Here is a 53,428-nt window from a genome sequence, read left to right as displayed (position 1 = left end):
CCTGCTGGAACAGACGCAGGTCACGCCGCTGGACGATGGCGACAGCCGTTTTCGCGTGGTGCTCAAGGCGCCGGATGGGATTGGCCTGACCTGGTATTTGCGCACTGAGCTGGGGGCGGGGCCGTTGGCGTTGCTCAAGTTGCGCGGCTTTAAGTTGCCGACGCAGATCTTCCTGGCTGAAGGGGCGGCGGCAGCACAAAACGGGAGGTTTAAAAAATGACAATGCACAAATTGTTTGCCCGATGCCTTGGCGAGCGCGACTCAGGAACCTTTTTATGAGCAAGGACAATCTGACACTGCATTACTTCGACGCCGAGATGCGCTATCTGCGTGAGGCTGGCCAGGAGTTTGCCCAAGCCTTTCCAGACCGGGCGGCGAAACTGAATCTGGACAAGCAGGGCGCTCGTGACCCCAATGTGGAACGCCTGTTCGAGGGCTTTGCCTTCCTGATGGGGCGCTTGCGCGAAAAACTCGACGATGACCTGCCGGAGCTGACCGAAGGCCTGGTCAGCCTGCTCTGGCCGCATTACCTGCGCACCATTCCCTCGCTCTGCATCGTCGAGCTGGCACCGCAGCTGGAGCAGATGAAGCGCAGTGAGTTGATCGCCACTGGCTTCGAAGTGCTGTCGCAGCCCATCGGTGCGCAGAGCACCCGTTGTCGATATACCACCACCCAAGACCTGACACTGCAGCCGCTCGCCCTGGATTCTGTGCATATGGGCCATGAGCCGGACGGGCGCTCAGTGCTACGAATGCGTTTCGCCCGCGGGACGTTGAGCCCCTGGAGCGAGATCGACCTGAGTCGCTTGCCGCTGTACCTGAATGCCGACGCACCGCTGGCCAGTGCGCTGCACCAGGCACTGACCCTCAATGCTCAAGCCTTGTATGTACGCCTGCCTGACCAAGCGGGTCGTACTTTGCTGGACGGTTATTTTTCGCCCAAGGGGTTTGCCGATGACGATCGATTGTGGCCCAAGGGCGACAGCGCCTTCAGCGGCTATCAACTGTTGCTGGAGTATTTCACCTTCCGCGAGAAGTTCATGTTCGTCACCCTGTGTGGACTGGAGCTTGTGCTCATCAAGCCAGGCGATCTCTGGTTCGAACTGGAGGTGGTGTTACGCGAACCGTGGCCGCAAGCGTTCAACCTGAGCACCGGGCACATCCGCTTGCATGCGGTGCCGGTGATCAATGCGTTCACACTGGAGTCCGACCCGCTGGCGCTGCAGCCGCTACAAACCGACTACTTGCTTCGCCCCATGCGATTGCAGGACGGTCATACCGAAATCTATTCGGTGGATCAGGTCACTACGTCGAGTAATGGCGACCGCCAGGACTACATACCGTTCAGCAGTTTCCGCCACAAGGGCGGCATGTTGCGGGATGAGATGCCCGAGCGTTATTTCCATACCCGTTTGAAACGAGGCGCCAATGGCCTGCATAACACCTGGCTGATCCTCGGCGGCGACGGTTTTGACAAGGACCGGCTAGACGTGAACCAAAGCCTTTCGCTGCGCCTGACCGGCACCCATGGCCAGCTTCCGCGCAAAGCGTTGCAAGGCACACTGCTCGATACGCTGGCACAAACTTCAAAGATCGGTTTGCAGGTGCGCAATCTGTGCGCACCCACATTGCCGTGTTACCCGCCGAACCGCGACCGCTTCCACTGGCGAGTGCTCAGCCACCTGGGCTCGAACTTCCTGCCGATGCTCGACAATGCTGACGTATTGCGTGGCACACTGGGGTTGTATGACTGGACGGACGACGAACTGAACCGGCGGCGCCTGGCGGCCATCGTCGAGGTCAGGCACCACCTCCTGCAGCGTTTTGAAAACGGCTTTCTGCTGCGCGGTGTCGACATCGAAGTCACACTGGATGCCAACGGTTTTTCCGGCGAAGGTGACATCAGCCTGTTCGGTGAGATGCTCCATCGCTTCTTCGGTTTGTACGCCGACATCCACCTGTTCAACCAGCTCACGCTGGTCCTTCAACCTTCTGGAAAGTGTCTGCGATGGCCCGAGAATCACAGTCAGCGTATTCCCGGCTGAACACCCAGGCGCTCTTCCACAGAGGGGTTTGCCACCCACAGATTTCGGTCGTTCCCGATAGACCGCGAGAATCAGCTACCCTCTATGAAACCATTGTCATCCGCGAAGCTCGAAACAAACGGGTGCAGTTACCGGGGCGCAGAGCGAGTCGATGCAGTTTCTAGAAGATAACCACGGGTGTGCCGGCTGGAACGGCGAGATGGCCGGGCGCATCCGTGCATTCGACTGGAGCCGGACCGAACTTGGCAGCCTCGAAAACTGGTCCAGGAGCCTGCGCAGTGCGGTACAGCTGATGCTCGCGTCACCGCTGCCGATGGTGATGCTCTGGGGCCGGGCCGGCTACATGATCTACAACGACGCCTATTCGATATTTGCCGGCGGGCGCCATCCCTACCTGTTGGGTTGCGCGGTGGAGTTGGGCTGGCCGGAAGTCGCCGACTTCAACCGGCATGTGGTCGACACCTGCCTGGCGGGGGGGACCTTGTCCTACCGTAACAAACAGCTGGTATTGCTGCGCGACGGCGTGCCCGAAGACGTGTGGCTGGACCTTTACTACAGCCCGGTTGCCGATGATGACGGGTACCCTGCCGGCGTTATGGCGATGGTGGTCGACACCACCGAATTCGTGATTTCCGAACGTCTGCGCCAGGCAGCGGAAAATGCCTATCGCGCCGACAACGAGCGGGTACGCCTGGCACTCAATGCCGGAGCCTTGCTCGGTTCATTCGTATGGGATCTCAAGGCCAATACGCTTAGCGGCGATGAACGCTTTGCCCGCACGTTTTCCTTCCCCCCGGGGCAAAGCCTGAACAATTTGCCCCAGGATCTGGCACAAGCGCGTATCCATCCCGATGATCGCAGCTGGGTTGAGGAGCAGGTCAGGCAATCGATTCGGACCGGTGCGCCGTATAACGCCGAGTACCGGGTGATGCGTTCCGATGGCAGTTACCTGTGGGTGCTCGCCAGCGGCTGCTGCGAGTTCGATGAGCAGGGCCAGGCCTTCCGTTTTCCTGGCGTGTTGATCGACATCCACGAACGCAAGTCCGCCGAAGAGTCCTTGCTCAGGTTCACCCGCAACCTGGAGCAGCGCGTGGCCGACGAAGTCGAAGCGCGACTGGCGGCAGAAGAGCAACTGCGCCAGTCACAGAAGCTTGAGGCCATTGGTGGCCTGACCGGCGGCGTGGCCCACGACTTCAATAATCTGCTGCAGGTGATTGCCGGAAACCTGCACTTGCTCGCCCGTCATGAACCGGACAATGCCAACGTGCAGCGCCGGGTCAATGCGTCCATTGCCGCGGTTGAGCGCGGCGCAAAACTGTCCTCGCAGTTGCTCGCGTTTGCCCGGCGCCAGCCCTTGTCTCCGGCGGTTTGCACGGCGCAGCAGATTTTCGACGGCCTGGGTGAACTGTTGCAGCGTGCGCTGGGGGAAACCATCCATGTTCACATGAGCACCCCGGTTGACCCCTGGTCGGTCTTCGTCGATCGCAACCAGCTGGAAAACGCCATCCTCAACCTGATGATCAATGCCCGTGATGCCATGGAGGGCGAGGGCACGATTGAACTCAGTGCCGAGAATATCACTCTGGACCGCGGGTTCTGCCTGGGCAAGGGCATCGTTGCCGGTGACTACGTGCGGGTCACGGTTTCGGACAGTGGCCTGGGCATGTCGCCGCAAGTGCTTGGGCAGGCGTTCGAGCCGTTTTTCACCACCAAGCCCGATGGCCATGGCACAGGACTGGGCTTGAGCATGGTGTTCGGTTTCGTCAAGCAGAGTGGCGGACATATCGAGATGTCCAGCGTCGTTGGGCAGGGCACCCGGGTGCAGATGTATTTTGCGCGCAACCTGCGCTCGATGGACAGAGAACTACCCAGTGCCGATGTGCTGCAACGGGGCGCGAACGAGCGGATCCTGGTGGTCGAGGACAATGAGGCAGTGCGCGTTTCTACCGTGGAGCTGCTGCGCGAAGAGGGCTATCGGGTGCTCACCGCCGCCAATGCCGACGCGGCCATGCAGATGTTGCTGGAGGGAGCGGCGGTGGACCTGATCTTCACCGACGTGGTCATGCCCGGGCTGATAAAAAGCTTGGACCTGGCGGCATGGGCCAAGGTACAGAATCCCCCGGTGGCGGTGTTGTTCACCTCGGGCCACACCCGTGACATTATCTCGCGCAACCATCAGCTGAGCCCGGATACCCATTTGCTGAGCAAGCCCTATGGGCCGCATGCGCTGACCAGGATGATTCGTACCGTGCTCAACGGCTAAACATTTCCACACTGTACTACGGCTGAACACGTCCGGACTGTAGGCGCTGGCTTGCCAGCGAAGAGGCCCTCAAGTCTTGCAGGGATTTTGAGGCCGCCTTCGCTAGCAAGCCAGCTCCTACAGGTTGTTTTTTGAACCTTCCGATCAAGGCTACCCATGACCGACAAGCGCACCTCCAACCCTCCCTCCGGCATGGTCAGGGTGCGCGGCGCCCGGGAGCATAACCTCAAGAACGTCGATGTCGACATTCCCCGCGATGCCCTGGTGGTGTTCACCGGGGTGTCCGGTTCAGGAAAGTCGTCCCTAGCGTTTTCGACGTTGTACGCCGAAGCACAGCGCCGCTATTTCGAGTCCGTGGCGCCTTATGCGCGACGCTTGATCGATCAAGTGGGCGTGCCGGATGTCGATTCCATCGAAGGCTTGCCGCCCGCGGTGGCCTTGCAGCAACAACGGGGCACGCCGAGCACGCGTTCCTCGGTGGGCAGCGTGACGACTTTGTCGAGCCTGATCCGCATGCTGTATTCGCGCGCCGGCAGTTACCCGGCGGGCCAGCCGATGCTCTACGCCGAAGACTTTTCCCCGAACACGCCACAGGGCGCGTGCCCGCAATGCCATGGCCTGGGCCGGGTGTACGAGGTCACCGAGGCGTTGATGGTCCCGGACCCGAGCCTGACCATACGCCAGCGTGCCGTCGCCTCTTGGCCGATGGCCTGGCAAGGCCAGAATCTGCGCGACATCCTGGTGACCCTGGGCTACGACGTCGATGTGCCCTGGCGCGACCTGCCGAAAAAGCAGCGTGACTGGATTCTGTTCACCGAAGAAACCCCGACGGTGCCGGTCTACGCCGGGCTCACCCCGCAGGAAACCCGGGTCGCCCTCAAGCGCAAGATGGAGCCGAGTTACCAGGGCACCTTCACCGGCGCACGGCGCTATATCCTGCACACCTTCACCCATTCGCAAAGTGCGCTGATGAAGAAGCGCGTCTCGCGCTTCATGCTCGGCAGTCCTTGCCCGCTGTGCGAGGGCAAGCGGCTCAAGCACGAAGCCTTGTCGGTGACCTTCGCCGGCTACGACATCGGCGAACTGTCGCAGATGCCCTTGTTGCAAGTCGCTGAAGTCCTCAAGCCGGTGGCGGCCCGACAGTATCTTGACGAAGGGGAAGAGGGCGGTGAGGCGGGTGAGGTTTTGACCCACCTGCAGACCCGCCAGGCCCGTGAGCAACGCGTGGCCCACGGCGCCAGTGGTCACGCCAACGCCCCCGATGTGCGCCACACGCCGAATCTCTCGGTGGAAAAACGCCTCGCCGCGCAACGCATCGCCCAGGACTTGCTGGAACGGGTCAGCACCTTGATCGACCTGGGACTCGGTTACCTGGCCTTGGAGCGCAGTACGCCGACGCTGTCGTCCGGCGAGTTGCAACGCCTGCGCCTGGCGACGCAACTGGGCTCGCAGTTGTTCGGCGTGATCTACGTACTGGACGAACCCTCGGCCGGTTTGCACCCGGCCGATGGTGAGGCGCTGTTCGAAGCCTTGCAACGCCTGAAGGCGGCGGGCAATACCTTGTTCGTGGTCGAGCATGACCTGGAAACCATGCGCCGCGCCGACTGGTTGATCGATGTTGGCCCGGCGGCGGGCGAGCATGGCGGTCGGGTGCTGTACAGCGGTGCACCGGCGGGGTTGGCAGACGTGAGGGATTCGCAGACTCGCGCCTACCTGTTCGCCGAACATGTCAGCCAAGCCCGTCGCGCGCGCAAGGCCAGCGACTGGCTGCGCCTGGAAGGTGTCACGCGCAACAACCTGGACAACCTCAGTGTCGAGTTTCCGTTGGGCTGTTTTACAGCGGTGACCGGTGTGTCGGGTTCGGGTAAATCCAGCCTGGTCAGCCAGGCTTTGCTGGAACTGGTCGGCGCGCAACTCGGGCGACCGGGCGTCGACAGTGAACCGCTGGAGGAACTGAGCCTGGAAGATGATGCTCCGACCGTCGTTGGCGGGCAGGTCACGGCGGGGCTGGCGTCGATCAAGCGGCTGGTGCAGGTCGATCAGAAGCCCATTGGCCGCACACCGCGCTCCAACCTCGCGACCTATACCGGGCTGTTCGACAATGTGCGCAAGCTTTATGCGGCAACGCCCCAAGCGCAGGCGGCAGGCTACGACGCGGGGCAGTTTTCCTTCAACGTTGCCAAGGGCCGCTGCCCGACCTGTGAGGGGGAAGGTTTTGTCAGCGTCGAATTATTGTTCATGCCCAGCGTCTACGCACCCTGCCCGACCTGCCACGGGGCGCGCTACAACCCCGAGACGCTGGCGATCACCTGGCAGGGTCGGACCATCGCCCAAGTGCTGCAACTGACCGTGGACCAGGCCGTCGAGGTGTTCGCCGAACAAGCGGCGGTGCGCCGTTCCCTGGAGGTGCTGCGCGATATCGGCCTGGGTTACCTGCGCCTTGGTCAACCGGCAACCGAGCTGTCCGGAGGCGAAGCCCAGCGCATCAAGCTGGCCACCGAGCTGCAACGCAACCCGCGGGGGGCGACGCTCTACGTGCTCGACGAACCGACCACGGGCCTGCACCCACGGGACGTCGATCGCTTGTTGGAGCAATTGAACAACCTGGTGACGGCGGGGCACACGGTGATCGTCGTCGAACATGAAATGCGCGTGGTGGCGCAGAGTGACTGGGTGATCGATATCGGACCGGGGGCCGGGGATCAGGGTGGCAAGGTTGTGGTGGCGGGCGAGCCGCAGAAAGTGGCCAAGAGCAGAAAGAGCCGGACGGCGCCGTTTCTTGCCAGGGTCCTTGGTAAGGCTTGAGCCAATGTCGTTCTTGCGGGCCTCTTCGCGAGCAGGCTCGCTCCCACAATGGATCCGTGGCGTTCGCAATCCAATGTGGGAGCGAGCGGGCTCCGGGCGGCGTTCCGACGAATCTATCAGGCGCCGTCGAGGGTGCGTCGTACCTTGTCCAGCAGTTCATTGATCTGGAATGGCTTGATCAGCATTTCCATGCCGTCGCCGAGAAACACCTGGCGGTTGATCGCGGTTTCGGCATAGCCGGTCATGAAGAGGATCGGCAGATGTTCGCGCCACCCCCGCGCAATATCGGCAAGCTCGCGGCCGCTCATGCGCGGCAGGCCGACATCGGTCAGCAACAGGTCGATGGATTCGTCGTTCTGCAGACGTTCGAGGGCGCCTTCGATGTCGCCCACCTGGGTGCAACGGTAGCCGGCATCCACCAGCACTTCGGCAACGAACATGCGCACTGACGGCATGTCTTCGACGATCAGCACGTGCTCTCCGCCGCCCTGGGCGGGCGTCGTCGTGGGTTCGAGGGTGACGGCGCTGGGGTCGGCGCTGGCCGGCAACATGATGGTGACTTCGGTACCGCGCCGCGCCACGCTGCGGATGTGCGCATCGCCGCCCGACTGGCGGGCGAAACCGTAGATGGTCGATAACCCGAGCCCGGTGCCCTGGCCCAGGGGCTTGGTGGTGAAGAACGGGTCGAACACTTTATCGATGACGTTGTGTTCGATGCCGGTGCCGTCGTCGCGCACCGACAGGGCGACATAGGCGCCATCGGCCAGGTTGGGGTCGCCGTGGGAATAGGCGGCATAGGTGTTGACCCAGACATTGCCACCCTGGGGCAGGGCATCGCGGGCATTGATCACCAGATTGAGCACCGCGCTTTCCAGTTGAATCGGATCGACCAGCGCAATGGCCGGCTTGCTCGTCAGTTCAAGCTTGAGGGCAATGCGTTCGCCAATAGTGCGCACCAGCAATTCCTCGAGGGAGCGGATGTGCTGGTTGATGTCCACGGGCCGGGTATCGAGGGGTTGCTGACGGGCGAAGGCGAGCAGGCGGTGGGTCAGGGAGGCGGCACTCATGGCCGAGTTCAACGCCGCTTCGGCATAGAAAGACACCTTGTCGGTGCGGGACTCGGCGACACGCTTCTGGATCAGTTCCAGGCTGGTGATGATGCCGGTGAGCAGGTTGTTGAAATCGTGGGCAATACCACCGGTCAGCTTGCCCAGCGCGTCCATTTTCTGCACCTGCAACAGTTGGGCTTCGGTGCGCGCGCGCTCGGCGACTTCGTTGGCCAGTTGCGTCGTGGCGTCGTCCAGGCGCGCCAGGTGCGAGCGTTCACGGTGACGGTGCTCGGTGACATCTTCGACGAACACCAGGCTCAGTGCCGGCGTGCGATAGGGTGAAATCTGCCACTCGGTTTCGCGAATTTCGCCCTGCACCCGCATGCTCAAGGTGCCTTTCCAGCGCTCGCCGTACGCCAGGCGCAAGCGCAGTTCCTCGATGACCGCGCACTGGTCGTCGGCGAAACACTGGCGCAGGGTATCCGGGTCGAGGTTGTCCTGGACCAGTTGGGCAAACGCATGGTTGCATTCGTGGACCTTGAGTTGCGCATCCAGCACGGCGATGGGGGCCGACACGTTGACGAAAATCTCGCGAAAGCGTGCCTCGCTTTCACGCAGGGCATTCTCGGTTTCGCGCACCCGCAGCAAGGTGCGCAGGGTCGCCAGCAATACATCCGGGTCCACCGGGTGGATCAGGTAAGCGTCGGCTCCGGCGTCGAGGCCGGTGATGATATCGCCGGTCTGGATCGACGCCGCGGACACATGAATCACCGGGAGCAGGGCGGTGGCAGGCTCCGATCGCAGTTTGCGCACGATGTCGAAGCCACTCATGTCCGGCAGGTTGACGTCGAGGATCAGGGCATCGATCGTCACGCTGGCGATCAACTCCAGGCCTTCACTGCCGGTGCCGGACTCCAGCACTTCATAGCCGTGACGCTCCAGGCGCCGACGCAAGGCGTAGCGCGTGGCAACGTTGTCATCGACGATCAGCAAGCGCAGGTCACGTTTCATCGGCAGGCTCCATGGCGATGGCCAGCGGGATGATCACGAAAAAGGTCGAACCCACACCGGGTGTGCTCTGTACCCCGACTTCGCCGCCCAGCAACATCGCGAAGCGTTTGCACAGCGCCAACCCGAGCCCGGTGCCACGCAGGCGTTTTTGCAGTGGGGAGTCAACTTGCGAGAAGTCTTCGAATAATGCGCCATGCAACTCCTGAGCGATACCGATTCCGCTGTCGCTGACGGCGAAACGTACGTAGTCGCGGTTTTCCAGCTGCGCCGAGACCCTGATCTCTCCACGGGTGGTGAACTTCAACGAATTGGCAATGAAATTGCGCAGGATCTGCGCGAGCTTCTTGTCGTCGGTGTACAGGCGGGGCAGGCCTACAGGCTCCTCGAAGATCAGGTCCACGGCGGTGGTATCGACAATCGGGCGAAACATGCCACGCAGGGCGGCGAACAGGTCCAACATATCGAACCAAGCCGGTGAAATGGTGATGCGCCCGGCTTCGATCTTCGCCAGGTCGAGCAGGTCATCGACCATGTCGCTCAGTTCCCGCGCGGCGTTACTGACGAAGGCCACCTGCTTGTGCTGCTCGCTGCTCAAGGGCCCGTCGAGCTCATCGGTCAGCAGGCTGGCGATGCTCAGGATCGAGCCCAGCGGCGTGCGGAACTCATGGCTCATGTAGGACAGGAAGCGGCTTTTGAGGTCCGAGGCCTGGCGCAGCTGTTCGGCCTGGGTATCGAGTTCTGCGTACAGCGCCAGGACGCCCTGGTTGGTTTCATCCAGCTCGGCGCGCAGGGCAACGGCTTCACCTTGCAAGCGCGCGATCAGTGCAGCTTGTTCGTCGATTTGACTCATGGGCGTTTCAGCCATGGGCGGCCTCCAGGGCTATGACCAGTACGGTGACATCGTCTCGTCCACGACAGAAATCGCGGTGCAGGATGGCGGCAATCACGGCAGGATGGCGGTGCACCAGGCCGGGGTAATCCGCAAGGTTCCAGCGCGACTGCAGGCCATCGCTGTACATGATCAGCAGTTGTCCGCTCACCTGAGCATAGTCAAAGGGTTGCGCCTTTCGAAACTGCCCGCCGACGATGCCGGGATGGGAGGCCAGGCCGCGGGATTGACCCGGTGCGACCAGGCAGGCACCGATATTGCCGATGCCGACGAATTTCAACGCATCGCTGTCGGCGTTGAACTGGGCAATGGCCACCGCACCGCCACGGGTGCCGGTCATGGCTAGATGAATGTCTTGGAGCACCAGCAACGGTGAGTCGAAGGGTGCCAGTGCGTAGGCTTTCTCGCCAGCACGGGCGGCGCGTTCGGCTTCTTCACCATGACCCAGGCCATCGATCACCAGGGCGCTGATGCGCGGTCCGTCAAATGCCAGGTGCCAGGTATCACCGCAAGCCGGATCCTGGTGCAACGAATGCTGGCTGATGCCGATGCGTTGGTCCGCGGCCTTGTCCGTCCGGGGATACAACCGTGTGAGGAGCACGGCACCCCGTGAGTCGGCATAGACATCGAACACTTCAGTCTGCCGTGACACGGTGCCCAGGCCGATGCCCTGGGTGCCGCCGGTGGAAAAACCGTCGGCCAGGCAGGCGTGCAAATCGAAGCCCTGTGCGCGGTCGATGGCGAGCATCTCGATACCGGCGCCGCTGGCACGAGGTATGACCCTGAGGTGCAATTCGCCACGGCTGGCGTGCTTGAGAATGTTGCTGGCAAGCTCGGTAGCGACGAGCGCTACCCGCCCCGCATCCGTGGCGTCGAAGCCGTGTTGTTGCGCTAGATTCTGTGCGGTGCGTCGTGCGTAGCCGATCTGGCTATTGTCCTCGATGAGCAGCACTTGGGTCATCGAGCCGCCGATGTTCATGTCCATCGGGTAATCGTTACGCGAGTACCCTTTCCCGGCGCAGTATCGAGTTCGAATTCATTGACCAGCCGCTTGGCACCGGTCAGGCCCAGACCCAGGCCGGAACCTGAGGTCCAGCCATCGGTCATTGCCAGTTTGACGTCGGGGATTCCCGGCCCCTCGTCACGGAAAACCAGGCGCAGGCCGGTACGCGGGCTTTCATCGAGGATTTGCCAGTCCATGTCGCCTCCACCGCCGTACACCATGGTGTTGCGCGCCAGCTCGCTGACCGCGGTCACCAGCTTGGTCAGGTCGATCAGGCGCATGCCGCAGTCCTGGGCGAGTTTGCGCGCGAGCTGCCGGGCCAGGACGACGTCCTGTTCGATGTGAATCGGATGAGTGCCGCTGCTGCGCACAGTCATTGGTTGCGTACTCGTTCCTGAAGCAGTTTCATCCCGCGCTCGACATTCAGCGCGGTACTGACACCAGGCAGGGTCAGTCCAAGCTCCACCAGGGTAATGGCCACGGCTGGCTGCATGCCGACCAGTACGGTCTCGGCATCCATGATTTTCGACAGCCCGGAGATGGTCCCGATCATCCGGCCAATGAATGAGTCCACCATGTCCAGGGCGGAGATATCGATCAGCACGCCGCGCGCGGACGTCTTGCTGATGCGTTCGGACAGGTCGTCTTGCAGCGTCAGCGCCAGTTGGTCATGCATGTCCACCTGGATGGTCACCAGCAGGAAGCCACCCATTTGCAGAATCGGAATGCGCTCCATGGGCTCAGTCCGCCTTGTTGACGGAGAGTCCCAGCCGGGTCAGGGCCAGTTTCAGGGCATCGGCCAGGTTCGCCTTGGTCACCACGCCTTGCAGGTCCAGCCCCAGGTGCACGATGGTCTGGGCAATCTGTGGACGAACGCCGCTGATGATGCAGTCGGCTCCCATCAGGCGAATCGCGGTGACGGTCTTGAGCAGGTGCTGGGCGACCAGGGTGTCGACCGTCGGCACGCCGGTGATATCGATGATGGCAATTTCCGAACCGGTGTCGACGATCCGCTGTAGCAGCGATTCCATCACCACTTGGGTACGTTGCGAGTCCAGCGTGCCGATCATCGGCAGGGCCAGGACGCCGTCCCAGAGTTTGACCACCGGGGTCGACAACTCCAGCAACTCTTCCTGTTGGCGCTTGATCACGGCTTCGCGGGACTTCTGGAACGTGCGAATGGTGTGCATGCCCAGGGCGTCAAGCAATTCGGAAATTTCCCAGAGTTGCTCGGCCAACAACGCCGGGCTGTCCTGGTAATGATTCTGCAGCAGGGCAAAAAGCGGACCCTTGAGCGAAAAGATAAAGCTGGCGGTCTGATGCGAATCCTGGCCGAGCAGCGCACGGCTATGGGAGAGCTTGTCGAGGAACTGGCGAATTTCATCCCAGCCGACTGTAGCGATGTTCTGGTCATTGCCGTTTTGCAGACCCGAAATCACCAGTTGCAGGAATTCCGCTGTCTGCTGTTGCAGGTCTTTCTCTTTGAGGTTGCGCGTGGCGCCACTGGCCTCCAGGCTATTTTTCCATTCGGCGAGCAGTTGTGCCTGATTGTTCTTCATCGCATCGAGAGTGCTGGTTTGCAGTGCCGCCATGGAACTTGTCTCCTTGAGTGTATGCGCCCGATTCCCGGGAAAACTGAACGGCGCAGAAGCAATGACATTTAGCCGATGAAATAGTTGTGCGCGTTCGACAGCAATTTTCATTCGCTTGTACATGCACTGTAGGAGCTGGCGAAGCCTGCGATCTTTTTTTTTGCATCGCACCGCTGGCGGAGAAACCTGGCGAAAATGAAAAGACCGCATCCATCGATGCGGTCTTTTCATTTGATCAGGTCTATTTGTCTGGATGGGCCGCCTGAAGTTTTTTCGCCATACCCAGGTGTTTTTCCAGCCCCGGTAACATTTTTTGCGCAAAACCCTTGAGTTCCGTTGCGCCTTTGGTCCTGTCGTCGGTCACGGTGTTGGCTTGTTTCTTGAACAACTCGATGGTGTCTTCATGCGCCTTGACCTGGTTGTTGGCATAGGCCGAATCAAAAGACTCGTCACGCATATCGAGGATTTTTTCCTTGGCCTGCTTCACCAGCGTCGTGTTGTCCGGCACTTCAATGTCATTCTTTTTCGCGATGGCCGCTAGCTCATCGTTGGCCTTGGAATGGTCGGTGATCATCATATTGGCGAAGGCTTTGACATCGGCAGACTGGCTTTTTTCCAGGGCCAATCGACTGGTTTCGATTTCGGCAATACCGCCGGCGGCGGCCTTGTCGACAAAGTCATTATCGGTTGCCGCGAAGGCCGCGCCCATGCTGGTGCTCAAGGCGATGGCCAGGGTGAGATGGCGCAGGTTAAATCCTTCCATTGGTTCTTCTCCACACAGTTTTCATGGGCGATCGAATTGATCGTTATAGTGTGGAGGTCGCGTAGGGGTCGAAGGTTTTATCGCATTTGCGACAGGACGACGAACGGGCACCGCTGGTCTGACAGATGGTCGACAGAACCGGCCAACCAAGGCCATTCTGATAGTTGGCGAACGCAATCAATCGCGTTTGCTACCGATTAACAAACGGAGGTGTTCCATGCCGGTGCCCCACGACCTTTTTCAGGATTTGCATTGCACAAAGGAAGAAATCCAGCAGAAACGCACCAAGGACCCGTTACTGGATTCACTGATCAACAAATACTCGCTGGCGGATGCCGAAGTGGTAAAGGCAGAGGAAGCCAAATCCAGTGATGATGCAGTGACGAAGCTCAAGGCGAAGCGCCTGGAGGTCAAGGACAAGATCGTCAAACAGCTCCAGTCGTCCTCCTGATGCAAGTGGTGAGCCACCGACAGTCGGTGGCTGAATAATTGGAACGGCGATATTAACCGGCACCTCGAATGTTCAAAGCCCGATGACGTGGCTGCAGGCGAGGTGCCCCATGGCTGATCCAAAATTTCCCAGCGAAGAACAAGGGGGCTACGACCCCATTCCGACCCATCCCGAACCCCTGAGTCCCGGTCGCACTGCCGTCAACCCGGAGGATGAACCGGGCATTGATGAATTGCCGAACAACGAAGGTGCCATCCCCATGGATCAGGATGACGGCACTGACATCGATCGCGAACGGGTGCGTGAAGAAACCGATAATGCGGTGCGCGATGGCGAATCCGATCCGCGGTAGTCAAATTCACGACAAACCTTGTGGGAGCGAGCCTGCTCGCGAAGAGGGCCTGACAGTCGACATCGATGTTGTATGCGCTGCAGTCTTCGCGAGCAGGCTCGCTCCCACAGGTTTATGGCATTGCCTTGCTGAGCGGCAACCGCACCATGTTTTTCGCTCTCAACGAGCCAAAATACAACCAGTCCCCGTACTCGCGCGCGGTGGTTATCGGCGAATAGTTGCCGCTACTGCCATCCTGCAGGTTGGCGATCACCTTGCCGTCAAGGTCAAGGCCCAATACAAAGGCGCGTTTTTCCACCGGCTGGGGCAGGACGGTCATGGCCCGGGCGATCATCTTGCGCACAAATGGGTGTGGCGCAGTGTTGTCGAGCAAGGCGTTGCGCGGCGTATACAGCGCCACCCAGAAACGGTCGCTTCCGTTGAAGGCCAGGTTGTCGGGCAATCCCGGCAGGTTGTCGATGAACAGGTCATGGGTGCCGGCTTTCGACCCGCTCAACCAGTAGCGGGTAATGCGATACGCGCCGGTTTCGTTGACCAGAACGAAGGCATCGTCCGGACCCAGGGTGACGCCATTGGCGAACTCAAGCTTGTCCAGCAGCATTGTGGTCTTGCCGGTCTGGAAGTCATATCGCAGCAAGCGTCCGTCGCCGCCATGTTCGATGATTGCATTAAGGTCCTCGCCGTAGCCGAAACGGCGGGAGGCGTCACTGAAGTAGGCATAGTGCCCGGGTTTATCGATGACCACGTCGTCGGTGAACCCCAACGGCACACCGTCGGCGCTGGTGGTCAAGGCCACCAGGCGACCCTGGGCGTCCAGTGACAGCAAGCCCTTGACGGCGTCGGCGATTACCAGCAACCCATTGGGGTGGCGGGCCAACCCCAGGGGCCGGCCGCCGGTATCGGTCAGCATCCTGGTGTCCTGACCGTCCAGGCTGGTGCGAATGACCCGGCCATCATGCAACCCGGTGATCAGTGCATTATTTTCCAGGAGCAGCGCTTCGGGGCCATCGATGTCCGCGGCGCCGACGCGTACCACGCCCTTGAGGCGCTGGTTGTCCGCGTACGGGCCGCTGCTGAGGGACGGCGCGGGTTCTGGGTTCCAGGCTACGGGCTGCACTTTGGTCGGCATCAATAGCAGGAAAGCGCCGAGGGCGATGATCAGCAGCAGTATCCCATGGTGAAACCTGATCGGTCGGCTCACGCACGGACTCCTGACAGCGCCAGGTATTTTTGCGCGGTGTCGCGAAGCGCTTGCATGGACGCGGCCGATTCGCGATCGATCCGCCGCTTGAGCAGCAATTGGTTGGCCAATCGCATCGCCAGGCCACTGAACCGGTATTCCAGCGTGCGCACGAACCGCGTGCCACTACCTTCGGCCGCGCATTCGTAAGTCAACAGCAACGACAGGCCATTATCGCCATGGGCCCGGGCAATCCAGCGGCGGCCAGGCAGATACTCATCGACTACCCAACTCAAGTGGCCGTCTCGCCCACCGGCGCGGATGTCCTCCTCGAACCGCGCGCCAGCATGCAAAGGCCCCTTCGGGCCGTTGATCCGCAAGGACGATGGATGCCACTGCGGCCAACGGGTCACCGTGCTGGCATAGGCGAGCACGGCAACGGGACTACCGGCGATGTCGATCTGATGCTGCATGCGGGTCATGGGCGTTCTCTTGAGGTCTTCGATGGCCGGTTCCGGTTCCGGCTCCCAGTAGAGGGTGCCGAACAGGTAATCCATCAACGGAAAAACGATGTTGAAATTACGTTGCTGCATCATTTCGCGGCGGTGGTGCAATTCATGCAGGCGACGCATCTGGCGGATCCACGGCAGCCGCGTAATCCGGTTGTGCGGCGGCAGATGTTCACACGCATGGAACACTTCATAGGTCAGGTACCCCAGGACCAGGCAGCCGCCCACCAGCCCGGCGACGTTGACGTCCAAGGGCTTGAGCAGCCACCACAGGGGCAGGGCGATCAGCAGCGTGTGCAACACGATCAGCCAGGCGGGGAACAGGATGACGCGCCAGTCGCGGGCGCTGTCATACGTCATTTTGCCGGGGGCGAAAAAGCTGTGATGGTCGCCGGCATGGCGGGCATAGAACATCCGCGCGAAGTTTTTTTTGTGATGGCCAAGGTGGCGATGCACCATGTACACAATGAAACTGAACAACCACAGGGACACCGGGACGGCCAGCCATTCAAGGGGCTGTACCTGGTGCACGGTGCTCCAGAAAACACCGATCGCCACCAGGCCGAACATCAGCACGAAGGCGCCATGCAGCCAAGGGTTATAGCGGGGATGGATGTCACAACGGTAGCGGGCGCGAAATGCTTCGGTGGTCTGCCTCACTGCAATCACCTGTCGTTATTGTTATCTCCAGCAGATTAGTCGATCCCGGCGTTTTGGTTGGCAGCTGGGCTGGATTTTTGCGGGAGCTGCGGTCATGGCAACGGACGATGACTCTTAGGGCGCCGATGGAGGTCTTTCAGGTTGACGCAAGCAAGCAAATCAAAAGCGGCCTTGAAGCCCACCTCATCGCAGGACTGTGAGCGATGTGATGTGATCGTTCCCGCGCAGAGCGTGGGAATGATCACGTCTCCAGCAGATTAGTAGCTGCCCCTGTATTTTTGCTGGTGCGTATACGCGAATTACCGTAAGAGCCGGCTTGCTGGCGAAGAACGATAACGCGGTTCGACAAACACGACGCGTTGTCTGGCTCGCGGTAGCACGCAAATGCATGCTCGCCCGCAAAGCCGATTCAGCTCAGCGGGTTCCAGCGTTGTGACCAGTCGTCATCGCTGCTGATCACCTCGCGCAGCAGATCGAAAGCTCGCTGTAGAGCTGCAGAATCGCGGTCGCGTGAGTACACCAGGTAGGTCGGGTAGCTGAACTCCGGGGCCTTGGGCACGGGCTCGAGCATGCCGTTTTCCAGGTAGCTCTGGACCACCCGGGTGCGGAAGTAGCCGCTACCGCCGTGTTCGAGGATGTACTGCAAACCCAGGGGGCCAAGATTGAAACTGAGCGCCGCCTTGGCTCTTTCCGGCAGGGCGGCGTCGTGCTGGCGCCTGAAGTCCTGGCCCCAGTCGATGTACACGTAGGGTTCGGGGCGTTCGGGGTGGCGCACGAGGATGAGTTTTTCTTCGAGGATCTGTTCGACTTGCAGGCGCGGCCAGTATTCGGGCTGATAGACCAGCGCCGCATCGAGTACCCCAAGCTCCAGTTGGCGCAGCAGGTGCTCGCCATCACGGATTTCCATGCGCAGCGCATGGCCGGGAATCCTGTCGCGCAATACACCGGCCCAACTGAGCATCAGCGGGTTGCACAGGCTGACTTCGCCACCGATGTGCAGCACGTCGTGGAACCCCTCGGGCAAGGGCAAGTCCCGGCGCGCGGCTTCCCACGTTTCCACCAGTTGATTGGCATAGATCACGAAGGCCTCGCCATTGGGCGTCAGGCGGGCGCCAGCACGGTTGCGTACGAACAGCGTGCTGCCCAGGTGACTTTCCAGCTTCTGTACCCGCGCGGTGATCGCGGTCTGGGTGACGTGGAGTTTCTCGGCAGCCGCGGCAAGGCTGCCGTGGCGGACGATTTCCAGGAAGGTGCGGGCGAGATCGATGTCCATGGGGCGACCGGTGCGGGAAATGTTCGCATTGTAGGGGCATAAATCAAAAGATCGCAGCCTGCGGCAGCTCCTACAGGGGAATGCGTTCTCTGTAGGAGCTGCCGCAGGCTGCGATCTTTGTTTTTCAGGTCAAAACGCGAAACAGGAACAGCCAAACGCCCCCCAGAACCCGCGCAAATCACTCACCGGAGCATTCGACAAACGCGCCCGTTCGTGACTGTGCGCGTGCACCGCGCAAGCCCCGACGCATTGATGAACCTGAGTCGTCAGCGGTGCCGATGGCTTCCAGTGGCCGGGAACCTTTGCCACGGGCGACCACTCCGGCACCACGGGGATGGGCGGGGGGCCGAGTTTTTCGAACTCGTAGCTGGCGTAGACAACCTTGCCATCGACAAGGGTCAATACCGATTCGATACTCTTGATGCCCTCGACCTCCATATGGAAATAGTCGGCCGACAGCGCGATCAGGTCAGCCAGTTGCCCAACCTTGATCTGGCCCTTCTTGCCTTGCTCGGACGAAAACCAGGCGCTGCCGTGGGTAAATAACTCCAGCGCGGTGTCACGGCTCAAGCCTTGCGGATACAGCGCCAGGCCGCCGACAGTACGGCCGCTGACCAGCCAGTACAGCGAAGTCCACGGGTTGTAGCTCGACACCCGCGTCGCATCCGTGCCCGCGCCTACCGGTACGCCCTCGGCCAGCATGCGTGCAATGGGCGGGGTATGCTCGGCGGCCTTGGCGCCATAGCGGTCGACGAAGTACTCACCCTGGAAGGCCATGCGATCCTGGATGGCGATGCCGCCGCCCAGTGCTTTGACCCGCTCGATATTCTGTGGGGTGATGGTTTCGGCATGGTCGAAAAACCACGGCAAGCCGTCGAACGGAATGTCGCGGTTGACCTTCTCGAATACATCGAGCATGCGGCTGATGGATTCGTTGTAGGTGGCATGCAGGCGAAACGGCCAGCGTTGTTCCACCAGGTGGCGTACCACCGGTTCCAGGTCTTGCTCCATGGAAGCGGGCAGGTCCGGGCGCGGTTCAAGAAAATCTTCGAAGTCCGCCGCCGAAAATACCAGCATTTCTCCGGCACCGTTGTGCCGCAGGAAATCGTCGCCCTGGCCGTAGCGCGAGGTGCTGGTCCAGTTCTTGAAATCGGTCAGCTCTTCCTTGGGTTTCTGGGTGAACAGGTTGTAGGCAATGCGCACGGTCAGTTGCTGATCCTTGGCCAGTTGCTGGATGACCTGATAGTCGTCCGGGTAGTTCTGATAGCCACCGCCGGCGTCGATCGCGCTGGTGACACCCAGGCGATTGAGTTCGCGCATGAACTGCCGGGTGGAGTTGACCTGATACTCCAGCGGCAGCTTCGGCCCCTTGGCCAGGGTTGAATACAGAATCATGGCGTTGGGCCGAGCGATCAACATGCCGGTGGGGTCGCCGTTGGCATCGCGCTGGATTTCACCGCCCGGCGGGTTCGGCGTATCGCGGGTATAGCCCACCACTTTCAGCGCGGCACGATTGAGCAGCGCGCGGTCGTACAGGTGCAGGACGAACACCGGTGTGTCCGGCGCGGCCTTGTTCAGTTCGTCAAGCGTGGGCAGGCGCTTTTCGGCGAACTGGAATTCATTCCAGCCACCGACCACCCGTACCCACTGCGGCGTGGGTGTGCGCTCGGCCTGATCCTTGAGCATGCGCAAGGCATCGACCAGCGACGGCACGCCTTCCCAGCGCAGTTCGAGGTTGTAATTGAGGCCGCCACGGATCAGGTGCAAGTGCGAGTCATTGAGGCCCGGAATCACCGTGCGCCCGTGCAGGTCGATGACTTGCGTGCCGGGGCCTTGCAGGGCCATGGCCTGGGCGTCGCTGCCGACCACCACGAAGCGGCCGTCCTTGATCGCGACGGCACTGGCCTGGGGTTTCTTGCGATCGACGGTGTGCAGGCGTCCGTTGTAGAGAATGAGGTCGGCGGGGGTGTCTGGCATGGTTTTACTCCCAGCGAACAACGGGCTGATCCAGGCACCGACGGCGCCTGCGGACAGGCCTTGGAGTACGTGGCGGCGGTTGACGCCGTTGTGTTCCTCAGGTGGGCTCATGTCAGTGCTCCGCGCAACGTGAGTTGAGGGTAAACGCTTACGGCAGCCGCATGCGGCCAGATGGAATATAGACGGCAAATCCGCAGGTAGCCGTTTTCAGGCGCGCAAAACGACGAATCCCGCCACAAGGGGCGGGATTCGTTTGCAGCCAGGGGCGCTTGCGCAAGTCGCAAGCGGCTCGCTTAGGCCGGGAACAGCTCGGACAGTTTCATCGCCAGCATCATGTCGCCTTCAGCGCGCAGCTTGCCGCCCATGAACGCTTGCATGCCGTCGGTTTCGCCGCTGACGATGCCTTGCAGGGTTTCGCCGTCCATCACCAGGGTCACCTGGGCGTCCGGGTTTTCGCCTTCCTTGAGCTCGCAGGTGCTGTCCTTGACGACCAGCGAGAAGTGCTTGTCTTCGTCGATGCGGAAACCGAAGACCAGGTCCAGACCGGCAGCGGCGGCTGGGTTGAACTTGGCTTTCATTGCTTGTACGGCATCAGCTACGGAGGTCATGGTTTGATCCTTTTTTGGTAATAAGAGCTGGGTGGTTACAGCCAGGGTCACAATAGTCCGGACTCAGCGAAACGTGATGAGTTCCGGGGCCTTCAACAGCTGCAGGTGCACATGACTGTTGAAGGAAGCCAGGGCCACTTCGCGACCACGGAATTTCAGGTGGTTGAGCGAGGTGTTGACGATTTGCCAGTTCAATTCAAAAGCCTGTTTGGCAGGCATTTGCGTAATGAGGTGGAGCAGGGCGGTGATGGTCCCGCCGGAGGTGAATACGGCGATTTTCTGCGTGTTGTCGGCTTGTTCGAGGAGGCGCTGCAGGCCGGCCTGTACCCGCTCGACAAAACCCAGCCAGCTCTCCAGGCCCGGGGTGTCGTAGGTGCCGGCCAGCCAGCGTTCGATGATCAGGGCAAAGATACGCTGGAACTCGCCACGGTTCTGCGCGGCGTTGCGCAGGATGTCCAGCGCTTGCGGCTCGTCCGCCAGCATGGCAGGCAACAGCGCGCGGATCACCGCGTCGGCGTCGAATTCATTGAACGCGCTATCGGTCTCCAGGACCGGCACCGGCAGGCCCACGGCGGCGTATTGTTCGAGCGCGCTATTGGCCGTATGTTGCTGGCGGCGCAGGTCGCCCGACAGGCACCGATCGAAGCTGATCCCGAGTTCGGCCAGGTGTCGACCGAGGATTTCTGCCTGGCGGATACCGGTGGGCGACAGGACGTCATAGTCGTCTGCACCAAAGGAGGCCTGGCCATGTCGAATCAAATAGATACTGCCCACGTCCGCGTCATCCCGGTACGTTGAAGGTTTGGCGAGGTTATGGGGATGACGGTGAGCTGTCAATGAAAAAACATACGCTTGTTTGAAATGCTCGTTACAGGCCTGTTGCCAGAGGTTTCACGGCTGGTAGCAGGAGCGGCGCATGGGTATGCTGGTGGTATCCCGCGCGCTTGCATGCCGCGCAACGTTTAAGGAGTCCCTGTGGAGTTTTTGTCCGAGTACGCCGTTTTCCTGGCCAAGACCGTGACCCTGGTGATCGCCATCCTGGTGGTGCTGGCCAGCTTTGCGGCCTTGCGCAGCAAAGGTCGACGTAAATCCGCCGGCCAGTTGCAGGTCAGCAAACTCAATGATTTCTACAAAGGGTTGCGCGAACGCCTGGAGCAAACCTTGCTCGACAAGGACCAGCTCAAGGCCTTGCGCAAGACCCAGGCCAAGACCGAGAAAAAACAGAAGAAACAACCCGACGCCAAACCCCGGGTTTTCGTGCTGGACTTCAACGGCGATATCAAGGCCTCCGCCACTGAAAGCCTTCGACACGAAATTACCGCGCTGCTGACCCTGGCAACGCCCAAGGACGAAGTGGTGCTGCGCCTGGAAAGCGGTGGCGGCATGGTCCACAGCTACGGCCTGGCCTCCTCGCAACTGGCGCGCATCCGTGATGCTGGCGTGCCGCTGACGGTGTGTATCGACAAGGTCGCGGCCAGCGGCGGCTACATGATGGCCTGCATCGGCGAGAAGATCATCAGTGCGCCATTCGCCATCCTGGGCTCGATTGGCGTGGTGGCGCAGTTGCCCAACGTCAATCGCCTGCTGAAAAAACACGACATCGATTTTGAAGTCCTGACCGCCGGTGAATACAAGCGAACCTTGACCGTGTTTGGCGAGAATACCGAGAAGGGCCGGGAAAAGTTCCAGGAAGACCTGGACATCACTCATCAGTTGTTCAAGAACTTCGTTGCCCGCTATCGCCCGCAACTGGCTATCGACGAAGTGGCTACCGGTGAAATCTGGCTCGGTATTGCCGCGCTGGACAAGCAACTGGTCGATGAACTCAAGACCAGTGATGAATACCTCGCCGAACGGGCGAAAAAATCGGAGCTTTACCACTTGCACTACGCCGAACGCAAAAGCCTGCCGGAACGAATTGGCATCGCGGCCAGCGGTTCGGTTGATCGTGTGTTGTTGAGTTGGTGGAGCCGGTTGACCCAGCAACGCTTCTGGTAACGTTCAACGCTTCAAACCAATGAAACCGTGGTAATCACCACGGTTTCATTTTTTTTGGCCTTCAAAACGCTTTCCGTCCCCAAGCAGCGAAATTTCCTATCGCCACTGTCAATCGCTCCCGCTTTTTTGGGGGAGTGGGTCGAGTAGGGTGGTGGTCCTGAAATGACTGCAACGGAATGCACCATGAATGAACTATCTGAAGATGATGCCGGCCCATCCCCGGTGTCGTCTCTGCAACTGCGCGATGAACTGAAAAACGTCGTGGACCTCGCGCTGCCACAATCCCCCAGCCAGTTTGGCGAGCACTTGATCAAGGAAAAGTGGGGAGCGCACATCGAGCCGCAGACGGCCTTGCTGGTGACCCTCTATTACCGCTACAAGGGTCATCCTGCACAGGATGGCATCGAGCAGGGACAAGTGGCGAGCTCGCAGTCGCTGCTGCAAGCGCTGCTGTCCAACTACCAGACCGTTGGAGACGGGCGTTTTGGTGAAACGGCGTTTGGCCTGTACACGCCGCCTGACATCGGGCCTTCGGTTCGCATCGTAGAGAACGTCGATGAATTCGCCGATCATGGCAGCGGCAATCATGACACGTATGAGGGCATCTATCGCCAAACGTTTCCACAAGCCTACGGACCCCAGACTCAGCTTGGCCTGAGGCCTGCGGACTTCAAGCGATGGGTGTGGGAGCTGGACTTGCATGGGCTTTATCAACGCTATCTTGACCACGCCTGGCCATCGGACGAAGAGCTTGTTGCCGACCGGCCCTACGCATTGCGCACGTCGGTCAAGGCGGCGTTCGTCATGACGGCCTGGTTGCAGCGTCATGAGCAACGCTTGACCCAAAAGGGATTGGAGCTGGCGTTACAGGCGGCAGGCTTGCCCCCTGACCAGTCATGGGAAACGCTGACCATCGAGCAACTGCAAGCACCAACACGCGTGTCTTCGTCCGTCAAGGCCGGTCGCTTGAAACTGTATCGTTATACCGCGACAGATATCTGGGCCTTGCGCGACACCACCAGTGCCAGGCTGTTGTTGTACATACCGGGTAACTCGTCACCCTTGCATGAGTTCGCTGACGCCACGCAAATGCACCAATGGATCGTTGCGCAGGGCAAGGTCGGCGCGACTAAACAGGCATTGGCGGCGCATTTTGCCGAAGACGATCGCGACGACGGAACGTTTCACGCCGGTGTGCGCACGGCGCTCGATGGCATGGCGCAGTATCCGGCGGAGCACCGACTGACCAACAATGCAGGTCTGTTCAACAACGACGGCTACTGGGATCCGGCCGAGTACATCGGCTATGACGATCCGCCATCGGCGAGCGATCCGTTTGCGCAACTGGTGCTGACGATGAAACGGGCGGCCCAGGCCAGCGTCGCCAGCGTCCGCAGCGATGCCCAGGTCAATCGCGACAACCTGAGCGCCGTCGTCGAGCCGCTTGTGCAATGGATCAATCAATTCGGCCCCTTGGCGCTGTTTGTTCCGGGGGGCGAGGGCATCCTGGCGCTGGCCGGGCTGATCGACGCCGGTTACGGTCTGGTTCAGGCGGTAACGGGGCAAACCTCGAGCGAGCGTTCGCAAGGCGTGACACGCACCGTTTTTGGTTTGCTCAACGCCCTGCCGATAGCCGCTGAAGTGGCGCTGAAGGGGGAAACCACGGTCGTCCCTCCGCAAGAAGGCGAAGTGATGCCCGGCTCGCAAGTAAGCACGTCGCCAATGCCGGGCCCCGCGAAGCCGGCATTGCCGACACGGGTCGAGCTGATCCGCGGCATCGGGCCGGCCGTGGCGTCTTTGAGCGATGAAGTCCTGGCACAGATCGGCAAAGTCAGCGCGATCGACGACGATATGTTGCGGTTGATGCAATCGGGTCGCCCACCGACGCCGCTGCTGGCTGACACGATCAGTCGCTTCACGATCGACCAAGACCTTGGTCCTGCCGGTACAGCCGAATTGTTCGACCGTCGTTACGCCGCGCTTCAACGCTCGGAGAATGAATGGGTCCAACTGTTCCAGCGCGAATATCCGAACCTGCCCAAGAACGTCATCGAGCAAATGCTTGACCGTTATGGCGTGGACATCCAGCGCTCGCCCCAATTGTCCGAAGCCAGGCAAGCGTTTGCAGGCCTGGACAGCAAGGCGCGGCAATACCAACAGCATGTGCGGCTAAATCGGGCCTATGAAGGTCTTTTTCTGCGCTCGGTGGCCAGCCCGGACTCGGAAACGCTGGCCCTGCATTCGCTGCAGAGCCTGCCCGGCTGGCCCGGGAATCTTCGGGTCGATGTTGTTGAACAGACCGCCATCGGACGCGTGCTCGACCGCATTGGTCCACTGGAGGCGACCGACGTTCGACGCCTGATCAAGACTTCCGACCATTACCTGCACCAGGGCATGCAAACGAACTTCCATGAAGCGCTGTTGGGTTTGTTGTCGCAAGACGAGCGTTCGGCGTTGCATTTGCACGCGCCTGATCAGGCCTACCAACTGCGGCAGAAAATCGGCGATCAGGCATTGCCCCGGTCCGAGTTCAGTCTCGGACTACGGAGGAGGGATGCCGGGCTGCCTTTTGAAGCCCGGGGGCTCAGAGGCGGCGGCTTTCCGGGAACGCCCCAGGCCGAGGCCCTGACGCACCAGATGATGCGCCTGCAACTCAAAGAGATCTATCCAGACTTCACCGATGCCCAGGCCGACGGGATTCTCCTGCGGGAGGGCAACAACGCTCAGGCGCACATCGAATGGTTGAAGCAACAGCTACAGCAACTCGACACCGACCTGACCGCCTGGGTGGATATGGTGGCCGATGACGTCCATGAGATGGGTATCGATTTCCTCACCCCGAATGATCCCGAAGCAGCGGGATTGAGCGATGCTCAAATCCAGGCCTATAACGTTGAGCTGCTGCAGACTGAAATGCGCAACGAAGGCGCGGTTCGAAATGAGTTGGCCGAGGAGCTGGTTGCCATCTGGCAGCAACGCAGGACGCCACAGGATCTGTTACTGGCGGCTGATCAGATACGCGGCATCAAGCTGGATCTCGACTTCGAGAATCACCACCGGTTACCCGACTTGAATGTCCGGTTCGATAATGTCATCCACTTGTCGATGCGCGGCTTCCAACTGACCGAAGTGCAAAGCCTGGAGGGGTTTCTCGAGGGCTTTCCCAATCTTGAAGTGTTGAATCTGGAAAGTCTCGACCTGAGTCACTTCAATCCTGGCGGCGTCGCGCCACGTGCCCTGCCTGCTGCAATCAATCAGATGCGGCATTTGACTACGCTCAATCTCAGGTCGACAAACCTGACGTTCAGCGAGGCCGCCGCGTCTCAACTGACGGGTTTGACCCGTCTGCACACCCTGGTTCTGAGCGATAACCCCCTGGGTGTCCCGCCTTTGGTGCTGGGGATGAATGACCTGCGATGGCTTGATTTGAGAAATACGCAAATCAGCTCTTGCCCGGTCGGGATCATGGACCCGCCTTACCTGGAGTGCCTGAACCTGCGTAATAACCAGATAGCCCGGGTGCCACCAGCAGTGCTTAACCAGGCTATCGCGAGGGATCGAGTGCTGTTGCAGGGCAATCCATTGACGGATGAGGACACCTTGTTGCGCATTGTCGATCATCGGCGGCGCACAGGTATCAACCTGTGGTTAAGTGATCCCGGGCCCGATTACGGGGATGTCATCGAATGGCTGCGCGAAAGCGATGGGGAGCTGCAGGCGACGCGACAATTGATCTGGCAGCGGCTGGCAGCCAGGCCCTTCGGCAGCCGGTTCCTGAGGGTCGTGGATGGACTCAGCCTGACGGCGGACTTTCGGGTCGATTATCTGTCGCTTCAGGGAAGGGTGTGGCGGCTGCTCGGTGATGCCGATGCTTCGCAAGCGCTATGGGAGAGATTGGTTCAGGATATTGAATCGGCCCAGGTCGATCCTGAAAACCCGTTTGCGCTGTTCGTGGCACTTGAGGATCGTGCCCGGTTTTATCGGGACTGGGAGGCCATGGGACGTCCGTTTCCGATAAGCGCGCAGTAACGGGTGAACCTTGAACCCCGCCAGGGGTTCAAGGTTTGCCGATCAGCGGCGACGGAACAGCGGCAGCGGTTCGTCGGTGGCAGCCTGATAAGTCACGGAGAAGTCCTTGAGACCTTCCAGTGCTTGGTATGGGTCCTTGTCGGCGCGGATCGCGAACGCATCGAAACCGCAGCGGCGCATATAGAACAACTGGTCGCGCAGCACATCACCAATGGCCCGCAGTTCGCCTTTGAAGCCGTAACGGTCACGCAGCAAACGAGCGTTGGAGTAGTTGCGGCCATCGGTGAAGGCCGGGAAATTCAGGGCGATAACCTGAAAGTTCGCCACGTCTTCACCGATTTCCTCGGCTTCTTCATCGGCATCGAGCCAGATGCCCAAGCCACCGTCGCGGGCCAGGAGCATACGGCTGTGTTCGCGCCACAGCTGCAACGGAACGATGTAGTCGTCGCAGTTAGTGATCTCATCGATGCTGAAATCCTTGGGCAGCAAGTGCCAGGTTTCGTCGACGACTTCGTTGTTCTTAATTATTCGCTGCATAGACGCGCTCCTTGAAGAGGTCGATGCCAATACGCTGGTAGGTGTCAATGAAGCGCTCGTCTTCGGTACGTTGTTCGATGTACACGTCGATCAGCTTCTCGATCACGTCAGGCATGGCTTCCTGGGCAAAGGACGGGCCGAGGATCTTGCCCAGGCTGGCGTCGCGGCTGGCGCTGCCACCGAGGGAAACCTGGTAGAACTCTTCGCCTTTCTTGTCCACCCCGAGGATGCCGATGTGGCCGACGTGGTGGTGACCACAGGCGTTCATGCAACCGGAGATGTTCAGGTCCAGTTCGCCGATGTCGAACAGGTAGTCCAGGTCGTCGAAACGGCGCTGGATCGATTCGGCGATCGGGATCGACTTGGCGTTGGCCAGGGAGCAGAAATCGCCACCCGGGCAGCAGATGATGTCAGTCAGCAGGCCGATGTTCGGCGTGGCGAACCCTTTCTCGCGCAACTCGCCCCACAGGGTGAACAGCTTGTCCTGCTCGACGTCGGCCAGGATGATGTTCTGCTCGTGGGAAGTACGCAATTGACCGAAGCTGTAACGGTCGGCCAGGTCGGCCACGGCGTCGAGCTGCTTGTCGGTGATGTCGCCTGGTGCAACGCCGGTCGGCTTCAGCGAGAGGGTCACGGCCACGTAGCCTGGCTTCTTGTGCGCCAGGGTATTGCGCGCGCGCCAGCGAGCGAAGCCTGGGTGCTGCTGGTCGAGTTCGGCCAGGGCGGCGGACTGGTCGTCCAGCGCCTTGTAGTCCGGGTCGACGAAGTGTTTGGCGACGCGATGCACTTCGGCTTCGGTCAGCGTGGTCTGGCCACCGCGCAGGTGTTCCATTTCCGCATCGACTTTCTGGGCGAAGACCTCAGGGGTCAGCGCTTTCACCAGGATCTTGATCCGCGCCTTGTACTTGTTGTCGCGACGACCATAGCGGTTGTAAACCCGCAGGATGGCGTCGAGGTAGCTCAACAGGTCTTGCCATGGCAAGAATTCATTGATGAACGCGCCCACTACCGGCGTACGGCCCAGGCCACCGCCGACCAGCACGCGGAAACCCAGTTCGCCAGCGGCGTTGTGCACCGGCTCCAGGCCGATGTCGTGGACTTCGATGGCGGCACGGTCGGAGGTAGAACCGTTGACGGCGATCTTGAACTTGCGCGGCAGGTAGGCGAATTCCGGGTGGAAGGTGGTCCACTGGCGGACGATCTCGCACCACGGGCGCGGATCGATCAGTTCGTCGGCAGCGACACCGGCGAACTGGTCGGTGGTGACGTTGCGCAGGCAGTTGCCGCTGGTCTGGATCGCGTGCATCTGCACGGTGGCCAGCTCGGCCAGGATGTCCGGGATGTCTTCCACGGCAGGCCAGTTGAACTGTACGTTCTGCCGGGTACTGATGTGCGCGTAGCCCTTGTCGTAGTCGCGGGCAATCTTGGCCATCATTCGCATCTGGCGCGAAGTCAGTTGGCCATAAGGTACCGCCACCCGCAACATCGGCGCAAAGCGCTGGATATAAAGGCCATTCTGCAGGCGTAGAGGGCGGAATTCTTCTTCGCTCAGCTCGCCTGCCAGATAGCGTCGGGTCTGATCACGGAACTGCTTGACGCGGTCCTCGATGATCCGCTGATCGTATTCGTCGTATACGTACATATAAGTCCTGTTCTCAGGCTTGGGTCGCTCGGATACAGCTGCGTTTTTGTGCTTGCCGCAGTCCAAGAGCCTCGCAATTCTGCGCGCACGGCCGCGCACTCCTTAGGGAGCCGGGGCAAGATACCAGTTTGTAGTTATGCGCAAAAGTGATGTTTGAGTATATGTAAAGAACCAAAAGGACTAATGAGATTCGTCGTTGCAATGTCCCTGTTTGTGGTGCGGGCAATCGTCGTCTTTACTGTGATCGAGTCTTTATGCAATCACCGATAAAACCGACAAGAGGCGATGCAATGAGCAACCCAACCAAAGCACGCAAAAGCGACAGTTCGGTCGACGCTTGGGCAATTCTGTTCCTGATCATCCTGGTGGTCGGCACCGCGGTATTCTGGGTCAGTCACCAATAAACCAACCCGTCCGGGTCTCTGCCGACGCTTGTCGGTTCGCGGGCTGTCGTGCGCGCGAATCTTCCGGAGGCCCGGTACGGTCAATAGCGAAGATTTTCTACGCCTTTCGATATCCGTTCAGGCTGTAACGCTGATGCCTCATGCCCCGGCTAATAGCAGTACCAGCTGCACGATGCCGTACAGTGTCAGTGCGAAGACTGCCGTGAACAAGATCCCCAGGATCACAAAATGGCTGGGTTTGCCGTGGGTGAAGTCCCGCGCCCGGTTTTTCCCGCTCTGCACCCCGAACGCCGCCGCCATGACGCTGTGGAGCATCTGCCAAAACGTGGGTGGCTTGTTATCGACTGGATCGTCCATAAATCCCTCTTCAGCAAGGTGTGAGATCTCAGCATAGCCAAACAAACTGCCCGTTTCCCCCTATAAATATGTACCGCCATGCCGCCGGATGGCCGTGGTGTCCTGATGCGCTCTCAATCGAGCATCAGGAGCAACATCATGCCGGACCCTTCCATACCCGCTGAACCGGGATTTCACGTTCCGTTTATCAAGAGCCGTCTTCCCGACTGGACGCGTCACCTGGTCACCCCCCATCTCCAGGCCATGACACAGGCGCGCAATCCAGCCCGGCGATTCATCAAGGCGTACCCTGAACTGTATGCCAAGGCACCGCAGGCATTGCGCCAGGCCTTGCTCGACAGTCAGGCACAGAGCAACGCTTCCAACCAGGCGCTGGCCACGACTCTCAAGGATTTCAAAGGCATCACCGAGTTCGCCAAGCCATTGCTGACGGATGCGTTGCAGAAAAAATTCGGTCAGGCGCCGGATATTGTCAACACGGCGCTGTTTCATATGCGTTCGCCCAATCTGGCAGAAGAGCAGCCATTGTTGCAGGCGGCGCTGCGAAACTTCGAACAGGATGATTCCTTCGACGGCGTTGCCCTGCAGGAAACCAGTGCGCTGGCGCCCGCGGGGGCATTGGAGCGGCACTATTACGATCACAGCAAACATTACCCGTTTGCGAAGGTGCGCTACAGCATACGAGACAAGTTGTCGATCAAGCCCGCTGAGTTCGCCAGCCTGTGCCGGGAACTGGACGTGGGCAAACAGTATCAGGACCATTTGAGTGCTGTATTCGATGCGCCCGACAAGGCTGCGACTGTTCGCCAACAGACGATTACGGCGAACAAGAACCGAATGCGCGTGCAGGCGCACATCGCTCGGATAAGGTCAGACATTGATGCTGCGGACTATGCGACGGTGCTGGCGATACTCGATGGTGATTCGCCAGGGCGACTCGATGCCGAGCCGATCATTTACAGCCGGTTGGAGGTTCTTGGCTCGGCGTTGAACGACGTGCTGATTATCGGGGCGGCGTCGCGAAGACACAGGCATACCCTGCAGAATCCCTGGCTCTCTGCCCTAGCGGGCTCACCCGCGCTGGGCAATCTGATTCCTGATTCGCGGATCATCGTCTACATTCCAGGCGATCCTATCAGCCCGCTCAAGGCGTATGCCTGCGCCCGCGAGTTTGCCCAGGACCTTGCGATCAAGCTGCGTACCGCCGGTTACCAGCGCTTCTTCGCCGGCTTTGTCGCGCAAGATGAGTCGGGCCGTTTTGTCCACCGGCTCAAGCGTCAGCTCAAGGTCCACAAGTGGGACCCGGCTCCGGTCTACCCGGGCCCGCCCTATAACCCGGATGCGTTCCGCAATGGCATGTATGTAGAGGTGTGGAACGAGAATCTCGACCTGGGGATGGATGAAGTCTTCATTGATGAAGAAGTGTTTGGAGCCTGTTATGAATTTCATCTGGCCAGGGTGAAATCCAATGCCAGGTTGCTGGCGGTACCCACCGCCGAAGTCGACCACGCCGCCTGGAATACGCGACTCAAACACTTTGCCGAATGGGGCTTGACCGTTTTGAACGTGGCGGCCTTTTTTGTCCCGGGGCTGGGCGAGGTCATGCTGGCCGTCACCGCCCTGCAATTGAGTTACGAGGTGTACCAGGGGGCGCAGGCGTGGAAAGAGGGAGATGCCGAAGAGGCCTGGGAACATTTCAAATCAGTGGTGCAGAACGTAGCCTTCATGGCCGTGTTGGGCGCGGCAGCGAGCAAGGCGCCACCAATCGTCAACTCGCGGTTTGTCAACGGGATGAGCAGGATCTCCACGCCTTTTGGTGAACCGCGCTTGTGGAGTCCCGATCTGGCACCTTACAAGAGCAGTGTCTCTCTGGAGGGGCTGGAGCCCAATGCCATGGGGCAGTACAAGGTCGGGGACAAGACCTATATTCGACATGAGGGAAATGTCTACGAAAAGACCTTCGACCCGGCACTGAAAAAATGGCGGATCCAACACCCCAGCGATCCCCAGGCCTATCAACCGATCTTGCAGCACAATCAGCTCGGCGCCTGGCGCCACACGCTTGAACGGCCGCTGGAATGGGATCGTCCAACATTGTTGCGGCGAATGGGGCCATCCATGGAGGATTTTTCTGATGCGCAGCTGCAGCAAATTGCCGAAGCCAGCGGCGTCAGTGATGATGCGTTGCGCCAAATGCACATCGATCAACAGCCACCGCCACCGCTTTTGGCCGAGACCATCAGGGCGTTCAAGGCTGATCAGCAAGCAAGCCAGTTGATTGATCGGATCCGCACCGGCAATAACCTGGGTAGTGCTTACGAGGCTGTCGTACCGATGGCTGTGGAACTGCCGGACTGGCCCGTCGACGAAGTGGTGGAAGTCTTCGAGGGGCTGGAACCCTGGGGGGCCTCGCAACGCTTCGGTTCAGCGGCGGCACTGAACAGCGTGAAGCCCACGATCAAGATCACCCGAGCGCAAGTGCGGGCCGGAAAATTGCCGGAAACTGTATTGCAGGCGCTCGACGAGCCACAAATCAACCGATTGCTGGGGGCACGCAGCGCACAAAAAGGCGCGGATCGCGTGCAGATGTTCAGGGACAGCCTGGCCGATCACGGGCTGGGTAGGAAAAAGTCGCTGTTCGACCGACTGCTGGCCGGCCAGCAGACGCCTGATGCCGATATTCAACGACTGCAGCGAAGTTTCCCTTCACTGTCGCCGGAGGGCGCGCGGCACGTGCTGAACAACGCCAGCGCTGCCGAGCTGGCCCAATTGCGCAGCGCAAAAATACCTTTGCGCCAGGCTCAGGAAATTCGCGTCCATTTACAGCAGGGCGCCCTGAACCGGGCAATTTGCGGTCTGCATCTGGAGAGCATGGCGTCCGTGGCCAGCGATCGTCTGGCATTGCACAGCCTGGAACAGTTGGCCGGCTGGCCGGCAGATGTCCGCGTGGAACTGCGCTCCGGTACGATCAAGGGCCCATTGCTGGACAGCATTGGTAGCGAAAGTGCGCCGATTCGCAATTACCTGGTCAAGGGCGACGGATATTTTCGCGCCTGCGACGACCAAGGCAGGCCGGTGAACAACATCCCCGCCCATGGCCAGAATCTGTATGAATCGCTGCTGGAATTTCTGCCCGAAGCGACACGGGCAACCCTGGAAGGCAATCAAGGCCAGGCCTTGCAGAAAAAACTGGCGAACCATGCCAGCACTCATCGCAGCGACATGGCACTGATCTTGAAGCAGCGTCCGTTGAATGGCCCCGGGCCGGCGCTGCGCCTGCCCGATGGCCGCCTGGGTTACCTGGCCAGTGGGCGCGGTGTCGGCTTGCCCGATGGCGCGTTGATCTCAAGGGTGCGGGACCTTTACCCGAACATCTCCGATGTGCAAGCCAGTCAATTCGTCAGAAGCCGCCTGAGCGCGGGAGACACCGATCAGCAAGTGTTCAATCTGTTGAATAATCGTCAACGGGAATTCGACGCATTGGACACTGCATTGAACAACTGGGTCGATGCTGGCGCGCCGGTCGCTGCGGGTGGGCAGTCTCGCCGGGTGATCGCCGATCGATTGATCCATTGCTGGCGTTATGGTCTGTACCGAGAGTTGGAGCCCTCTTTTTCTCTGGATTTACGCGGTGCTGACCCCTTGCCCGAGTGGGATGCCGTCTTCAGCCATGTGCGTAGCGTGGAACTGGACAGCGGCCAGCTGATCGGTGATTCGGGCGGTGAGTTGCTCCAGCGCTTTACGAAGATCAAAAAGCTGGGACTCTCGGTGAACGTGCAGGATATGGCGACTCTGGCAGAAAAGCTGCCGGAATTGACCGACATTACCGAGCTTGCCCTTGATTGCGCAGTGGAGGCGTATTCGCCGCAATTGGTGCAAGCGCTCCAGGGCATGACTCAACTGGAGCAGCTGTCCCTCAGGGGCAATCTGGGCGTAATGGACTTCGGCACGCTGACGAATCTGCGGTCCTTGAGGCTGGTGGGCAATCTGGACGAGTGGCCGAGTGGGTTGTCGGGCCTGAACCGGCTTGAAACCGTCGATTTACAGGGTGTGCCAATCAAATCGCTGCCTGACGAGCTGTTCAGCGGGCAGGAGTCGCTATGGCGCAGCTTGCAAGTGGATTGGGCTGCCCTGGAACCGCAAGCCTTCATGAAGGCCTATGATTTTGTGCATGACAACCCGGCGCATCTGGTCGATGAGCCGCAAATGGTTGCTCGGTACTGTAGAGGGCGCTTGTCGAAACTGTTGCCCAATGATTACAGCTTTGCATCAGACGCAATGGCGCAGTTCAGCAAGGACGGGCTATCGGGACGGGCATTACTGGCACAGGTTGATGCACTGCACGAGCAGCAGCAGGCATTGAATCAGTCTTTGGACACCTGGGAGGCCAGGGTTGTGCGGGTCGATGGCAGACAGGTGGAGGTCGAAGAACGTGCGGTGATCGCTGGCAGAATCCGCGAATGCGCTCGCAAGGCGCTGCGTTCCCGCTATTGCCCCCCGGAGCCTGTGGCAGGGCCGTCGTGGCGGCAAACTGATGCAGTGGACGAAGTGTTGGACCTGACGGGGTTTGGGCCGTTGGGTGATTTGCCCGTGCTTGGCGATTCGGTCTTTCCTCATGTGCGCAGCCTGATCCTCAGGGACAGCGGGCTTTCGACCGCGCAGGTCAATGACTTCCTCAGTGGATTTCCCCAACTGCGTACCCTCAATCTGAGCGCCAACCAACTGACCGCGCTGCCGCAGGCAATTGATACGCTCGCAGAACTCAGCGAGTTGAACCTCTCGTTCAATCGGATCAGTATCACGGCGTCAGGGCAAGCGCGGTTGAACCGTTTGAGCCAGTTGAAAACGCTGAACCTGGCGTACAACCGGGTCGGCGCTCTCGAGGTCGGTTCGATGACGAGCCTGCAGAGCCTGGACCTGAGCCACACCAATATCCGCCAATGGCCCGAGGGCGTGTTGTCATTGCCCAACCTGCACCGCCTGGCCCTGAATCACAGCGGTATTACCGACATCCCGGCAGCGGCCCTGACCGGGCATGATCAGCTGTTGGCGGGGACCTCGCTGCAAGGTTGTCGGCTGAGCCCGCCAGCATTGACGGCGGTACGGACATACGCGCAACGCACCGTATCCGGGAACCCGATGGGTATTGCGCAAGCGCACCTCTCGGCCGGACGCACCGGAGGCGATCCGGAGTTCTTTCCGGATGAAGTAGCGGAGCGCCCGGACCTGCTATTGCCGTTGCACCTGGAGCCTGGCGCAGGTGATTTGCCCCAGACCTCGGCTGCCAGGCTGCAGCGCCTTGATCCTCAGCTTGGGGATGCGCAAGCCGTTGGACGGATCGACGCATGGCTTGCCCAGGGTATGACGGCTCTCGAAATTGAAGCCCGGCTGATCCAGTGGCAGCAACAGCAGACACAGTTGATCAAGGACTTGAATGACTGGATCGATGTCCCGGCCGTTCGCGCTCGCCAGGGTTGGGTGGGCGCTGTAGATCGCCGCCGGGCGGCAGACCAGCTTCTGGAGTGCTGGCGAGCCACCTTGCGAGATGTTCCTGCGGCCGAGGGGGCGCCGACTGACGCTGCACTTGTTTTTACCGGCCTGATCGGCGATTTGCCTGCCTTGTCGGTCACGTTCGAACATGTCGGCGCGTTGGACCTGAACGGTGTCGGGCTCACGGACAGTACGAATACGTTCCTGCGTTCGTTTCCCCGCTTGCGTAGCCTGACGCTCGATAACAACCGCCTGGGGGCGTTGCCCGAGGCAGTGGGGCAATGTGAATACCTCGTCCGGTTGAGCGCCAGTTCTAACGATTTGCGCACCAGTGATGTGTTGATGCGCCAGCTGCGCTCCTTGAGGCATTTGCAGTGGCTGGACTTGAGCTGGAACAGGCTTGGCAGTTTTGATGTCGCCGACCTTGAGCAGTTGCAAGGGCTGGACCTGCGCAGCAACAATCTTCGGGAATGGCCCCAGGGCGTGTTGCAAGCGCCAGCGCTGACAACACTTAACCTGAGTCGCAACCAGATAGCGATAATTCCTCCCGATGCCTTCTTGCCTGAACACGCAACCTTGATGGCCGGCACCGACTTGTCTGACAACGTCAATCTGGAAATGGAAGAAGTCTTACGGTTGCAGGAGTACCAGCGGGAAACTGGCCGTGGATTGGGTTACACCGCGCAAGAGATCGAACAATTTCTGGAGGGCTTCGGACCTGAGGCGTCCGAGGGGGGCGAGACTACTGATGAGGAAGTTCACCCCGACAATGAGACACCGCAGGTACAAAAAGCGCGATGGTTTGCCAACGTGGCGGCAGACTCGGAAAAGCACCAGATGTGGGACGCCGTGATGGAGCGGGACACCACCCATGACTTTTCATACATCCTCTCGCAACTGGAGTACACCCGGGACTTTGCCGCCGACCGCCTGGATCTCACGCAGCGCGTCTGGCGTGTCCTTGAAGCCGCGTATGGCGATGAGGCGCTGAGCGAGCGGTTGATGGGCACCTCGAGGGCATTGAGGAATCGCGCGACCTGTGGTGATGGCCGGATACTGTTGTTCAACGAACTGGAAATCGAGGTCTATGAGTTCAATGCCTTGAAGGACATCGCCCCTGAACACAAAGGTCGCGAGCTGCTGAAATTGTCCAGAAGCCTGTTCCGCCTGTCGCAAGTCGAGGAGATAGCCGCCACGCGTATCCGGCTCATGCCGTCACTCGATCCTGCCGAGGTACGCCTGGCCTATCGAATCGGTCTGGCCCGGCGTCTTGAATTGCCCAACCAGCCCAAAGGCATGCTCTATGAGGGTTTGGCGAAAGTGACCGCAGCGGATCTGGACGCAGCCTACACAAGGATCATTGCCGGGGAAAAGACCCCCGAGTTCATCGAGCAACTGACCGCGCGTAGATACTGGAGAGATTACCTGGAGGAGAAATACCCCGCAGAATTTACCAGGGTGCAGCAGGGTTTCCAGGACAAGGTCAGTGAGCTTGAGGATAAATACCCGGAGCTCAATTCGGCCTACCTGCAGGAGATGGACGCCCTGGATAGCGTCAATAAAGCCAACCGCCTGCAACTGCTGACCACACTCAGCGAACGTGAGGTAGCCGAGTTGGGCGCACAGGCCTGATCGTCAGCCGGCAAAGCTCTGGAGTCAGCACAGGTCTGCCTCCAGAGCCCAAGGCTCGGATCAATCAGTTGTCATACCCAAGGTTGGGCGCCAGCCAGCGCTCGGTGACGCTCAACTCCTGACCTTTGCGCGACGTGTAGCTCTGCACCTGGTCCTTGTCGATCTTGCCCACGGCAAAATACTGCGCCTGCGGATGGGCGAAGTACCAACCGCTGACCGCCGCCGCCGGGAACATCGCATAGTGCTCGGTGAGGAACACGCCGCTGCGGCCGGCGCGCATTTCACTGGCCTCAGGGTCGAGCAGGGCGAACAGGGTGCTTTTCTCGGTGTGATCCGGGCACGCCGGGTAGCCCGGGGCAGGGCGGATGCCGCTGTATTGCTCCTTGATCAGTGCCTCGTTGTCGAGCGTCTCGTCCTTGGCATACCCCCAGTAGTCTTTGCGCACTTGTTGGTGCAACCACTCGGCGCAAGCCTCGGCCAGGCGGTCGGCGAGGGCCTTGACCATGATCGAGTTGTAATCGTCGCCAGCGTCCTGGTAAGCCTTGGCCACTTCTTCGGCACCAATGCCGGCGGTGGTGATGAAACCGCCCACGTAGTCGGTGACTTCGCTGTCCTTGGGTGCGACAAAATCGGCTAACGAGAAATTCGGCTTGCCGTCGGTCTTGATGATCTGTTGGCGCAAGTGATGCAGCTTGGCCAGGGGCTTGCCGTCATCGCCGTAGAGTTCGATGTCGTCGTCGCGAACCTGGTTGGCGGGCCAGAAGCCGAACACCGCACGGGCGCTGATCAGCTTCTCGTCGATCAGTTTGGCGAGCATTTCCTGGGCATCGGCATACAACGCCGTAGCGGCTTCACCGACCACTTCATCCTGAAGGATGCGCGGGAACTTGCCGGCCAGGTCCCAGGAAATGAAGAACGGCGTCCAGTCGATGTATTCGGCCAGGACTTTCAGGTCGATGTTGTCCAACACCTTGGCGCCGGTAAAGGTCGGCTTGACCGGCGTGTAGGTGCTCCAGTCGAACTGAGGTTTCTTGGCGATCGCAGCCGCGTAGCTCAGGCGTTCGGTACGGGCGCTGCGGTTGGCGGTGCGCTCGCGCACTTCGATGTATTCCTCGCGGGTTCTCTCGACGAAGCCGGCTTTCAGTTCCTTGGACAGCAACTGGGTCGCCACGCCGACAGCGCGAGAAGCGTCGGTGACATACACCACCGCATCGTTGCTGTACTTGGGTTCGATTTTCACCGCCGTGTGCGCCTTGGAGGTCGTGGCGCCACCGATCATCAGCGGCAGGTGGAAATCCTGGCGCTGCATCTCGCGGGCTACATGGACCATTTCATCCAGCGACGGCGTGATCAGGCCGGACAGGCCGATGATGTCGCACTTCTGCTCCTTGGCCACCTGCAGGATCTTCTCCGCCGGCACCATGACACCAAGGTCGACGATGTCGTAGCCATTACAGCCCAGCACCACGCCGACGATGTTCTTGCCGATGTCGTGCACGTCGCCTTTCACGGTGGCCATGAGGATCTTGCCCTTGGCTTCCGGCTTGTCGCCTTTCTCCAGTTCGATGAACGGAATCAGGTGCGCCACGGCTTGTTTCATCACCCGGGCGGATTTCACCACTTGCGGCAGGAACATCTTGCCGGCACCGAACAGGTCGCCGACGATGTTCATGCCGGCCATCAGCGGCCCTTCGATCACCTCGATCGGGCGGGCGAAGGACTGGCGCGACTCTTCGGTGTCTTCAACGATGTGCGTGGTGATGCCCTTGACCAGCGCATGCTCCAGGCGCTTGTTGACGTCCCAGTTGCGCCACTCTTCGGTCTCGGCTTCCTTGACGCTGCCATCGCCCTTGTACTTGTCGGCGATGGCGAGCAGGGCGTCGGTGCCTTCAGGGGTGCGGTTGAGGATCACGTCTTCAACGGCGTCGCGCAGCTCGACAGGGATCTGGTCGTAGATTTCCAGCTGGCCGGCGTTGACGATGCCCATGGTCAGGCCCGCGCGGATCGCGTACAGCAGGAACACCGAGTGGATCGCCTCGCGCACCGGGTTGTTGCCGCGGAACGAGAACGACACGTTGGACACGCCACCCGAGGTCAATGCATAGGGTAGTTCGTCGCGGATGTAGGCACAGGCGTTGATGAAGTCCACGGCATAGTTGTTGTGTTCTTCGATGCCGGTGGCCACGGCAAAGATGTTCGGGTCGAAGATGATGTCTTCCGGCGGGAAGCCGACTTCATTGACCAGAATGTCGTAGGAGCGCTTGCAGATCTCTTTCTTGCGCGCTTCGGTGTCGGCCTGGCCGGCTTCGTCGAAGGCCATCACCACCACGGCGGCGCCATAGCGCTTGCACAGTTTGGCGTGGTGGATGAACTGCTCGACGCCTTCTTTCATGCTGATCGAGTTGACGATGCCCTTGCCCTGGATGCACTTGAGCCCGGCTTCGATCACTTCCCACTTGGAGGAGTCGATCATGATCGGTACGCGGGAGATGTCCGGTTCCCCGGCAATCAGATTGAGGAAGGTCACCATGGCCTTCTTCGAATCGAGCATCCCTTCGTCCATGTTGATATCGATCACCTGGGCGCCGGCCTCAACCTGCTGCAGGGCGACTTCCAGGGCTTCGGTGTAGTTGTCTTCACGGATCAGGCGGGCAAACTTGGCCGAGCCGGTAATGTTGGTACGCTCGCCGACGTTGACGAACAGCGAGTTGCGATCGATGGTGAACGGCTCCAGGCCCGAGAGGCGGCAGGCCCTGGGGATTTCCGGAATCTGGCGTGGCGCATAGCCGGCCACGGCCTTGGCGATGGCTTCGATGTGGCCCGGGGTGGTGCCGCAGCAGCCGCCGACGATGTTGAGGAAGCCGCTTTGGGCGAATTCCTCGATGACCTTGGCGGTTTGCGCCGGCAGTTCGTCGTACTCGCCGAACTCGTTGGGCAGGCCGGCGTTCGGGTGCGCGGAAACGTGGGTGCCTGCCTTGTTCGACAGCTCTTCGAGGTACGGGCGCAGTTCGCTGGCGCCCAGGGCGCAGTTCAGGCCGACCGAAATCGGCTTGGCGTGGGCCACGGAGTTCCAGAACGCTTCGGTGGTCTGCCCGGACAGGGTGCGGCCGGAGGCGTCGGTGATGGTGCCGGAAATCATGATCGGCAATTCGATGCCCAGTTCTTCGAACACGCCCTGTACGGCAAAGATCGCGGCCTTGGCGTTGAGGGTGTCGAAGATGGTTTCGATCAGGATCAGGTCGACGCCGCCCTCGATCAGGCCTTTGGTGGCCTCGGTGTAGTTTTCCACCAGTTCATCGAATGTCACGTTGCGGTAGCCGGGGTTGTTCACATCCGGCGACAAGGAGCAGGTGCGGCTGGTCGGGCCGAGTACGCCAGCAACGAAACGCGGCTTGTCCGGGTTCTCGGCGGTTTTGGCATCGGCGATCTTGCGCGCCAGGCGAGCGCCTTCTACGTTCAATTCGTAGGCCAGTTCCTCCATGCCGTAGTCGGCCATGGAGATCCGGGTGGCGTTGAAGGTGTTGGTTTCCAGGATGTCGGCACCGGCATCCAGGTAGGCTTTCTCGATGCCACCAATCACGTCCGGACGCGTCAGCACCAACAGGTCGTTGTTGCCTTTGACATCGCTCGGCCAGTCGGCGAAACGTTTGCCACGGTAATCCTGCTCTTCGAGCTTGTAGCTCTGGATCATCGTACCCATGCCGCCATCGAGAATCAGGATGCGCTCTTTGAGGGCGTGCTTGAGGGCTTGGAGGCGAACGCTGCGATCGGACATTGGGACTACTCGGAAAGACCATGACGAAGGGCCGGGATGATAGCAAACCTGTACGCTTTTAGAGCATGTTCGGGTTTTGCATGAATATCGCTCATGTTGGTGTGCCAGCCAGCCCGGTAGAATCGCGGCGTTTTCTAAAGGATCGGGACCAGGGACATGCCGTATCGCGTCATCATCGCCAGTGTGTTGATGTTTTTAAGCTGGGGCGCGGTCGCGCAAAGTCCGGCGAGTTCCGCTGCAATCTCCTACAGCCGGGATATACAGCCAATCTTCACCGAAAAGTGCGTGGCCTGCCATGCCTGCAACGACGCCCCCTGTCAGCTCAATCTGGGCAGCGGCGAAGGTGCGGCACGTGGCGCGACGAAAGTCCCGGTGTACGACGGTGAACGAAGCCAGGCTGCTGCGCCGAGCCGACTGTTCTATGACGCGTTCGGCAAGCGAGCCTGGCAACAAAAAGGCTTCCATTCGGTGCTCGACGCCCAGGGCAATCAGGCGGCATTGATGACGCGCATGCTTGAGCTGGGTCATACCAATCGCGTGCAACCCAATGCCAAACTGCCCGAGGACATCGTCCTGGGCCTCAATCGCAACAATATGTGCGCCTTGCCTGCCGAGTTCGACGGTTATGCCAGCGCGCATCCCAAGGAGGGCATGCCCTTGGCGGTCACCGGCCTGACCGACCAGCAATACCAGACGCTGCAACGCTGGCTGGCCTCGGGTGCGCCGATCGATGAACAGGCCTTGGTGCCCAGCGCGAAGGAAGCGTTGCAAGTGGTGCAGTGGGAGAACCTGCTCAACGCACCGGGCGCCCGGCAGAGTCTGGTGGGGCGCTGGTTGTTCGAGCACTGGTTTCTCGCGCACCTCTATTTCAAGGACGGCGAGCCGGGACATTTCTTTCAATGGGTGCGATCTCGCACGCCGACCGGCCAGCCCATCGACCTGATCAACACCCGTCGGCCGAACGACGACCCCGGCACTCAGGTGTATTACCGCTTGCGGCCGGTGCAGGGCGTGATCGTGCACAAAACGCACATCACTTATCCGTTGAGCGCGGCGAAGCTGGCCCGGGTCAAAAGCCTGTTTTACAACGGCAATTGGCAGGTCAACGCCTTGCCGGGCTACGGCCCGGAACGCCGGGCCAATCCGTTTGCCACCTTCGAAGCGATCCCGGCCCAGGCGCGTTATCAATTCATGCTCGATAACGCCGAGTATTTTGTGCGCACCTTTATTCGCGGCCCGGTCTGCCGTGGGCAAATCGCGACCGATGTGATCCGCGACAACTTCTGGGCGCTGTTCCAGGCACCGGAACACGACCTCTACATCACCGACCCGAACTACCGCGGCCAGGCGACGCCGTTGCTGGCGATGCCGGGGCAGAACGACGACGTTGGCAGTGTCCTGAGCCTGTGGCACGACTACCGCGACAAGCGTAACGAATACGAAGCCCTGCGCCGGGACAGCTATGCCGATCTGCCGGCACCGAGCTGGTCGAGCCTGTGGGCTGGCAACGACAACGCACTATTGAGCATTTTCCGCCATTTCGACAGCGCCGCGGTGACCAAGGGCCTGATCGGCGACGTACCACAGACGATGTGGTTGTTCGACTTCCCGCTGCTGGAGCGTACCTACTACCAGTTGGCGGTGAATTTCGACGTGTTCGGCAATGTTTCCCACCAGGCCCAGACGCGCTTGTATTTCGACCTGATCCGCAATGGCGCCGAGCAGAATTTCCTGCGCCTGATGCCGGCCGACTCCCGAGAGGGCTACCTCGACGATTGGTACCAGAACAGCGGGAAATTCAAGATGTGGCTGGACTATGAGGCCATCGACGACGACACGCCGAGCGCACTGAAACTCGATGAAAAGGACCCCAAGCGCGACTTCGCCATGCAGCTGCTGGCGCGCTACGGCGAGCTGAACGCCACCCCTGATCCGATCAACCGCTGCGACGGCGCGTATTGCTCGCGGCCGAACATCGATCCGGCCCTGCAGGCCGCGGAGCAGGCCCTGAGCCGCCTGGCCTCACGTCCGGCGGCAGGCCTGCGGGTCATCGATCAACTGCCGGAAGCGACCATGCTGCGCGTCGAAACGGCGAGTGGGCAGCGAGTGGTCTATAGCCTGCTGCGCAACCGGGCGCACAGCAACGTGGCGTTCCTGCTTGGTGAGTCGCTGCGTTATCAGCCGGGACTCGATACGCTCACCGTCTTCCCTGGGGTTCTGAGCAATTACCCGAACTTCATGTTCAATATTGCCGCCGATCAAGTGCCTGAGTTCGTCGATGCGATGGAAAACGCCAAGGATGCCGAGCGCTTCGAGAAAATCGTCGAGCGCTGGGGAGTCCGCCGCAGTCATCCGCAGTTCTGGCAGTACTTCCATGACCTGAGCCGCTATATCCACGAAACCGAGCCGGTGGAAGAGGGCGTGCTGGACATGAATCGCTACGAGAACCTGTAATCACGCTTAACACCCGTAGGAGCTGCCGCAGGCTGCGATCTTTTGATCTTGAAAACCAGAATCAAAAGATCGCAGCCTGCGGCAGCTCCTACAGGGGGATTGTCGGAATCTTTCCCGACAAAAATACTAGGACTTTGTCCGGCGCGATGATTGGCGTAAACTGCGCCCAAGCCTGCGAGGAGTTTCCATGACCGCTATTACCATCACCGACGCCGCCCACGATTACCTGGCTGATCTGCTTTCCAAGCAGAACACCCCGGGTATCGGCATCCGCGTCTTTATCACCCAGCCTGGCACCCAGTACGCCGAAACCTGCATTGCCTACTGCAAGCCGGGCGAAGAAAAACCCGAAGACACTGCGCTGGGGCTCAAAAGCTTCACCGCGTACATCGACCATTTCAGCGAAGCGTTCCTGGACGATGCCGTTGTCGACTATGCCACCGACCGCATGGGCGGCCAGCTGACCATCAAGGCGCCAAACGCCAAAGTGCCGATGGTCAACGCCGACAGCCCGGTCAACGAGCGTATCAACTACTACCTGCAAACCGAGATCAACCCTGGGTTGGCCAGCCACGGCGGCCAGGTCAGCCTGATCGACGTGGTCGAAGACGGCATTGCCGTCCTGCAGTTCGGCGGCGGTTGCCAGGGCTGCGGCCAGGCCGACGTGACCTTGAAGGAAGGCATCGAGCGCACTTTGCTCGAGCGTATTCCCGAGCTCAAGGGTGTGCGTGACGTGACCGACCACACGCAGAAAGAAAACGCCTACTACTAAGGTGTTCGCTGCGAAATGAAAAAACGGCGTCCATCGTGAGCGCCGATCGTTCCCACGCACCGCGTGGGAACGATCAATTTACTGCCTCTTCGCGAGCAAGCCCGCTCCCACATTCGACCGCGTTCTCATGTTGAAACCGGTCTAATGTGGGAGCGGGCTTGCTCGCGAACAGGACCTATGGGCGATACAAATGTGCATGCCCCGCACGATACAGCGACGACTCGCTGAACTGCTCACTGCCCAGCACCCGACCCACAAGAATCAGCGCCGTGCGCCGAAAACCCTTGGCTTCAACCTTGTCGGCAATGTCCTCAAGCGTTCCCACCACCCAATCCTGATCCGGCCAGGTCGCCCGGTGAATCACCGCAATTGGGCAGTCTGCGCCGTAGTGCGGCCGCAGTTCGGCCAGGATTTTCTGCAGGTGTTTGACCCCCAAATGGATCGCCATGGTCGCCCCGTGCTGCGCCAGGCTGCCCAGTTCTTCGCCCGCGGGCATCTCGGTCTTGTCGGCATAGCGGGTCAGGATCACGCTCTGCGACACGTCCGGTAAGGTCAGTTCCGCGCCCAGAAGCGCAGCGCAGGCGGCCGTGGAAGTCACGCCGGGGACTATTTCAAAAGGAATGCCGAGTTCTCGCAGGTGGCGTATCTGCTCGCCTATTGCGCCATACAGGCTTGGATCACCGGAGTGCACGCGCGCCACGTCCTGGCCATTGGCATGGGCCGTCTTGATCAGTTCGATGATCTGTTCCAGGTGCAGTTCGGCGCTGTTGACCACCTGTTCGGCGCAGTGCCCTTCCAACACGGCGGCGGGCACCAGCGAGCCGGCATAGATGATCACAGGGCAGCTACGAACCAACCGCTGGCCTTTCACGGTGATCAGTTCGGGGTCGCCGGGACCTGCGCCAATGAAGTAGACCGTCATTAAGAATTCCTGTTGAAAAGAGACGCTGGGCAAGGCTTCAGATGAAGAATGCTCATGATCGAATGCGCAGATTATCGGGGATTTTACGCGGCGCCAGCCAATGCGAGGGTGGCCTGGGCATATTTTTGGCGCGGGATCAGCAATGTAGCCGGGCCATTGGCCAGTTGCTCGGCCAGTGCCAGGGCGGCACTTTCCGCTACGCCATAGCACCCGGTACGCTCAAACGCTATGTCCGAATGATGGCTCAGTCGGGGTTGATAGCTCGCCAGTTGTTCACTGCTGAAATACATCATCTGTAACCCAAGCTGTTCGGCCAGCTCGTTCAGCGCCGGTTCGTCGCGCTTCAAGTCGATGCTGGCCAGGGCCTTGATCCGATGCAGTTCGATCTGGTGCGCCTGCAGCGCCTGGTCAAGCAGTGCCCGCAACGTGCTGACGGGGCAGCCACGTTGGCAGCCCAGGCCGACCACCAGGGTCGGCGCTGCGCTGAGGCCTGTCATGCGGGGTATTGACCATCGCTTTTGCGGCGGAACAACCAGGCACTGATCAGGCCCAGGGCCAGCCAGAACGCCACGTTGGTCAGCTGCGAAGCGATCTTGAACTGAGTTTCCAGCGCCTCTGGAGCGAGCATCGAGTGCACTTGCGGTTGCGGAGCGCCAATCACATGAGGCACCGCAAGGATCGCCACGCCAAGGACTTTCATCAGCCAGTGACGGCTGAACACGATCAGCGCGATACCGACAGCGGTGGAGGCGGCAGTGCCGATCCACCAGAGTTGGCGTTGCGCCAGATCGGCAGCCGCGGTGCCCGGCAACTCAGGTGGCAGGCCAAGCGTCGGCGCCAGCACGAATGTCGCGTAGCCAGCCAGGCCCCAGAGCAGGCCCTGGGAGGTTTTGGTCGGCGCACGCAGGGTGTAGAGACCAGCGAGCATCAGGGCGAAACCGACCGCCACTACCAGGTTACCGCCAGTGGTCGACAGCACGCGCTGCCAGCCGTCTTCCGGTTCCCAGGCATCGGCATCGTGAGTATGAGCGGCAACACCAGCGGCGTGTTCGTGAACCTCAACTGCTGCTGGTCCTGATTGTTCGTAGGTTTCGGCCTGCAAAATCAGCGGTGAAACCCACAGGCTTTGCAGCAGGGTCAGCAGCAGGGCGGCCAGCAACCCGGTGAAACCTGCGGTTTGCGCAATACGCTTGATCATGTCGGCAGGTCTCAATGGCACGGGAACGCGGAACTGTGGCGTGTATCGTGCGCAGCGTTGTGAACGGCTTCGATGTGCGAGAAACCGGCGAAGTACACCAGGCTGGCGCCGAGGATCGACGCAAAAATCGCAGCGCTCAGGCGTTGGGACAGGGTAGTGGTGCTGCTGGCGGCATTGCTGTGGCCGGTGCTGCTGATAATCGACATGGCGCTTCCCTCTGTTCGGTCAGCGGGGAATAAGAGCGCAAGCAGAGCTCTGCACGACCGAGCGCGCAGAAGTCCGAACAGCGCCCGCCCACCGCGGGTTTGTTGATTGAAGTGATGGTGATGGTCACTTTGTGTTGCGGGCCGGTCTCCGGGCTCACGAGGGGCGCAGGCGTTAGCCTGGACCTTCCAGCGTCACCTTCCCATGCCGCATTGGCACAGTGGATCTGACGCCTCACTCGCTTACCGTTGCGGGGGCAGCACCGGACTGACATGGCCTGAAGTAAAGCACATGATTCACCGGTTTCCCGTTTCACCCTGTGAAGGGCACCCGTAACAAGATGCGTAGGAGAGCATGGGCGGGGGGCGGGCGTCAATTGGCAAGGGTTCTCGTTTGAACATCGAGTCGTTCCCTTCGCGAGCAAGCCCGCTCCCACATTTGACCGAGTTCCTTCAGGGCAGATCCGGTCGAGCGTGGGAGCGGGCTTGCTCGCGAAGGGCGCACCGCAGGAATCATGTGAACATTGACCGGCCCCGATACCATGCGTAGCCTTGCGCTTTCGAGGTTCTTCGGCGTTTGTCGAAGCTAAGAAGGGAACGCGGTCAATGCCGCGGCTGCCCCCGCAACTGTGAACGGTTCAGTTTCTGCCATGCCACTGCATGCGCCAGCCATGGCGCGCGCGGGAAGGCGCAGCAACCGCCAGTCCAACGACTGGCCAGCCGTCAGCCAGGAGACCTGCCTCGATACAGATTCTCACTACAACCGGGCGGGGTGATCCGGTGGCGAACGCTTCCTGCGCGCGTGTGCGTTGCCGGTTCTCGTCCCGTATGCCCGCCACCTTGCCAAAGGGCATCCGATGAAAACACTGGCCAAACTCCCCGTCACCATCGTCACCGGCTTCCTCGGCTCGGGCAAAACCACCTTGCTGCGGCACATGCTCGACAATGCCCAGGGCCGCCGCATCGCGGTGATCGTCAACGAGTTCGGCGAGCTGGGCATTGACGGCGAAATCCTCAAGCAGTGCTCCATCGGTTGCACCGAAGAAGAGGCCAACGGACGCGTCTACGAACTGGCCAACGGCTGCCTGTGCTGCACCGTACAGGAAGAGTTCTTCCCGGTAATGCGCGAACTGGTGGCCCGTCGTGGCGACCTCGACCACATCCTGATCGAAACGTCCGGCCTGGCCCTGCCAAAACCTTTGGTCCAGGCCTTCCAATGGCCGGAAATTCGCAGTGCCTGCACCGTTGACGCGGTGATCACCGTGGTCGATAGCCCGGCCGTCGCGGCTGGCACGTTCGCCGCGTTCCCGGATCAAGTCGACGCCATGCGCAAACTCGACCCGAACCTGGATCACGAATCGCCTTTGCACGAGCTGTTCGCCGACCAGTTGGCCAGCGCCGACCTGGTGATCCTCAACAAGGCCGACCTGATCAGCCCTGAAGACCTGGCCCGCGTACGCCTGGAAGTCGCCGAGGAACTGCCGCCAGCGGTGAAAGTCATCGAAGCCAGTAGCGGGCGCCTGCCGCTGGACGTGCTGATCGGCCTCGGTGCCGGGTCCGAAGAACACATCGACAGCCGTCACAGCCATCACGATCACCACCATGAAGGCGAAGACGATCACGACCACGATGCCTTCGATTCGATCTCCATCGAACTGCCGGCATCCGACGAAAGCCTGTTGATGGATGCGCTGACCCAACTGGTGGTGCAGCACGGCATCCTGCGCGTCAAAGGGTTCGCCGCGGTCCCGAACAAACCGATGCGCTTGCTGATCCAGGGCGTGGGCACCCGATTCGACAAGCATTTCGACCGAAAGTGGAGCGCTGAAGAAGCACGCACCACCCGTCTGGTGTTGATTGGCCAGGCGCTGGACGCCGCGACGCTCGAAGCGCAATTGCGCGCCGCGCTCAGCGTGTAACCCATGCACCTGCTCAGGACCCAGCCCGGCGGATTCGTGTCGGATGACAACATTGCCGACCTGGGGCAAACCCCCGCCGAGCTGGTTATCCTGTGCAGCGGCGACTCCAGCCTGGCGCTGCTTGCCGAGGCGGCGCAGCAGTTGCCCGACGACTACCCAAGCGTGCGCCTGGCCAACCCGATGCAGGTGCAGAACCATGCATCAGTTGATCTGTATGTCGACGAAGTCCTGCGCCACGCCACGGTCATCCTGATTTCGCTGCACGGCGGCATTGCCTATTGGCGCTATGGCGTCGAGCGGCTGGTGGAGTTGTCGCAGCGGGGTGTGCGGTTGATCCTGGTGCCGGGCGATGATCGACCGGACCCGGAGCTCAGTGATCTGAGCACCGTGGACGCTGGGGATCGCGACCGGCTGTGGCAATTCCTGCGTCAGGGTGGCATGGGCAATGCCCTCGACTTTTTCCGTTGCCTGGCCAATCGTTGGCTCGATCGCGACTACGCCTGGGCAGAGCCGCACACCTTGCCGCGTACGGCGATTTACCACCCACAAAAAAGCCCTGCAACGCTGGGCGACTGGCGGGCCCAATGGCAGAGCGGTCAGCCAGTGGCGGCGGTGCTGTTCTATCGCTCGCATTTGCAAGCGGCGAATACCGCTTTCATTGATGTTTTCTGTCAGCGCTTGCAGGCGGCGGGGCTTAACCCGTTGCCAATTGCGCTGGCCAGCCTGAAAGAGCCGGGCTGCCTTGCCGTGGTCGAGGACTGGCTGGATGAAGTCGAGGCGGGGGTGATTCTCAACACCACCGGTTTCGCCCAATCCAGCCCGGAAGCGCCGCACTTGCGGCCATTTCGCCGCAATATCCCGGTGATCCAGGCCATTTGCGCCCAAGACAACGAACCGGGTTGGCGAGCCAGTGAACAAGGCCTCGGCCCCCGCGATCTGGCGATGCACATTGCGCTGCCGGAACTGGACGGGCGCATCATCAGCCGGCCGATCAGCTTCAAGGACCTGGCCTGGCGCAGCGAGCGCAGTCAGTCCGACGTGGTCTGCTATCGCGCTCAGCCGGAACGCATGGACTTTGTTGCACAGCTGGCGCGGCGCTGGATCGATCTGGCGCGGTTGCCCAATGGCGAAAAACGCATAGCGCTGATTCTGGCAAATTACCCGACCCGTGATGGTCGGATAGGCAACGGCGTCGGGCTCGATACACCGGCCGCGGCTTTGAATATCCTGCGTGCGCTGCATAAAGAAGGCTATCCGCTGCCAGCCGATCTGCCTGCCAGCGGCACCGCGTTGATCCAGCAATTGTTGGGCGGTGTCAGCAACGACCTCGATACCCTCGATCAACGCCCGTGCCAGCAAAGCCTGGCCATGGACGATTACCTGCTGATGTTCAACGCGTTGCCGCAAGTCAATCGCCAGGCCGTTCTGGAGCGCTGGGGCGCGCCCGACAGTGATCCGATGTGTCGTGGCGGGCGGATGATGATCGCCGGGTTGCGCTTTGGCCTGACCTTCGTTGGCATCCAGCCGGCGCGGGGTTACCAGGTCGATCCAAGTGCGGTGTATCACGACCCGGACCTGGTGCCGCCCCATGGCTACCTGGCGTTCTATTTCTGGTTGCGCAATACCTACGGCGCCCACGGCGTGATCCATGTGGGCAAGCACGGCAACCTGGAATGGCTGCCGGGCAAGGGCGTAGGGTTGTCGGAGCACTGCTGGCCGGATGCGCTGCTCGGGCCGTTGCCGAACATCTATCCGTTCATCGTCAACGACCCGGGCGAAGGCGCCCAGGCCAAGCGCCGCACGCAAGCGGTGATCATCGACCACCTGATGCCGCCACTGACCCGCGCCGAGACCTACGGCCCGCTGCGTAATCTCGAGTTGCTGGCCGACGAATACTACGATGCGCAATTGCTCGATCCAGGGCGTGCGCGGGAACTGCAGCGCGACATCCTGCAATTGGTCCGGGACACCCACATCGACCGCGAGCTGCAACTGGACGATCAGCTCGACAGCGATGCCGATGCGGCGATCTGGCTACCGCGCCTGGACACTTACCTGTGCGACTTGAAAGAGTCGCAGATCCGCGATGGCTTGCACGTGTTTGGCGAGTCACCGGCCGGAAGGCTGCGCATCGATACGTTGCTGGCGCTGCTGCGCATTCCCCGGGGCGATGGCCGTGGCGCGCAATCGAGTGTGCTGCGAGCCTTGGCCAAGGCGTTCGCGCTGGGCTTCGACCCACTGGATTGCGCGTTGGCCGAGCCGTGGAACGGACCGCGTCCCGGCGAATTATTGTCGATCAGCGGTGAACCCTGGCGCACCACGGGCGATACCCGTGAACGCCTCGAACTGTTCGCCGCACAGCTTATTACACAGGTGTTGAATGCCCCCTGTGAGAACCTCCCACAGGAGGCGTGCTGGTCTGAAGTGAACGCTATCCTCGAGCATTTGCGCGAAGTGGTCGCACCCAGGCTGGATGCCTGTGGGCCCGCAGAAATGCGCGGCCTGCTCGACGCCCTCGGCGGCCGGTTCGTCCCGGCAGGCCCCAGTGGCGCGCCGAGTCGCGGTCGCCTGGACGTGCTGCCCACCGGGCGCAACTTCTATTCGGTGGACGTACGCAACCTGCCCACCACCACCGCGTGGCGCATCGGTTTCCAGTCCGCCAACCTGATTCTTGAACGACACCTGCAAGACCATGGTGATCATTTGCGCCAGCTCGGCCTGTCGGTCTGGGGCACCGCGACCATGCGCACCGGCGGCGACGATATCGCCCAGGCCATGGCGTTGATGGGCGTGCGGCCGGTTTGGGCCACCGGCAGTCAACGGGTGGACGACTTTGAAATTCTGCCGCTGAGCCTGCTCGATCGTCCGCGGGTGGACGTGACCTTGCGTGTATCGGGTTTCTTCCGCGATGCCTTCGCCAACCTCATCCGCCTGTTCGATGCGGCCGTGCAAGCGGTCGCCGCGCTCGATGAGCCGGATGACTTGAATCCGCTGGCAGCCAAGGTGCGCGCCGAGCGTGAAGCGTTGTTGCAATCGGGACTGGATGAAGACGCGGCGCGGCGGCAGGCCGGCTGGCGCATTTTCGGTGCCAAGCCCGGCGCGTATGGCGCAGGCGTGCAGGGCGCCATTGATGGTCGCCTGTGGCAAAGCCGCGAGGACCTGGCCGAGGTTTACCTGAATTGGGGTGGCTACGCGTACGGCGGGTCGGATGAAGGCACCGTGGCCCGTGAACAGTTTTCCCAGCGCCTGAGCCAGGTACAGGCGGTGCTGCAAAACCAGGATAACCGTGAGCACGACCTGCTCGATTCCAATGATTACTACCAATTCCAGGGTGGCATGCTGGCTGCCGTGGAAAGCCTGAGTGGCGAGGCGGCGGCCAGTTATCACGGCGATCACAGCCAGCCGGACCTGCCGAAGATCCGCACCCTGAAGGAAGAACTGAACCGGGTGATCCGCTCCCGGGCAGCGAATCCAAAGTGGATCGACGGGGTCAAGCGGCACGGCTACAAAGGCGCATTCGAAATGGCCGCGACGGTGGACAATCTGTTCGCCTTCGACGCCACCACCCGCTTGATCGACGATCACCAGTACGCATTGCTGGCCGATGCCTATCTACTTGACCCGGGTACTCGGGATTTCGTGCGCGAGCATAACCCCCATGCCTTGCGCGACATGACCGAGCGTATGCTCGAAGCGCAACAGCGGGGGATGTGGAAAGAACCGGGTTCGTATCGCGAAGCCTTGGAAAATTTGCTGCTGGATATGGAAGAAGACAGCTAGTGCATTACCCCTGTGGGAGCGAGCCTGCTCGCGAAGAGGCCAGCACAATCAACATCATCGTTGACTGATAGACCGCTTTCGCGAGCAGGCTCGCTCCCACAGGGGAACGATCATTGACCCCGACCATGACTGAGTACTGATGATGACCGACACCCCCCATTTCCCGCTTTCCGCCGTGGTCGGCGCCGACGATTTGAAACTCGCGCTGTACCTGACCGCCATCGACCCGAAGATCGGTGGTGTGCTGATCGAAGGCCCGCGCGGCATGGCCAAGTCGACCCTGGCCCGTGGTCTTGCGGACCTGCTGGCCAGCGGCCAATTCGTCACCTTGCCCCTGGGGGCAACAGAAGAGCGCCTGGTCGGCACCCTCGACCTCGACGCGGCCCTGAGTGAAGGTCGGGCGCAATTTTCCCCCGGCGTGCTGGCCAAGGCTGACGGCGGCGTACTCTATGTCGATGAAGTGAATCTACTGCCCGATCACCTCGTCGATCTGCTGCTCGACGTGGCCGCCAGCGGCACCAATCTGGTTGAGCGTGACGGTATTTCCCATCGGCATTCGGCGAAGTTCGTGCTGATCGGCACCATGAATCCGGAAGAGGGCGAGTTGCGTCCGCAACTGCTCGATCGTTTTGGCTTGAACGTCGCCCTCAGTGGTCATACCGCACCAACCGAACGTGGACAAATCATTCGTCGACGCCTCGATTTCGACAGTGATCCGCAACAGTTCTGCGCCGAGTGGGAGAGCCAGCAGCAGTCGTTGCGTGAGCGTTGCCAAACAGCACGCAGTGCATTGGCGAGCATTCCCCTCGACGACGACGCGTTGGCGCAGATCACCGAGCGTTGCTTTGCCGCCGGTGTCGATGGCTTGCGCGCCGATTTGGTCTGGTTGCGCGCGGCGCGTGCCCATGCTGCCTGGCGCGGTGCAACAGCCATTGGCGAAGAGGATATCGACGCGGTCGCCGAGTTTGCCTTGCGCCATCGTCGTCGCGAGCACACGCCATCGGCACCACAATCCAACAATTCCCCATCCAGCCAACAGCCCAATCCGAGCGAAGGCCAGGGCCAGTGGGGCGAGATGCCCGCCCAAGCGTTGCCGGTCGGCGCGCGGCGAGAGGTGCCGACCTGGCCAAAAAAGCCCTAGGCATTCGCCCTCGATCGGACGCGGGGGCGAATGCCAGACCTCGTGCAGGACGCCTCGATCACGGTAAACAGGGTAAACGTCACGCGTCCCATGGCGGCTCGATCAATTGGCCAGGCACGTTACTCAACGGACGGCCACGCCAGCGCCAGGATGTGTTGTTCCAGCAGCGCACGCGCGCGGCGCATGAGCTGTGGCTGGTGATTGTCGACGCGTCGGCTTCGACCCGCCGCCACCAGGCATTGAGTGATGCCAAGGGCCTGTTGGCGCAATTGTTCGACGATGCCTACCGCCAGCGCGCACGCCTGGCATTGCTGACGGTCAGCGGTGCAGTGCCGAAGTGGCAGGTGCAGGGACTGAAGGCATCCAGCGGTTTGCGCCATTGGCTCGACGAACTTGGTGCGGGCGGCGGCACGCCGTTGCTGGCGGCGCTGGGTGATGCGGCACTGTGGCTTGCCGCGCGGCAAAAGCGCTTGCCGGCCGAACAGCAGCGCTTGCTGGTGATAACCGATGGCCGCTTGAAAGAGTGGCCGTCGTTGCCCGCCCTCGAGTGTCCAGGATTGGTGATCGACATCGAACGCGGGCCGATTCGCCTTGGGCGCAGCAAGGTGTTGGCGGCGCAGTTGCAAACCGGGTATCGGCATATCGACGAGCTGTTTGAGAAGTGAGCCACGAGTTGCCTGTGCTGGCCTATTCGCGAGCAGGCTCGCTTGTATGGTAGGACTTGAAGGGAGGAGGAGGGACAAGG

35 protein-coding genes, 1 pseudogene and 2 riboswitches are annotated in these 53,428 nt (G+C 60.8%); of the genes and pseudogenes, 15 read left to right on the top strand and 21 right to left on the bottom strand.

Translation table 11 applies throughout. The features are described 5' to 3' along the window. The 4 genes and pseudogenes from QLG10_RS22005 to QLG10_RS21990 all read left to right on the top strand — a co-directional run. Positions 1-220 (top strand): annotated as a pseudogene (locus tag QLG10_RS22005) (hypothetical protein); the annotation flags it as partial. Between the two features lie 55 nt (positions 221-275). Continuing rightward, positions 276-2,045, top strand: a complete 1,770-nt coding sequence (gene tssF, locus QLG10_RS22000; protein ID WP_282488016.1) for a type VI secretion system baseplate subunit TssF — start codon at positions 276-278, stop codon at positions 2,043-2,045. A gap of 151 nt (positions 2,046-2,196) precedes the next feature. Further along, positions 2,197-4,308 carry an ATP-binding protein gene (locus tag QLG10_RS21995; RefSeq protein ID WP_282488015.1) on the top strand — a complete coding sequence of 704 codons (2,112 nt, stop codon included), beginning with the start codon at positions 2,197-2,199 and terminating at the stop codon, positions 4,306-4,308. A gap of 156 nt (positions 4,309-4,464) precedes the next feature. After that, positions 4,465-7,113, top strand: a complete 2,649-nt coding sequence (locus tag QLG10_RS21990; RefSeq protein ID WP_110754507.1) for an excinuclease ABC subunit UvrA — start codon at positions 4,465-4,467, stop codon at positions 7,111-7,113. Between the two features lie 116 nt (positions 7,114-7,229). Here QLG10_RS21990 and QLG10_RS21985 read toward each other — a convergent pair whose 3' ends face one another. The 7 genes from QLG10_RS21985 to QLG10_RS21955 form a co-directional block, all read right to left on the bottom strand. Continuing rightward, a complete protein-coding gene (locus QLG10_RS21985; protein WP_282488014.1) occupies positions 7,230-9,173 on the bottom strand; it encodes a response regulator in 1,944 nt (647 codons plus the stop codon). Beyond that, positions 9,163-10,038, bottom strand: coding sequence for an ATP-binding protein (locus tag QLG10_RS21980; RefSeq protein ID WP_282488013.1), 876 nt, complete (start codon positions 10,036-10,038; stop codon positions 9,163-9,165). Before QLG10_RS21980 ends, QLG10_RS21985 begins: the two co-directional genes overlap by 11 nt. Then, on the bottom strand, positions 10,031-11,041 hold the full coding sequence (locus QLG10_RS21975; RefSeq protein WP_282488018.1) for an ATP-binding protein: 1,011 nt from the start codon (positions 11,039-11,041) through the stop codon (positions 10,031-10,033). The genes QLG10_RS21980 and QLG10_RS21975 overlap by 8 nt, the downstream gene beginning before the upstream one ends. Next, entirely contained in the window at positions 11,038-11,442 is a 405-nt protein-coding gene (locus QLG10_RS21970) for an anti-sigma regulatory factor (protein WP_033040509.1), read from the bottom strand. The genes QLG10_RS21975 and QLG10_RS21970 overlap by 4 nt, the downstream gene beginning before the upstream one ends. Beyond that, complete coding sequence (locus QLG10_RS21965; protein ID WP_110754503.1) at positions 11,439-11,801, bottom strand: STAS domain-containing protein; 363 nt, start codon at positions 11,799-11,801, stop codon at positions 11,439-11,441. Before QLG10_RS21965 ends, QLG10_RS21970 begins: the two co-directional genes overlap by 4 nt. A 4-nt stretch (positions 11,802-11,805) precedes the next feature. After that, positions 11,806-12,657 (bottom strand): STAS domain-containing protein, encoded by an 852-nt coding sequence (locus tag QLG10_RS21960; protein ID WP_033040504.1) that lies wholly within the window; start codon positions 12,655-12,657, stop codon positions 11,806-11,808. A 241-nt stretch (positions 12,658-12,898) separates the two neighbouring features. Next, positions 12,899-13,420 carry a DUF4142 domain-containing protein gene (locus QLG10_RS21955; protein WP_282488012.1) on the bottom strand — a complete coding sequence of 174 codons (522 nt, stop codon included), beginning with the start codon at positions 13,418-13,420 and terminating at the stop codon, positions 12,899-12,901. A gap of 217 nt (positions 13,421-13,637) precedes the next feature. On the opposite strand from QLG10_RS21955, the gene QLG10_RS21950 reads away from it, so the two are divergent. Both QLG10_RS21950 and QLG10_RS21945 read left to right on the top strand, forming a co-directional pair. After that, on the top strand, positions 13,638-13,871 hold the full coding sequence (locus QLG10_RS21950; RefSeq protein WP_110754498.1) for a DUF465 domain-containing protein: 234 nt from the start codon (positions 13,638-13,640) through the stop codon (positions 13,869-13,871). Positions 13,872-13,980: 109 nt separating this feature from the next. Continuing rightward, positions 13,981-14,223, top strand: coding sequence for a hypothetical protein (locus QLG10_RS21945; RefSeq protein ID WP_110754496.1), 243 nt, complete (start codon positions 13,981-13,983; stop codon positions 14,221-14,223). A gap of 112 nt (positions 14,224-14,335) precedes the next feature. On the opposite strand, the gene QLG10_RS21940 is transcribed toward QLG10_RS21945, so the two are convergent. The 6 genes from QLG10_RS21940 to QLG10_RS21915 form a co-directional block, all read right to left on the bottom strand. Next, on the bottom strand, positions 14,336-15,424 hold the full coding sequence (locus tag QLG10_RS21940; protein WP_248678210.1) for an SMP-30/gluconolactonase/LRE family protein: 1,089 nt from the start codon (positions 15,422-15,424) through the stop codon (positions 14,336-14,338). Beyond that, complete coding sequence (locus QLG10_RS21935) at positions 15,421-16,572, bottom strand: SRPBCC family protein (RefSeq protein WP_248678209.1); 1,152 nt, start codon at positions 16,570-16,572, stop codon at positions 15,421-15,423. The genes QLG10_RS21940 and QLG10_RS21935 overlap by 4 nt, the downstream gene beginning before the upstream one ends. Before the next feature lie 409 nt (positions 16,573-16,981). Continuing rightward, positions 16,982-17,845, bottom strand: a complete 864-nt coding sequence (locus QLG10_RS21930; RefSeq protein WP_110754491.1) for a LysR family transcriptional regulator — start codon at positions 17,843-17,845, stop codon at positions 16,982-16,984. Between the two features lie 129 nt (positions 17,846-17,974). Continuing rightward, positions 17,975-19,822 (bottom strand): amidohydrolase, encoded by a 1,848-nt coding sequence (locus QLG10_RS21925; protein ID WP_282488017.1) that lies wholly within the window; start codon positions 19,820-19,822, stop codon positions 17,975-17,977. A 293-nt stretch (positions 19,823-20,115) separates the two neighbouring features. Then, on the bottom strand, positions 20,116-20,430 hold the full coding sequence (locus tag QLG10_RS21920; protein ID WP_110754489.1) for an SCP2 sterol-binding domain-containing protein: 315 nt from the start codon (positions 20,428-20,430) through the stop codon (positions 20,116-20,118). 63 nt (positions 20,431-20,493) lie between these two features. Continuing rightward, a complete protein-coding gene (locus QLG10_RS21915) occupies positions 20,494-21,204 on the bottom strand; it encodes a histidine phosphatase family protein (RefSeq protein ID WP_110754487.1) in 711 nt (236 codons plus the stop codon). A gap of 201 nt (positions 21,205-21,405) precedes the next feature. Between QLG10_RS21915 and sohB the strand changes: the two genes are divergently transcribed. Both sohB and QLG10_RS21905 read left to right on the top strand, forming a co-directional pair. Next, on the top strand, positions 21,406-22,428 hold the full coding sequence (sohB, locus tag QLG10_RS21910; RefSeq protein ID WP_020799152.1) for a protease SohB: 1,023 nt from the start codon (positions 21,406-21,408) through the stop codon (positions 22,426-22,428). Between the two features lie 183 nt (positions 22,429-22,611). Next, positions 22,612-26,457 carry a DUF6543 domain-containing protein gene (locus QLG10_RS21905; RefSeq protein ID WP_282488011.1) on the top strand — a complete coding sequence of 1,282 codons (3,846 nt, stop codon included), beginning with the start codon at positions 22,612-22,614 and terminating at the stop codon, positions 26,455-26,457. Positions 26,458-26,499: 42 nt separating this feature from the next. Here the strand turns inward: QLG10_RS21905 and QLG10_RS21900 are convergent, their stop codons facing one another. The 3 genes from QLG10_RS21900 to QLG10_RS21890 form a co-directional block, all read right to left on the bottom strand. After that, positions 26,500-26,994 (bottom strand): DUF934 domain-containing protein, encoded by a 495-nt coding sequence (locus tag QLG10_RS21900; protein ID WP_110754483.1) that lies wholly within the window; start codon positions 26,992-26,994, stop codon positions 26,500-26,502. Next, positions 26,978-28,636: a nitrite/sulfite reductase gene (locus tag QLG10_RS21895; protein ID WP_110754481.1), complete on the bottom strand. Its 1,659-nt coding sequence runs from the start codon at positions 28,634-28,636 to the stop codon at positions 26,978-26,980. Before QLG10_RS21895 ends, QLG10_RS21900 begins: the two co-directional genes overlap by 17 nt. A 542-nt stretch (positions 28,637-29,178) precedes the next feature. Next, positions 29,179-29,397: a DUF2970 domain-containing protein gene (locus QLG10_RS21890; RefSeq protein WP_110754479.1), complete on the bottom strand. Its 219-nt coding sequence runs from the start codon at positions 29,395-29,397 to the stop codon at positions 29,179-29,181. A 138-nt stretch (positions 29,398-29,535) separates the two neighbouring features. Between QLG10_RS21890 and QLG10_RS21885 the strand changes: the two genes are divergently transcribed. Further along, positions 29,536-36,519, top strand: a complete 6,984-nt coding sequence (locus QLG10_RS21885) for an NEL-type E3 ubiquitin ligase domain-containing protein (protein ID WP_282488010.1) — start codon at positions 29,536-29,538, stop codon at positions 36,517-36,519. 64 nt (positions 36,520-36,583) lie between these two features. On the opposite strand, the gene metH is transcribed toward QLG10_RS21885, so the two are convergent. Then, positions 36,584-40,294, bottom strand: a complete 3,711-nt coding sequence (gene metH, locus QLG10_RS21880; protein ID WP_110754476.1) for a methionine synthase — start codon at positions 40,292-40,294, stop codon at positions 36,584-36,586. A 156-nt stretch (positions 40,295-40,450) separates the two neighbouring features. On the opposite strand from metH, the gene QLG10_RS21875 reads away from it, so the two are divergent. After that, on the top strand, positions 40,451-42,748 hold the full coding sequence (locus QLG10_RS21875; RefSeq protein ID WP_282488009.1) for a fatty acid cis/trans isomerase: 2,298 nt from the start codon (positions 40,451-40,453) through the stop codon (positions 42,746-42,748). A gap of 187 nt (positions 42,749-42,935) precedes the next feature. Then, positions 42,936-43,520 carry a Fe-S biogenesis protein NfuA gene (gene nfuA / locus QLG10_RS21870; protein ID WP_007912592.1) on the top strand — a complete coding sequence of 195 codons (585 nt, stop codon included), beginning with the start codon at positions 42,936-42,938 and terminating at the stop codon, positions 43,518-43,520. 175 nt (positions 43,521-43,695) lie between these two features. On the opposite strand, the gene cobM is transcribed toward nfuA, so the two are convergent. The 4 genes from cobM to QLG10_RS21850 form a co-directional block, all read right to left on the bottom strand. Next, positions 43,696-44,442 (bottom strand): precorrin-4 C(11)-methyltransferase, encoded by a 747-nt coding sequence (cobM, locus tag QLG10_RS21865; RefSeq protein WP_282488008.1) that lies wholly within the window; start codon positions 44,440-44,442, stop codon positions 43,696-43,698. Between the two features lie 83 nt (positions 44,443-44,525). Continuing rightward, entirely contained in the window at positions 44,526-44,939 is a 414-nt protein-coding gene (locus QLG10_RS21860) for a cobalamin biosynthesis protein (RefSeq protein ID WP_020795442.1), read from the bottom strand. Continuing rightward, positions 44,936-45,640, bottom strand: a complete 705-nt coding sequence (locus QLG10_RS21855) for a CbtA family protein (RefSeq protein ID WP_110754468.1) — start codon at positions 45,638-45,640, stop codon at positions 44,936-44,938. The genes QLG10_RS21860 and QLG10_RS21855 overlap by 4 nt, the downstream gene beginning before the upstream one ends. Positions 45,641-45,651: 11 nt before the next feature. Next, on the bottom strand, positions 45,652-45,846 hold the full coding sequence (locus QLG10_RS21850) for a CbtB domain-containing protein (RefSeq protein WP_188265503.1): 195 nt from the start codon (positions 45,844-45,846) through the stop codon (positions 45,652-45,654). 121 nt (positions 45,847-45,967) lie between these two features. Continuing rightward, positions 45,968-46,193, bottom strand: a riboswitch (cobalamin riboswitch). A gap of 196 nt (positions 46,194-46,389) precedes the next feature. Further along, positions 46,390-46,602: riboswitch (cobalamin riboswitch) on the top strand. Between the two features lie 98 nt (positions 46,603-46,700). Here QLG10_RS21850 and cobW point away from each other — a divergent pair. From cobW to QLG10_RS21830, 4 genes are all read left to right on the top strand, one after another. Beyond that, on the top strand, positions 46,701-47,762 hold the full coding sequence (gene cobW, locus QLG10_RS21845) for a cobalamin biosynthesis protein CobW (protein WP_282488007.1): 1,062 nt from the start codon (positions 46,701-46,703) through the stop codon (positions 47,760-47,762). A 3-nt stretch (positions 47,763-47,765) separates the two neighbouring features. After that, entirely contained in the window at positions 47,766-51,542 is a 3,777-nt protein-coding gene (gene cobN / locus QLG10_RS21840) for a cobaltochelatase subunit CobN (protein WP_282488006.1), read from the top strand. A 142-nt stretch (positions 51,543-51,684) separates the two neighbouring features. Beyond that, positions 51,685-52,683: an AAA family ATPase gene (locus QLG10_RS21835; RefSeq protein WP_188265505.1), complete on the top strand. Its 999-nt coding sequence runs from the start codon at positions 51,685-51,687 to the stop codon at positions 52,681-52,683. Then, positions 52,608-53,348, top strand: a complete 741-nt coding sequence (locus tag QLG10_RS21830; RefSeq protein ID WP_282488005.1) for a VWA domain-containing protein — start codon at positions 52,608-52,610, stop codon at positions 53,346-53,348. The genes QLG10_RS21835 and QLG10_RS21830 overlap by 76 nt, the downstream gene beginning before the upstream one ends. Positions 53,349-53,428: the final 80 nt, after the last annotated feature.

Origin of the sequence: Pseudomonas sp. V98_8, assembly GCF_029967975.1 — a bacterium.
GTDB classification, from domain to species: Bacteria; Pseudomonadota; Gammaproteobacteria; order Pseudomonadales; family Pseudomonadaceae; genus Aquipseudomonas; species Aquipseudomonas umsongensis.
This window is presented reverse-complemented; position numbering and strand designations above follow the sequence as displayed.

What these genes read in the sequence shown, in the direction of transcription:
- tssF (WP_282488016.1), top strand. Translation starts at nt 276, where the DNA reads ATGAGCAAGGACAATCTGACACTGCATTACTTCGACGCCGAGATGCGC.
- QLG10_RS21995 (WP_282488015.1), top strand. Translation starts at nt 2,197, where the DNA reads ATGCAGTTTCTAGAAGATAACCACGGGTGTGCCGGCTGGAACGGCGAG.
- QLG10_RS21990 (WP_110754507.1), top strand. Translation starts at nt 4,465, where the DNA reads ATGACCGACAAGCGCACCTCCAACCCTCCCTCCGGCATGGTCAGGGTG.
- QLG10_RS21985 (WP_282488014.1), bottom strand. Translation starts at nt 9,173, where the DNA reads ATGAAACGTGACCTGCGCTTGCTGATCGTCGATGACAACGTTGCCACG.
- QLG10_RS21980 (WP_282488013.1), bottom strand. Translation starts at nt 10,038, where the DNA reads ATGGCTGAAACGCCCATGAGTCAAATCGACGAACAAGCTGCACTGATC.
- QLG10_RS21975 (WP_282488018.1), bottom strand. Translation starts at nt 11,041, where the DNA reads ATGAACATCGGCGGCTCGATGACCCAAGTGCTGCTCATCGAGGACAAT.
- QLG10_RS21970 (WP_033040509.1), bottom strand. Translation starts at nt 11,442, where the DNA reads ATGACTGTGCGCAGCAGCGGCACTCATCCGATTCACATCGAACAGGAC.
- QLG10_RS21965 (WP_110754503.1), bottom strand. Translation starts at nt 11,801, where the DNA reads ATGGAGCGCATTCCGATTCTGCAAATGGGTGGCTTCCTGCTGGTGACC.
- QLG10_RS21960 (WP_033040504.1), bottom strand. Translation starts at nt 12,657, where the DNA reads ATGGCGGCACTGCAAACCAGCACTCTCGATGCGATGAAGAACAATCAG.
- QLG10_RS21955 (WP_282488012.1), bottom strand. Translation starts at nt 13,420, where the DNA reads ATGGAAGGATTTAACCTGCGCCATCTCACCCTGGCCATCGCCTTGAGC.
- QLG10_RS21950 (WP_110754498.1), top strand. Translation starts at nt 13,638, where the DNA reads ATGCCGGTGCCCCACGACCTTTTTCAGGATTTGCATTGCACAAAGGAA.
- QLG10_RS21945 (WP_110754496.1), top strand. Translation starts at nt 13,981, where the DNA reads ATGGCTGATCCAAAATTTCCCAGCGAAGAACAAGGGGGCTACGACCCC.
- QLG10_RS21930 (WP_110754491.1), bottom strand. Translation starts at nt 17,845, where the DNA reads ATGGACATCGATCTCGCCCGCACCTTCCTGGAAATCGTCCGCCACGGC.
- QLG10_RS21925 (WP_282488017.1), bottom strand. Translation starts at nt 19,822, where the DNA reads ATGCCAGACACCCCCGCCGACCTCATTCTCTACAACGGACGCCTGCAC.
- QLG10_RS21920 (WP_110754489.1), bottom strand. Translation starts at nt 20,430, where the DNA reads ATGACCTCCGTAGCTGATGCCGTACAAGCAATGAAAGCCAAGTTCAAC.
- QLG10_RS21905 (WP_282488011.1), top strand. Translation starts at nt 22,612, where the DNA reads ATGAATGAACTATCTGAAGATGATGCCGGCCCATCCCCGGTGTCGTCT.
- QLG10_RS21900 (WP_110754483.1), bottom strand. Translation starts at nt 26,994, where the DNA reads ATGCAGCGAATAATTAAGAACAACGAAGTCGTCGACGAAACCTGGCAC.
- QLG10_RS21895 (WP_110754481.1), bottom strand. Translation starts at nt 28,636, where the DNA reads ATGTACGTATACGACGAATACGATCAGCGGATCATCGAGGACCGCGTC.
- QLG10_RS21890 (WP_110754479.1), bottom strand. Translation starts at nt 29,397, where the DNA reads ATGGACGATCCAGTCGATAACAAGCCACCCACGTTTTGGCAGATGCTC.
- QLG10_RS21885 (WP_282488010.1), top strand. Translation starts at nt 29,536, where the DNA reads ATGCCGGACCCTTCCATACCCGCTGAACCGGGATTTCACGTTCCGTTT.
- metH (WP_110754476.1), bottom strand. Translation starts at nt 40,294, where the DNA reads ATGTCCGATCGCAGCGTTCGCCTCCAAGCCCTCAAGCACGCCCTCAAA.
- QLG10_RS21875 (WP_282488009.1), top strand. Translation starts at nt 40,451, where the DNA reads ATGCCGTATCGCGTCATCATCGCCAGTGTGTTGATGTTTTTAAGCTGG.
- nfuA (WP_007912592.1), top strand. Translation starts at nt 42,936, where the DNA reads ATGACCGCTATTACCATCACCGACGCCGCCCACGATTACCTGGCTGAT.
- cobM (WP_282488008.1), bottom strand. Translation starts at nt 44,442, where the DNA reads ATGACGGTCTACTTCATTGGCGCAGGTCCCGGCGACCCCGAACTGATC.
- QLG10_RS21860 (WP_020795442.1), bottom strand. Translation starts at nt 44,939, where the DNA reads ATGACAGGCCTCAGCGCAGCGCCGACCCTGGTGGTCGGCCTGGGCTGC.
- QLG10_RS21855 (WP_110754468.1), bottom strand. Translation starts at nt 45,640, where the DNA reads ATGATCAAGCGTATTGCGCAAACCGCAGGTTTCACCGGGTTGCTGGCC.
- QLG10_RS21850 (WP_188265503.1), bottom strand. Translation starts at nt 45,846, where the DNA reads ATGTCGATTATCAGCAGCACCGGCCACAGCAATGCCGCCAGCAGCACC.
- cobW (WP_282488007.1), top strand. Translation starts at nt 46,701, where the DNA reads ATGAAAACACTGGCCAAACTCCCCGTCACCATCGTCACCGGCTTCCTC.
- cobN (WP_282488006.1), top strand. Translation starts at nt 47,766, where the DNA reads ATGCACCTGCTCAGGACCCAGCCCGGCGGATTCGTGTCGGATGACAAC.
- QLG10_RS21835 (WP_188265505.1), top strand. Translation starts at nt 51,685, where the DNA reads ATGACCGACACCCCCCATTTCCCGCTTTCCGCCGTGGTCGGCGCCGAC.